Origin of the sequence: Pandoraea sp. PE-S2T-3, from assembly GCF_002179965.1 — a bacterium.
In the GTDB taxonomy this organism is placed as follows: Bacteria; Pseudomonadota; Gammaproteobacteria; order Burkholderiales; family Burkholderiaceae; genus Pandoraea.
Map to the genome: position 1 here is coordinate 1 of NZ_NGUQ01000037.1, position 57,671 is coordinate 57,671.

The 57,671-nt window shown below is 64.2% G+C and carries 40 protein-coding genes (1 of these 40 running past the window's edge); 33 read left to right on the plus strand and 7 right to left on the minus strand.

What is annotated here, in order from left to right; all coding sequences use genetic code 11:
• A partial coding sequence (locus tag CDV46_RS22485) for a hypothetical protein (RefSeq protein WP_176399161.1) occupies nt 1-216 on the minus strand: 216 nt, incomplete at its 3' end.
• Between the two features lie 27 nt (nt 217-243).
• Entirely contained in the window at nt 244-555 is a 312-nt protein-coding gene (locus CDV46_RS22490; RefSeq protein WP_087725098.1) for a hypothetical protein, read from the minus strand.
• 1,144 nt (nt 556-1,699) lie between these two features.
• Between CDV46_RS22490 and CDV46_RS22495 the strand changes: the two genes are divergently transcribed.
• From CDV46_RS22495 to CDV46_RS22565, 16 genes are all read left to right on the plus strand, one after another.
• Complete coding sequence (locus CDV46_RS22495; protein WP_058378234.1) at nt 1,700-1,885, plus strand: Flp family type IVb pilin; 186 nt, start codon at nt 1,700-1,702, stop codon at nt 1,883-1,885.
• A gap of 24 nt (nt 1,886-1,909) precedes the next feature.
• Nucleotides 1,910-2,107 carry a Flp family type IVb pilin gene (locus tag CDV46_RS22500; protein ID WP_087687093.1) on the plus strand — a complete coding sequence of 66 codons (198 nt, stop codon included), beginning with the start codon at nt 1,910-1,912 and terminating at the stop codon, nt 2,105-2,107.
• A gap of 13 nt (nt 2,108-2,120) precedes the next feature.
• Nucleotides 2,121-2,600: an A24 family peptidase gene (locus CDV46_RS22505; protein ID WP_087687094.1), complete on the plus strand. Its 480-nt coding sequence runs from the start codon at nt 2,121-2,123 to the stop codon at nt 2,598-2,600.
• A gap of 162 nt (nt 2,601-2,762) precedes the next feature.
• On the plus strand, nt 2,763-3,242 hold the full coding sequence (locus CDV46_RS22510; protein ID WP_140413460.1) for a TadE/TadG family type IV pilus assembly protein: 480 nt from the start codon (nt 2,763-2,765) through the stop codon (nt 3,240-3,242).
• A 102-nt stretch (nt 3,243-3,344) separates the two neighbouring features.
• Complete coding sequence (gene cpaB, locus CDV46_RS22515) at nt 3,345-4,364, plus strand: Flp pilus assembly protein CpaB (protein WP_087725100.1); 1,020 nt, start codon at nt 3,345-3,347, stop codon at nt 4,362-4,364.
• A 101-nt stretch (nt 4,365-4,465) separates the two neighbouring features.
• Nucleotides 4,466-5,863 (plus strand): type II and III secretion system protein family protein, encoded by a 1,398-nt coding sequence (locus CDV46_RS22520; RefSeq protein ID WP_087725102.1) that lies wholly within the window; start codon nt 4,466-4,468, stop codon nt 5,861-5,863.
• A gap of 28 nt (nt 5,864-5,891) precedes the next feature.
• Complete coding sequence (locus CDV46_RS22525) at nt 5,892-7,223, plus strand: hypothetical protein (protein WP_087687098.1); 1,332 nt, start codon at nt 5,892-5,894, stop codon at nt 7,221-7,223.
• Nucleotide 7,224: 1 nt separating this feature from the next.
• Nucleotides 7,225-8,604, plus strand: a complete 1,380-nt coding sequence (locus CDV46_RS22530) for a CpaF family protein (protein WP_058378240.1) — start codon at nt 7,225-7,227, stop codon at nt 8,602-8,604.
• Nucleotides 8,601-9,524 carry a type II secretion system F family protein gene (locus CDV46_RS22535; protein ID WP_087687099.1) on the plus strand — a complete coding sequence of 308 codons (924 nt, stop codon included), beginning with the start codon at nt 8,601-8,603 and terminating at the stop codon, nt 9,522-9,524. The genes CDV46_RS22530 and CDV46_RS22535 overlap by 4 nt, the downstream gene beginning before the upstream one ends.
• A 16-nt stretch (nt 9,525-9,540) precedes the next feature.
• The gene (locus CDV46_RS22540; RefSeq protein WP_087725104.1) at nt 9,541-10,575 is read left to right on the plus strand and encodes a type II secretion system F family protein; all 1,035 of its coding nucleotides are present in this window, start codon (nt 9,541-9,543) and stop codon (nt 10,573-10,575) included.
• A 2-nt stretch (nt 10,576-10,577) separates the two neighbouring features.
• A complete protein-coding gene (locus CDV46_RS26960) occupies nt 10,578-11,675 on the plus strand; it encodes a tetratricopeptide repeat protein (protein ID WP_140413461.1) in 1,098 nt (365 codons plus the stop codon).
• Nucleotides 11,676-11,751: 76 nt separating this feature from the next.
• Nucleotides 11,752-12,366: a DUF3613 domain-containing protein gene (locus tag CDV46_RS22545; protein ID WP_176399162.1), complete on the plus strand. Its 615-nt coding sequence runs from the start codon at nt 11,752-11,754 to the stop codon at nt 12,364-12,366.
• Nucleotides 12,367-12,372: 6 nt separating this feature from the next.
• A complete protein-coding gene (locus tag CDV46_RS22550; RefSeq protein WP_087725108.1) occupies nt 12,373-14,526 on the plus strand; it encodes a pilus assembly protein TadG-related protein in 2,154 nt (717 codons plus the stop codon).
• Between the two features lie 95 nt (nt 14,527-14,621).
• On the plus strand, nt 14,622-16,019 hold the full coding sequence (locus CDV46_RS22555; RefSeq protein ID WP_058378246.1) for a sigma 54-interacting transcriptional regulator: 1,398 nt from the start codon (nt 14,622-14,624) through the stop codon (nt 16,017-16,019).
• A 525-nt stretch (nt 16,020-16,544) separates the two neighbouring features.
• Nucleotides 16,545-17,276: a DUF2968 domain-containing protein gene (locus CDV46_RS22560; protein ID WP_087687103.1), complete on the plus strand. Its 732-nt coding sequence runs from the start codon at nt 16,545-16,547 to the stop codon at nt 17,274-17,276.
• Between the two features lie 369 nt (nt 17,277-17,645).
• Nucleotides 17,646-19,538 (plus strand): potassium transporter Kup, encoded by a 1,893-nt coding sequence (locus CDV46_RS22565; protein ID WP_170935863.1) that lies wholly within the window; start codon nt 17,646-17,648, stop codon nt 19,536-19,538.
• 78 nt (nt 19,539-19,616) lie between these two features.
• On the opposite strand, the gene CDV46_RS22570 is transcribed toward CDV46_RS22565, so the two are convergent.
• Nucleotides 19,617-21,968 carry a Tex family protein gene (locus CDV46_RS22570; protein WP_087687104.1) on the minus strand — a complete coding sequence of 784 codons (2,352 nt, stop codon included), beginning with the start codon at nt 21,966-21,968 and terminating at the stop codon, nt 19,617-19,619.
• Between the two features lie 171 nt (nt 21,969-22,139).
• Here CDV46_RS22570 and CDV46_RS22575 point away from each other — a divergent pair, with 171 nt between their 5' ends.
• From CDV46_RS22575 to CDV46_RS22585, 3 genes are all read left to right on the plus strand, one after another.
• Nucleotides 22,140-22,973, plus strand: a complete 834-nt coding sequence (locus CDV46_RS22575; protein ID WP_140413462.1) for a hypothetical protein — start codon at nt 22,140-22,142, stop codon at nt 22,971-22,973.
• 74 nt (nt 22,974-23,047) lie between these two features.
• Complete coding sequence (locus CDV46_RS22580) at nt 23,048-23,251, plus strand: YdcH family protein (protein WP_058378251.1); 204 nt, start codon at nt 23,048-23,050, stop codon at nt 23,249-23,251.
• A 134-nt stretch (nt 23,252-23,385) separates the two neighbouring features.
• Nucleotides 23,386-25,617 carry an ATP-dependent DNA helicase gene (locus CDV46_RS22585; RefSeq protein WP_087726046.1) on the plus strand — a complete coding sequence of 744 codons (2,232 nt, stop codon included), beginning with the start codon at nt 23,386-23,388 and terminating at the stop codon, nt 25,615-25,617.
• A 66-nt stretch (nt 25,618-25,683) separates the two neighbouring features.
• On the opposite strand, the gene CDV46_RS22590 is transcribed toward CDV46_RS22585, so the two are convergent.
• Nucleotides 25,684-26,412 carry a glutamine amidotransferase gene (locus CDV46_RS22590; protein WP_254916165.1) on the minus strand — a complete coding sequence of 243 codons (729 nt, stop codon included), beginning with the start codon at nt 26,410-26,412 and terminating at the stop codon, nt 25,684-25,686.
• 157 nt (nt 26,413-26,569) lie between these two features.
• Entirely contained in the window at nt 26,570-27,394 is an 825-nt protein-coding gene (locus CDV46_RS22595; protein WP_087687106.1) for an outer membrane protein assembly factor BamD, read from the minus strand.
• Between the two features lie 21 nt (nt 27,395-27,415).
• Between CDV46_RS22595 and CDV46_RS22600 the strand changes: the two genes are divergently transcribed.
• From CDV46_RS22600 to CDV46_RS22650, 10 genes are all read left to right on the plus strand, one after another.
• On the plus strand, nt 27,416-28,576 hold the full coding sequence (locus tag CDV46_RS22600; protein WP_087725110.1) for an RluA family pseudouridine synthase: 1,161 nt from the start codon (nt 27,416-27,418) through the stop codon (nt 28,574-28,576).
• Nucleotides 28,557-29,402 (plus strand): peptidoglycan editing factor PgeF, encoded by an 846-nt coding sequence (gene pgeF, locus CDV46_RS22605; protein ID WP_087725112.1) that lies wholly within the window; start codon nt 28,557-28,559, stop codon nt 29,400-29,402. The genes CDV46_RS22600 and pgeF overlap by 20 nt, the downstream gene beginning before the upstream one ends.
• 588 nt (nt 29,403-29,990) lie before the next feature.
• Nucleotides 29,991-31,751: a class I poly(R)-hydroxyalkanoic acid synthase gene (gene phaC / locus CDV46_RS22615; RefSeq protein ID WP_087726048.1), complete on the plus strand. Its 1,761-nt coding sequence runs from the start codon at nt 29,991-29,993 to the stop codon at nt 31,749-31,751.
• A 62-nt stretch (nt 31,752-31,813) separates the two neighbouring features.
• The gene (locus tag CDV46_RS22620; protein ID WP_087687110.1) at nt 31,814-32,995 is read left to right on the plus strand and encodes an acetyl-CoA C-acetyltransferase; all 1,182 of its coding nucleotides are present in this window, start codon (nt 31,814-31,816) and stop codon (nt 32,993-32,995) included.
• 189 nt (nt 32,996-33,184) lie between these two features.
• Complete coding sequence (locus CDV46_RS22625; protein ID WP_058378256.1) at nt 33,185-33,925, plus strand: 3-ketoacyl-ACP reductase; 741 nt, start codon at nt 33,185-33,187, stop codon at nt 33,923-33,925.
• A 163-nt stretch (nt 33,926-34,088) separates the two neighbouring features.
• Nucleotides 34,089-34,703: a polyhydroxyalkanoate synthesis repressor PhaR gene (gene phaR, locus CDV46_RS22630; RefSeq protein WP_087687111.1), complete on the plus strand. Its 615-nt coding sequence runs from the start codon at nt 34,089-34,091 to the stop codon at nt 34,701-34,703.
• A 255-nt stretch (nt 34,704-34,958) separates the two neighbouring features.
• Nucleotides 34,959-36,326 (plus strand): 30S ribosomal protein S12 methylthiotransferase RimO, encoded by a 1,368-nt coding sequence (rimO, locus tag CDV46_RS22635; RefSeq protein ID WP_087687112.1) that lies wholly within the window; start codon nt 34,959-34,961, stop codon nt 36,324-36,326.
• A 109-nt stretch (nt 36,327-36,435) separates the two neighbouring features.
• Nucleotides 36,436-37,380: a sugar kinase gene (locus CDV46_RS22640; RefSeq protein ID WP_087725116.1), complete on the plus strand. Its 945-nt coding sequence runs from the start codon at nt 36,436-36,438 to the stop codon at nt 37,378-37,380.
• A gap of 97 nt (nt 37,381-37,477) precedes the next feature.
• Nucleotides 37,478-38,659: a beta-ketothiolase BktB gene (bktB, locus tag CDV46_RS22645; protein ID WP_087725118.1), complete on the plus strand. Its 1,182-nt coding sequence runs from the start codon at nt 37,478-37,480 to the stop codon at nt 38,657-38,659.
• 53 nt (nt 38,660-38,712) lie between these two features.
• Nucleotides 38,713-39,939, plus strand: coding sequence for a cystathionine beta-lyase (locus CDV46_RS22650; RefSeq protein WP_254916169.1), 1,227 nt, complete (start codon nt 38,713-38,715; stop codon nt 39,937-39,939).
• Between the two features lie 124 nt (nt 39,940-40,063).
• Here CDV46_RS22650 and CDV46_RS22655 read toward each other — a convergent pair whose 3' ends face one another.
• Nucleotides 40,064-43,033, minus strand: coding sequence for a hypothetical protein (locus CDV46_RS22655; protein ID WP_140413463.1), 2,970 nt, complete (start codon nt 43,031-43,033; stop codon nt 40,064-40,066).
• A 403-nt stretch (nt 43,034-43,436) separates the two neighbouring features.
• Nucleotides 43,437-44,333: a phosphoserine phosphatase SerB gene (serB, locus tag CDV46_RS22660; RefSeq protein WP_087726050.1), complete on the minus strand. Its 897-nt coding sequence runs from the start codon at nt 44,331-44,333 to the stop codon at nt 43,437-43,439.
• 334 nt (nt 44,334-44,667) lie between these two features.
• Between serB and CDV46_RS22665 the strand changes: the two genes are divergently transcribed.
• The 4 genes in view from CDV46_RS22665 to CDV46_RS22680 are tightly spaced (at most 2 nt apart) and all read left to right on the plus strand, a layout consistent with a single transcriptional unit that may run on beyond the window.
• Nucleotides 44,668-50,508: a hypothetical protein gene (locus tag CDV46_RS22665; protein ID WP_087725122.1), complete on the plus strand. Its 5,841-nt coding sequence runs from the start codon at nt 44,668-44,670 to the stop codon at nt 50,506-50,508.
• Nucleotides 50,505-52,697 (plus strand): hypothetical protein, encoded by a 2,193-nt coding sequence (locus CDV46_RS22670; RefSeq protein WP_087725123.1) that lies wholly within the window; start codon nt 50,505-50,507, stop codon nt 52,695-52,697. Before CDV46_RS22665 ends, CDV46_RS22670 begins: the two co-directional genes overlap by 4 nt.
• Nucleotides 52,655-56,380 (plus strand): hypothetical protein, encoded by a 3,726-nt coding sequence (locus tag CDV46_RS22675; protein ID WP_087725126.1) that lies wholly within the window; start codon nt 52,655-52,657, stop codon nt 56,378-56,380. The genes CDV46_RS22670 and CDV46_RS22675 overlap by 43 nt, the downstream gene beginning before the upstream one ends.
• 2 nt (nt 56,381-56,382) lie before the next feature.
• Nucleotides 56,383-57,671, plus strand: the 5' portion of a protein-coding gene (locus CDV46_RS22680) for a hypothetical protein (protein ID WP_087725128.1). 4,717 nt of this gene lie beyond the right edge of the window; the window shows 1,289 of its 6,006 coding nt (coding positions 1-1,289); it begins with the start codon at nt 56,383-56,385; the stop codon falls past the right edge of the window.

A 57,671-nucleotide genomic window follows, 5' to 3' on the forward strand; every position in this document is an offset into this window, starting at 1 on the left:
GCCACCGCTGCTGCTGCCGCCACTGCTGCTGCCGCCATCGGTGCCCGTGCCGGTACCCGATCCGCCGCCGCTGCCGTCGCCGCCGCTGGAACCGGCGCTGGTGCCGCCGCCGAGAGAGCCGCTGGTGCCGCCCGAGCCGGAGCTGGCGCAGCCGGTCATGGTGACGATGGCGAGAAGGCAGGCCGAAGCGATAAGGTTGCGTTGGATGCTGTTCATGATGGTGTCCTCTGGTCGTTTATGTGATCAGGCGAGCGCTTCTTGCGCAGCCAGTCGGGTGTTCATGCGTTGTGCGATGAGTGCGAACAGGAGCACCTCGACGGCTGCGCTTGTGGGGCCCGTCATCGCCAGGGCCTGATTCGTACGTTGAGTGCCTGCCGTGCCGAACGGTGTGGCGGTGGCGTGTACGCCACCGCCGTCCTCACCGCTCCTCCCTGGGCTTGCGCCTCTACGATCGTCTTGGGCGGCAGCGCTGCGCTGCATGGCCCCGACGCGCTGCTGCGAGGCGGTAAGGCCTGCGGTGCCGAGCGTCGTTTGTTTGGTAATGCCAATGATCATGGTGTCCCCCGGTGATCTTTAGCGTTGCGATGCAGGGATATCCGCAAGAGGTGTGCCAATCTCTAAATCCGGGTTTGAGTAATCGCTCTAGTTTTTTTGTCGATCGCCGGGAAAGCCTGTATTTATTTGCGTTTCGCAAAACAAGAATCTTTCGGATCGAGAGATCGAGCACTGGCACGCCTGATCAAAAGTCAGGGTTAACGAGATCGGGAAAAGGTGAAAACGGAGGTAATTCCGGCGAATTGCCGTTCCCGTTACGGGGGGCGTTACGGGGAACGTTACGTAACGCGCTTCCCATGAGTTCGGGTAAATACGCTCGTCAAAACCCGAATGCCGGTACGTGCAGCGGCTATTGCAGGAAATTCGCGTAAAGAGGGATCGGAACAGTTGTCAGTGCGACGTAATTTTTCGAAATCACGTTACGACTGCGGTTCGAGAAGCCGTGTCGATTGCGCTGTGGCAAAGATGATTGGCCCTGCGGAAAAGGGCCTGTGCAGGACGTAAATGAGACGGAATACGATTGGCACTCGCCGGGCTAATACAGACGATGCGGAAATACCACGGATGGCGAAAGATTTCGAAAGATTCGGTGGTTGCGCGCAAGGGCGCCGGCATGTGAGATTCCTCTCGGTGCCGTGATTGGCAAGGGTTGCGAAGCAATTGCCGGAATCAAGGGCGGACGTGACGGGCATAGCGGCCGCGAAACATGGCTAGCGGACGATGAATGAATAGTTATTTAAATGTCCGCTGCATTAGAGGCGTTGTTTCGCTCACACGTGCAGAATCATGGTTTTCCCTCGCGCGTGTTGCATTGCTTAGTTTTGGAGTATTGTTTGATCAACCCGCGTAACGTTTTCTTACATTCTCCAGGGTGATTGGTAGGAAGGCTCTAGTTTTTGCGTTTTAGTTTAAATTAGCATCGAAAAAAAATAGTACGCGATCCCGATGGTTGTTACAGCATGGCGGGAAATAATGGCGTACAAAGTAAAAGAGGTTCGTAAGCCTTGCAGCGCAACGAACCCGAGGCCGAAGTCCAGAACTGATAAGCGATATGGCGAGTTCTCGTCGTTCAGGAAAAAACCTGAGAGTGACTCGCCATGTATGCCAACGGGCGCAAAGCGCCTTAATAGTGAGGGAGGGTGAGATGAAACTCGGCAATCGTATTCGACTGTTTGCGCGCGATGAGCGTGGTGTGACCGCGCTGGAGTACGGCATTCTGGCAGCTGTTGTCGCCGTGATTATTGGCGTCACTGTCTCCCCGGCATTGCAGGGTGTCTTCACATCGGTTTTCTCGAAGGTTCAGTCGGTCGTGACATCTGCGGGTGCCTGACGGCGCTTGCGCGGGGTGCGGACTATGCGAATCGCGCAGCGTAAGCGCTACGGGCGGCGGGGACTGCGGCGTCAGCAGGGAGTTACGGCGCTGGAGTACGGCATTCTCGCCGCCATCGTGGCGCTGATCATCGGGACGACCGTCTACACCCAGTTGGGCAGCGCGATTTCGTCGATCTTCAGCACGATGTCGTCAGCCGCCATCTCGGTGATTTCGCACTGACACGAGGGCCAGCGTGCTCACCTTGTTGTGGTTGCTCTGCGTGCCGATCGTGGTCACCGATCTGATCGCACGCCGAATTCCTAACGTGTGGCTGTTGTGGGTCGGCGCGCTTGCGCTGGTCTGGATCGGGTGGCAAGCATGGCACGGCGAACCCCGTGTCTTGTGGGTTCACGGGCTGGGCGCGCTGCTGGGATTGATCGTACTGCTACCGTTCTGGTGGCGGGGCGTGATGGGGGCGGGCGACGTCAAGTTGTTCGCACTGATCGGCCTGATTGCCGGCTACCCGGTGCTGCTGCCGGTGTGGTGTCTGGCAAGTGTCGCGGCGGGCCTTCATGCACTCGTCCTGCTCGCCGGGCGTCTTGCGTGGCTGACCGGCTGGCGGGAGCGCACGAGCGCCACGGCAACGTGGCAACGGATCGAGCGCTGGCGGGCCGGGCGCATCGGGTTGCCCTACGGGGCGTATCTGGCGGTGGCTGCGCTGGTGGTGCGGTAGCGTTTCACGGCAACAGAACACAGCAGTTGAAATGAGCGTGTCGAGTGCCGCAGAAAGCGGCACCGCAATAATGGGAGGCGCGGGCGACGCCGCGCGAATGAGTGGGACCAATGCGTCGCCAAACACGGCCTGCAAGCGCCGTGCGCGACGGGGAGTGTCGTCATGAAGCGGTACAGGACACAGGCAGGATCAGGGTTGCGACCGGCGCGCTCGCGTGGGGTTGCCGCTCTTGAATTCATGCTCATTCTGATGATCCTGTTGCCTGCGTTCTACGTCGCCGTCGCGTTCTCCATCACCATTCTTGCCCGACAAATGCTCACGCAGGCTGCCGCCGAGGGCGGTCGCGCCATGCTGCGCGCCGGCACGCTGGCACAGCGCCAGAGTTACGCCGCACAGGCGGTTGGCAACACCCTCGCCTGGCCTGCATCCAGTGCGGTGACAACCAGTTTTGTGCCCGATACCACGTATCCGTGCCCGGCTTCCGGGGCATCGAGCAGCGCGTCGCAGTGCATCGTTCACGTCAATCTCAGCCTGAACCAGACGATGACCGTCAACTGGCCCGGGTTGGGAAGTCTGGTGCCGTCGACCATCAACGGCACCACCGCGGTAACGCTCGACACGTCGACGCTCGGCGGCAGTTGAGTCTGAAATTGAGTTGGCAGTCGATGTCATGCCGCCGGTTACACGCTTACACGTTACCCGGCGCCCGAAATTTGTGACTGAACGGCCGCAAGGCCCCAAGCCATGAACAAAGCCACCAAGATTCTCGCAACGCTGCTGGTTGTCATCGGGGTGCTGCTGGCGCTCCTTGCGCTGCGATTGGGAACGACCAACGCACCGGCGCCGACGGCAACGCCCTCACCGGTGACGCAGACGCTTACGCAGCGCTATCCGGCCGTGGTGGCGGCCAAGGCACTGTCGCCCGGGCAGGTCATCGCTGCCGACGCGGTCAAGCTCGTGCAGTTCGACGCCCAGACGCCCGGCGCTTTTACCAACCCTGCCGATGTCGTGGGCCGCGTGCCGCTGGTGGCCCTTGCCGCCGGCGTCCCGGTCACCCAGAACACCCTCGCGCGTGGCCTGGCGATGCAACTCGCGCCGGGCGAGCGCGCCGTCGCGCTGCCGGTCACCGAAGCCGTGGGCGTTGCCAACCGCATTCGTCCGGGCGACTACGTCGACGTGTTCTTCACGATGAAGACCAATCAGGCCCCGGGCCCCGCGGTGGGGCTGGCCGACGATACGCAGGCACGCCTGCTCGCTTCGCGGGTGCGCGTGCTGAGTTATGGGAATGCGTCGCTCGATGACGTGACGCCGCCGCCCGCCACGCCCGGCGTCGCTTCGACGGTGCAAGCCGCTGCGGCAACGGCACCGCCGCCCCCGCCGCCCAATGTGAATGTGCAGCCGCCGATGCCGGCGACTGCCGCCGTGGTGGCCGTGCCGGTGGCTGACGTCAACCGTGTGGTGCTCGGCACGCAGCAGGGGCGGATCACGCTCGCGCTGCGCAACCCGGCCGATGACGCCAAACCGGATACCTCGCTGTTCCCGTCGCCGCCGCCGGTGCTCGCGGGCAAGGCCGGTCTGAAGGGTGACGACAAGGCTTCGCTCGATACCCCCGAGAACCAGGCCTACGCGGGCATCGCGACCACCGGGCTGGCTGGCGCGCCGGTCAAGGCGGCCGCCGCACCGCGCCCGGCGGGCGGTGGGCAGGGCGGTGGCGGCACGATCGAAGTCGTGCGCGGCGCCGAGCGCTCGACGGCGTCATTCTGAAACGCAGAACTTTTGAAGACCACGTAGAGAGAACCACGTACAGAAACGCTTGACCCAAGGCTTTCAAGTTCAATCGAAACAGTGACCGATACAGCCACGCCATGATCAGAAGCCAGGTTCGCACTGCCAGACGAGACGTCAGACGTGTCACGGGGACGCTGTTGTGCTTTGCCGCGCTGGTCGCGTGCGCAGCCACAGTGTCGGTGCGTCTGGCGAAAGCGGCTGACGCCTCTCAGAGCGCCAGCATGCGCTCGCTGACGCTGGGTGTGCACGAGCAGCGTGAGCTGCCGCTGCCCGGCACGCTCGAACGGGTAGCCGTGGCCGACCCGGCCGTTGCCGACGTCGTGGTGCTGCGTGGCACCGGCGGGCGTCGCGGTTCGGTGCTGGTGGTCGGCAAGAAGGCGGGCACGACACAGGTGTCGGCATGGCCGCGCGGTGGTGACGCCGTGCGCTGGGAAGTGCATGTGACGGGCGACCTGCAAAGCGCATTGGGCGATACCGGCACGGCGAGCGTGGATGCACGTGGCAACGCGGCGCTGATTCAGGGCCACGCGAACACGCTGGTGGAGCACAGCGGTCTGCAATCGGCGGCGGTCGATGCGACGGGCAAGGGCGGTGTGGTGGTCGATCGTTCGACGGTGGGTGAAACCGGTGTAGTGCAGGTCGACGTGAAGATCGTCGAAATCAACCGCAACATCCTGAATCAGATCGGCGCGAGCTTCGGCGTCATGAAGAAGGGCGGGTCGGGGAGCTTTGGCGTGGTCTCGCAACTGGCCTCGGCCTTCGGCGGATCGAGTTCGGGATCGGGCAGCAGTCAGGTCTCCAGTTTCGGCACGTTCTTCGGCTCGATCACGCGAGGGGCCTTCACGCTCTCGGCGGCCATCGATCTCGTGCAGACCAACGGACTGGGCCGCATTCTGGCGGCGCCGACGCTGGTCGCACTGTCGGGCCAGAGCGCGAGCTTCCTCGCGGGCGGTGAGATCCCGGTGCCGCAGTCGGGCGGTCTTGGCACGACGACGGTGACGTACAAGCCGTTCGGGGTGGGATTGACGGTGACGCCAACAATTCTCTCGCCCAACCGCATTGCATTGAAGGTGGCGCCGGAAGCCTCGGACATCGATTACACCAACGCCATCGTGTCTGACTCTGTGCAGATTCCGGCGATTACCACGCGTCGTGCAGACACCACGGTGGAGTTGGGCGATGGCGAGAGCTTCGTCATCGGCGGGTTGATTTCACGCACGACGACCGCTTCGGTCGACAAGATTCCGTTGCTCGGCGATTTGCCGCTCATCGGCGCATTTTTCCGTGATTTGAAGTACTCGAGTGCTGAAAAAGAGTTGGTCATCATCGTAACGCCGCATCTGGTCAAGCCGGTCGCAGCCGGTGTGACCATGCCGTTGCCGGGCGACACGCGCGAGCAGCGTCCCGGTCAGGTGTGGGGCGCTTACCTGATGGGCGTGGCAAGTGACAGCGAACTGCCGGGGTTCTCGAAATAACACTGGCGGAGCAGTAAGGAGTGCAAACATGAACGCACCGACGCGAATACTGGACACCATGACTGAGTTGCATCGCTTCCTCTTTTGCAGCGCGCATGCCGGCCACGGTCAGTGGCTCTCGGCGGCCCTGCGCGAAGAGGGCGTCTTGCTACAGGAAGCGGGACGCCCTGCGCAGTTGCAACAGCGCATCGGCGATCTCGATCCGCAGGTGGTGTTGCTCGATTTTTCGGGCGAACCGACCGGCCACGCCGACGAGCCGGCCGATGGCGGCATTGCTCAGGCCGCCGAACTCGCTCAAATGCTCAAGCGCGTGGCACCCAAGCTGCCGCTCGTGGCGGTGGGCTCGATGGTGCGTGCCGACGGCATGAAGGCCGCCATTCGCGCCGGCGTGCATGACTTCATCGACATGCACTCCACGCACGAAGAGGCGCTCGACGTCATTCGCCGCGTCATCGATCAAACGCCGCCGCCCAGTGCTTCGGGGCCGGCCAGACACGGCCGCTTCGTGGTGTTGCTCGGCGCGCGCATCGGTGTGGGCTGTAGCACGCTGGCCGCGCATCTGTCGCAACTGTCGCAGGAGCTCGCGGTCGGCACGCCCTCGAACAAACCGGTCAAGGCGCCGGCGGGCAAGGATGACAAGTTCGATGTCTCTCTGCTCGGCCACGTCGCGCTGCTCGATCTCGGGCTGCCGTCGGGCGATGGCCTGCTGTATCTGAATACGCAAAGTCAGTTCAGCTTCGCCGAGGCCGTGCAGAACCTGCGCCGCTTTGACGAGACGCTGGTGCACACGGCCGTCTCGCACGCCTCGAGTGGGCTCGCTGTGCTGCCGTTGCCGCTCGATCTCGGCGATATGCGCAGTGTGGCGGCCGCCGATGCGCTTGCCCTCACCGATCGCCTGCGCTCGTTCTTCGATCTGATCGTGGCCGATCTGGGCGGGTTTTCGAATCCGTCGTTCGTGTCGAGTCTGGTGCGCGCGGCCGACGAGGTGTGGCTCGTGGTCGATCAGAGCGTGGGGGCGATCGTCTCGCTCGCCTCGCTGCTGCGCGATCTCGAAGAGAAGAGCGTGGAGCGCAGTCATCTGCATCTGGTGCTCAATCGCTATGACCCGCGTTACGGCATGGCGGCCGACCAGATTGCCAAACGCTTTGACGTGCCGCTGCTTGCGACGCTGCCTGACCGGCCGCTGGCGATGCTCTCGGCAACCAATCAAGGCAAGCTGATTCTTGATACGGCACGCAGCGATCCGTACGTGCGGGCGTTGCAACCGCTCGCCGAACGACTGCTCGCCGCGCAGCACGCTGGCGCTGCGGCACATCGTCAGGCCTCGGGCTGGCTTGGCCGCTTCATTGGAAAGCACTGATATGACCGACTCGATCGAATTTGCGGACGACAGGCGCGCATTTGCCAACTCGCAGCAATTTCAGGACATCAAGACCGCAGCGCACGAGCATCTGCTCGCGCGGATCGAGGAACTCGGCGCCGAATTCGGCCGCTGGAGCCGGGGCGCGATTCAACAGTTTGTCGATCTGGAGATGGACGGCTTCGTCCGCCTTCGCCGCATTCCGATCAACGAAGCCGAGTTGCGTCAGATCTCCGACGCGCTCACGAAAGAGCTGGCCGGTTTTGGTCCGATCGAAGACCTGCTGGGCGACCCTGAGGTCGAAGATATTCTGATCAACGGCTACAACGACGTGTACGTGTCGCGCAAAGGGGTGCTGGCGCGCGAGGCGTTGCGATTCTCCGATAACGCGCATTTGCTGCGGATCGTGCGACGCATTCTGGCGCCGATCGGCCGCCGGCTCGACGAATCGAACCCGATGGTCGATGCGCGCTTGCCTGACGGCGGCCGCCTGAACGTGGTGATCGAGCCACTGGCGGTGGACGGGCCGGTGGTGTCGATCCGGAAATTCCGCAAAGACCCGCTCAAGCCGTCCGACCTGCTCGCGCTCGGCAGCTTCAACGAAGAAATCTACGGACTGCTCGAAGCGGCGGTGCGCTCACGCTGCAACATTCTCGTGTCGGGCGGGACGAGCTCGGGCAAGACCTCGCTGCTCAACGCGCTGGCCAGCTTCATTCCCGCTACCGAGCGCGTGGTGACGGTGGAAGACACCGCCGAACTCTCGCTCAATCACCCGCACGTGGTGCGTCTGGAATCGCGCCAAGGCGGCTTCGACGGCTCGGGGGAAGTGACCATCCGGGACTTGATCCGCAACAGCTTGCGGATGCGTCCGGACCGCATCATCGTGGGCGAAGTGCGCGGCTCCGAAGTGCTCGAAATGATGCAGGCGATGAATACGGGCCACGAAGGCTCGATGGCGACGATTCACGCCAACTCGCCGCGTGAATGTCTTTACCGTCTCGAAATGCTGGCGGGCTTCGCGGGTTTTCAGGGCAGTGAAAGCAGCCTGCGCCGGCAGATAACGAGCGCGCTCGACTTCATCGTGCAGATTGGCCGGCTCTCCAGCGGACGCCGCCGCATTCTGTCGATCACCGAAGTCACCGGCGTCTCGGATACGGTGATTTCCACGCAGGAGCTCTATCGACACGAGACCTTCGCCGGTGCCGACGGGGAAGAAAAAGACCGTTGGGTGTCGCTGGGCATTCAACCGCACTCGCCCAAATTGCAGCGCTACAAGGACCAGACGCGTAACGCGACGGCTGCCGCTGCGCACGCCGCGCAGCAGCAGGGCAATACGCCCCCCGATTCCGGTGGCGGCGGCTTCTTCGGGCGGCGTCGATGAACCCCCTCGTGTTGTGGGTCGCCTGCGTCGCGCTGCTGTTGGTGGCTGGCGGACTGGAGCTTTGGCGGCGCACTTATCAGCGCGCCCGCGAGCAAGCGACGAGCGCGTTTCTCGAGCGCCAACTTGCCCACAACGCGCCGCAGTTCGCTGCGGCTGAAGGGGCCATTGGGCGTGTCGCTCGCCGCAAGGCGCTGCCGTGGGAGTTCTTCTTCGAGCGTGCAGGCGTAATTCCGACACCGGGGTTCTACGCAACGCTCGTGGGCGGCGGCTTGGCGCTCGCGTTGATTTTCTGGGTTTGGCACGGGCCGTTCTCGGCGTTGATCGTGCTGATTCTCTATGTGCTCGGCGTGGTCCTGCGTTACTGGCTGAAGGGGGTGCGGCGGCATGCCGAGATCGTGCGTCAGTTGCCGATCTTTCTCGATGGCATGGTGCGCATGCTGACGGTCGGCAACAGCTTGCCGGCGGCATTCCAGACGGCGTCCGGCAATGCCGACATGCCGTTGCGAGAGTTGCTCGACAGCGCCGTGCGGCAGGTGCAGGCGGGCGTCGATCTCGACGTCGCGCTCAAGCAGATTGCCCGCGTGTACCGCGTGGAAGAAATCTATCTGTTCGCGTCGGTGGTCGATCTGTCGACGCGGTTCGGCGGTCGTGCCGATCAGATTCTGTCGCGCATGTCCGGCTTCATGCGCGATCGTGAGCAGGCGCAGGCCGAGTTGCATGCGTTGTCGTCCGAGACGCGGATGTCGGCGTGGGTGCTGGCCGCATTGCCAATCGTCGTGAGCGCATTCCTGATGCTGTTCAATCCGGCGTTCTTCGAACCCATGTTCCAGCAAACGTCGGGCCAGAAAATTCTCGCGGTCGGTCTCGGACTGGAAATCGCGGGCGGCTTCATTCTGTACCGGCTGGCCAAGTCCATCTGAGCGAGAGGCGCCCCTCATGAACCTTTCGTCCTTCACGTCGTTCGCTTCGGAGTCGCACACGTGGCTGATGTTCGGCCTGCTGCTGGTCGCCGCCGGTCTGTTGCTCGCGGCCTCGGCGATCCTGCTGCGCGGCATGCGCCAAGACCGCAGCGGGCGCGTGATCGACCAGATGCTGGCGAATCGCCAGCAGCAGACGTTGGCAGCGCTTCGCGCGGCGACGGCACCGCTCGGCAGCTCGTTGTCGCCGGGTGACGAGGAGGAAGGCACCAACACCGGCGCGAAGGGCTGGCGCGCACTGTTCGACCGCGCGGCGGCGCTCGGCAAGCGGTGGTCGGAAACGCGTGTCGGGCAGTACCTGATCGCCGCCGAAGATCGTCTGCTGCTCGCGCAATGCGGCTGGGACAGTGTGCGGGCGAAATCGCTGTTCCTGTTCTCGCGCGTGGCGCTGGCGGCCGTGCTGCTGCTCTTCGTGTGGATCTGGCTCCCGGGCAGTGGCGGGTTGAGCACGATCTTGCGGTTGCTCGGCGCCGTGGGCGCGGGCTTGCTGCTGCCGAAGTTCTACGTGCAGCGCCGTGCCGCACAGCGCCGTCGCGAGATCGTGGAAGAACTGCCGTTGCTCATCGACTTGCTGCGGCTGCTGCAAGGCGTGGGGCTGTCGATGGATCAGAGTTTGTACGTGGTGGTGTCGGACTTCCGTGAGGTGCTGCCCATTCTTTCGAAGGAGTTCGAGAACGCCAACCGCCAGTACGCCTCCGGGCGCGGGCGCGAAGCGTCGATGGTGCGGTTGCGGGAGGTGTACGACAACGACGATCTGCGCGCGCTGGTGCGCCTGATTGCGCAGGTGGAACAACATGGCGGCGCCGTGCAGGAGCCGTTGCAGCAGTTCAGCGACCGGTTGCGCGAGCAACGGCGGCAGACGATGAAAGAGCGTATCGGCAAGCTCACGGTCAAGATGACCCTCGCGATGATGCTCACGTTGCTGCCCGCTTTGATGCTCGTGGTGGCCGGGCCGGCGATTCTGTCGCTGGCGAAGACTCTGGAGGGCTTGTAGTCATGACACGAACCGAAATGACGCGGATGGGCCTGGCGGCGCTGTGCGTGGTGATGGTCGCCGGGTGCGCATCGAAGGGCGGCGGTTACGGTGCGCCGTCAGCGGCAGCGCTCATGCGTGCGCAACAGGACGACGAAGTGCGGGCCAAGACGGCCGCGCCCGACACGAAGGAGTTGTACCTGTCGATGATTCGCGAGATGCAGGAGCGGGGTGCCTATTTCGCTTCGTTGGCGCACATCGAGCAGTTCCGGATTCAGTATGGCAATTCGCCCGACGTCGACATTCTGCGGGCCGACGCGTTGCGTGAGACCGGCCAGCCGGATGCTGCCGAAGCGACCTATCGGACGCTGCTCGCCAGCCCGGTGGCCGCCGCCGCGTGGCATGGACTTGGACTGGTCGCCGCGCAGCGCAAGGACTATGCAGGCGCGACGCAGGCCCTGCGTGAAGCCGTGAGCCGTGCGCCGACCGAACCGTTCTACCTGAGCGATCTTGGTTTTGCGCAGTTGTGCAACGGCGACGCGGCCGGTGCACGGGTGCCGCTCGCGCAGGCCGCCGAACTGAAGCCCGACAGCCGCAAGGTGCTCAGCAATCTGGCCGTGTATCTGCTGGTGACGGGCGAGCGTACACGCGCCGACCAGATGATGACGCAGGCCAAGATGCCGCCCGCCACGCGCGAAGCTATCGACAAGCTGGCGACCGATATCCGCACGCAGACGCAGGCGGCACGCGCTGCTGCCGATGCAGCGGCGGCCCGGGCAGCGGCGCAGGCAGCGGCTGCGATCGTACCACCCGCGGCGACGGTAGCGCCCGCCTCGGTCGCACCAGTCGCACGCGCCGCAACCGTGGCCGCAACGGCAACGCCCGCGCAGGCGGCGCCGGTTGCAACGCCGTCGGCCTCGGCCAGCACCGTGGTCGTGCGTCTGCCGGAGCCCGGTGCACGTGGCGTGGCAGCGACGGCCGATGCGGCACCGAATCGTGCGACTGCAAACGCAGGGGCGAACAGCGCCGACGCCAAGCTTGCACGGGCCAGCGATGTCGCACGCAGCGACATGCCCACGTCGATGCTCGACCGGTTTGCCAATTCGTCCAATTCGCAATAGGCGCGGGCGTCGCGTTTGCGACGGCGCCCACAGAACGCGTCACGTAAAAGTAGTCACGCAACTTCAGGGAGACGTGATGATGGCAGGCCAAATGCAACGATGGGAGAGGTTCTCCCCGCAGACCCGGGCGACAGATCGGGACGTGCCGGGCCAGAGCGGTTTCGCTGCGCAGTGCCTTGCGGGCATCGCACTGGCGCTGTGCGCGAGCTGGGCCGGCGCACAGTCGGCTCCCCTGACCGGTCAGATGGGCGGTGCCGACGCGCGTACGGTGGCGCAGGCCACTGCGGCGCCGGCGGCGGCCAGCGCGGTACCGCAGGCCGCCGCAACCGATGCAACGGTTGCGCAGGCAGCACCGGCAACGCAACCCGCACAGGCGCCGCAGGCCAGCCGCGTGCCGCCGAATAGCGTGCGTCGTACGACGCCGTTACGCGTGGGCGAGCATGCCGCAGACGGCATGCTGGGCGACGAGACCGAGGCGTTGCTCGCATTGCAGGCGAGCAATCAGGCGGCAGGGCGCGGCTTGCCGATGCTCGGCGCGACGGCGTCGCGGGCTTACAAGCGCTATCTCGATAGCTTCACCTACGCCATTCCCGCGTTCTATCCGACGATGGTGCAAAGCGATGGGGCGGGCGGCGGCGGTGGTGGCGGTAGCGGGGCGGCATCCGGTGGAGGGACTGGCGCGAGCCAGTAATTCGTCATGACACCCCGTGCGCACGCGCGCAAAACGGCTCGCTCCGCAGCATCTGCCGCGCCTCGTGACGACCATGCGACATGGTTGGGCAACTTGCGCTGGGCGGGTGGGCGGCAGCGTGGCTCGGTGCCGATCGTGGCGTTTTCCTTCGTCATCGTGGTGCTGATTCTCGCGTTGGCCATCGACGCGGGCTATGCCTTCATGAAGCGGCGCGACCTGCAACGCACCGCCGACATGGCGGCGCTCGCAGGGGCGCAGACCCTGCCGGGTTGCGCCAATGCGACTTCTTACGACACGGTGGCCCGCGCGAACGTGACGGCCAATCTGGGGGCTGACGCGGCCAACACGACGGTGGCAACCGCGTGCGGTATCTGGACGAATCCGACCGCGAGCGCCACGACACCCGGCACGTTCGCACCGGTCGGTTCGGGCGGCCCGGCAAGCGGCAATGCCGTCCAGGTGACGCTGACGCTGCCGGTGGTCTCGTTCTTCCAACTGACGGGAACGCGAAACATCACGGCGACGGCGATCGCCCGCAAGGCGCCCGCCGTGGTGACGTTCACCGTTGACTCCGGGTTGCTCGCGCTCAACACCAATAACTCCGTACTCGCGCCGTTGCTTCAATCGATCGGCATCTCGCCGGCGCTCTACGTCGGGGCGGCGCAGCAACTCGTGGGCGTCAACATTACGCCGCAAGGGTTGTTGCAGGCGCTCGGCGTGCCGGTGACAGGCGATGTGTCGGTGGCGTCGCTCTCGGGCGTGGCAGCGGTCAAGAACCTGACGCTGGGTGCGCTGCTCAGTGCGACGAACACGGCACTCGCGACGCAGAACGGTGCGTTGTCGGCATCGGTGACCGCATTGGGTAACCTGATCAACGTGTTCGGCAACAGCCCGGTACTGAGTCTGCCGATTCAACTGCTGGGTACCGCAACGAGCCCCGGCATCATCGCCAATATCGATGCGGCGGGTGTGTCGGCAGCCAATGCGCTTACGGCCAACATCGGTGTGGCGGATCTGATTACGGCGGCCATTGTCGGCGCGAACGGCAACAACGCCATTGCGATCAACGGGCTTAGCATTCTGGGCAACGCCGTGAACGTCAGCGCGAACGTGATCTCGCCGCCGCAGGTGGGCGTCGGCGGCGTCGGGGCCACGGCCACGACGGCGCAGGTGCGGTTGTTCCTCACGATCAATACGGCGGCGGCCTCGGGCTCGCTGGGTTCGGTTGCGGGCTCGCTGCTCAATTCACTGGGCACGTCACTGAATCTGCCATTGGTGCTGGAAGTCGCGCAGTCGACCGGGACTGTCACGGCCGTACAGTGCGGCGCGACACCGTCAACCACGATTCAGGTGAACTCGGGACTCGTCAACGTCTGCGTTGGTGCGGCGGCCAGCGGTGTGAACGTGAAGACCAACCCGGCCAGTTGCACCACGCTGATGACGAACCGCGTGAACATCGCCACTTTGCTGGGGCTGATCAACGTCTCCGGCAACGTGAATCTGTCGCTCGTGACGAATTCACCTGCACCGATAACGTTCAGCGGCCCCTTCCCGCAGAAGGTCGGACCGATCGGGTCGAGCGTGAATCTCAGCCAGATCGTGACGGCGTTGCTGACGGGGTTGTCGCTGGATGTGAGCGCGTCGGGGTCGTCGTCGTCGAGCACGGTCGCCGGTGGGCTGGTGGGCAACGTGCCGAGCGCAGCGGTCGGGTCGACGATCACGACCGTCAACGGGTTCCTGAGCAATGCCGCAAACGGCCTTCAGTCCACGGTGAATGCACTTGGCACGACGCTGGGCGGGGTGCTGACGCTGAATCTGCCGCAAGTGCTGGGCGGCGTAGGGGGGCTCGTCACCGGGCTGGTGAACACCCTCGGCGGCATTGTGAACGGGCTGCTGGGCGGTCTCTCCGATCTGGTGTGCAACTTGTCGGGCAGCGGGGCGAACCAGTGCCGGATCGACAACGTGAAGAGCGGACTCAGCACCAGCAACATCTCGCCGGTGCTCGGCAGCATTCTCTACACACTGCTCAACCCGCTCCTCACGCCGATCAGCACGTTGCTCAACACGCTGCTCAACGCACTGGGTATCACGCTCGGCATGACGACGGTGACGGTGGACAGCATTAACTGCCAGAACGGGCTGGTGCAACTGGTGTATTAGCGGAGTTCACGAGACATCACCCGATAACGCGATAACCCGACGACAAAACTTCACCATGACGGACGCCCGGGGCGTTCGGCGACCAGCGGAAAAGCATGAAAAGCAAGCCAGTACGTGAAGACCTCGACGTGTATGTGTGGGAAGGCAAGTCCGATATTGCCGACCGGGTGGCGCATTGCCTCGCCAGCTTCGACATGGAAGTGATTCGCGCCGACGGTGCCGACCTGTCGCGCGAGCGCACCAAGACGCGGGCGTCCATCGCGGTGGTGAGCGTCTCGGTGATCGAAGGGGCGGCCACCAACGCGCACGAGTGGCAACTCGGCCACGGCATGCCGGTGATCTGGGTCGCGACCGCGCCGCGCGAGAACGATCCGCGCACGTATCCGCCCGAATACAGCAACATCCTCACGCTCGACTTTTCCGGCGCGGAGCTGCGCACCCTTATCTTCAAGCTGTCGGGTGCGATTGCGGAGGCCGACCGTGCGCCGGCGCCGGCCGATCCGCTCGTGGCGCAATCGAGTGCCATGCTCAACCTGCTGGCCGAAGTCGATGCGTTCGCCGATTGCGATTCCAACGTGATGATTCACGGCGAAACAGGTGTCGGCAAGGAGCGTATCGCCCGGTTGCTGCACGACAAACAGACGCATTACGGGCAAGGGCCGTTTGTCGCGGTGAACTGCGGGGCGATTCCTGACGGCCTGTTCGAGTCGCATTTCTTTGGACACGCCAAGGGCGCGTTCACGGGGGCGCTGTATTCGCACAAGGGCTATTTCGAGCAAGCCAACGACGGCACGTTGTTCCTCGACGAAATCGGCGACCTGCCGCTATATCAGCAGGTAAAACTGCTGCGCGTGCTGGAAGACAGTGCGGTCACGCGTCTGGGCTCGGTCCAGCCCGTGAAGCTGGATTTCCGGCTGGTGGCGGCCACCAACAAGAATCTGAAGTCGATGGTGCGCGACGAGTTGTTCCGCGCCGACCTGTTCTACCGGCTGGCGGTGATCGAGCTGCACATCCCGAGCCTTGAAGAGCGCGGGCCGATCGACAAGCTGGCGGTGTTCAGCACGTATCTCGGCAAGGTCGCGTCCGATCCGGACATCGCCGGCAAGGTGCCGCCGTGGTTGCGCGAGCTGGTCGAAGGCGGGGTGTTTCCCGGCAATGTGCGCGAAATGCGCAACATCGCCGAGCGGGTGGGCATCATCTACCGGCAGTTGGGGACGTGGGACGAACGCCGCATCCGGGCGATCTTCGAGGCGCTGGCGACCGGCGTGATCGTACGCCCCGACGACCCGGCCCGCGCTGTAGCGCTCACCGACCGGGCGCGCTGGGACGCCACCGAGCGTACCCGCATCGTCGCGGCGCTCGATGCCAACGGCTGGCGCCGGCAAGACACGGCCAACGCGCTGGGCATCAGTCGCAAGGTCCTGTGGGAAAAGATGCGCAAGTATCAGATTCTGGGTAACGACTCGGAACTGGCCAGCGAATACGAAAGCTGACGCGATGAGGGCGGGGCGATGCCGCCGAAGCGTGTCGCGAGCGGGACACAAACGGGGCGCAAGTCATGATCACAAAAGCGCCTTGACCAGCCTTCCGCGCAATGCGTAGGCGATAGCCGTTTAAAACCCGCCAATGCAGGGATTTGTCTGACACACAACTTCGACTTAAGGGAAAACCTTCGGCGGCGGGGTTGCGTGGTGTCAACAGTTGAAATCCTACCGGGCCAATATTGCATTCCGCGCTTGGAAGAGCGGCGCGCAATGGATAGAATTGGCGGCTATTGTGAGCGTGCGGTTATTATCTGCCGGCAGCGCGGGCACCTGCCGGGACCACAGAGGTATCCGGATGGGGCAAGTCAGCGTATCGGCGAGCGAGGCAGGACGGCGACGGGACATGATGTCCGTTACACTGTCGTGGCAAAAATACGCAGGTCTCAGATCCTCGGGGCGGAGTCCGGGGGGGCGAATGAAGGCGACGCATAAGGGTCGTTAAACGATCCGGTCGATAACAGGAAAACAGATCAGATGAAAATCAGTGATTGCCGGGGGCGGTTTTGGTTGGGCGTGGGGGTGGCATGCCTGGCAGCCTGGGGGACGTCAGCGGGGGCCGCGGATGCGGTCAAGGATGTGACCGGCTCGACGACGCCAGGTCAATTCGCCGCACCGGCAGTGCCCGCGCAAGGTCTCTCGGCCCCGGCTTCGGCCTCGGGCACGATTCAGGAACTGCGCGATCGCATCCAGAACAAGGAAGTTACCGAACTTCGCACGACGTACAACGGCCGCTACGGCGCCAGCCTGTTGTTCTATCCGCAGACCATGGGGTATTACGTCGCACTGTTCCATGAAGGGCAGTTCTGGCGTGTGGTCAAGCTGAACAACGAGAAGAAGGCTGAAGCCCTGTACGGTGACTTCGTGCGTCAGACGCAGGTGTTGGCCGATGTGGAGATTCGCCGCATCAAGCTCGAAGCGCAGAAGTCGCTGATGGAGCGTCAGTTGGCCGAGAGCGAAGCCCGCCTGAACGCGGTGCAGAGCGATCTGGCGATCCAGCGTCAGCAGGAACAAGCGCTGGCACAGAACCAGCAGGCCGTGCGTGAGCAGGCTTCGGCGCTTGAAACCGAACGCACCGCAGCGCGTATTCGCCTGACGGACCTTCAGGGTCAGATCCGTTCGCTCGAAGCCGAGCAGAACAGCGCCGACTCCGATCTGGTCCGCTCGGTCAAGAGCACCGGCAACCGCAAGACGACCAAGCGTCACTAAGTCGATTGCTTGCCGTCAGCGTGTGAGAAAGCCGCCTTCGGGCGGCTTTTTTCATGGGGAATCGAGAAGGATGCCCCTTTCGCTACACGCAATTGCCGGGACTGTCGACCAGCGAATCGCGCATGTCTCGCATTTGCAACTCGAATTGCCGGGAAAAGCGCGTTGCCCCGGTGCGCCCGGGGTGCCTTGCGGCCCCGGGAAAACCACGTGGCGGCGCGCTGGTCACGGGGCGCGGCTGCAATTATCCTAGGCGAACGTGTCGTGTGTGGCGTCCGGCACTCGGGGGCCGTCCCGACTAGCTAGGGACTCGGCAGCCAGTTAGAATAGCGCCCATTTTGTGCAGCGCAATAAAGCGATTACCCAAACCTTATGACGCAAACCATACGACAGGGGCATCGCCCTCAGCCCATGCCTGCGCTGATGGTCGCAGCCATTGGCGTCGTCTTCGGCGATATCGGCACCAGCCCGCTCTATGCGCTCAAGGAATGTTTCGATCCGCAACACGGCATTCCGTTTAACCAGCAAGCCGTGTTCGGCATCATCTCGCTGCTGTTCTGGGCGCTGGTCATTGTCGTTTCCCTGAAGTACGTGCTGTTCGTGATGCGCGCCGACAACCGGGGCGAGGGCGGCGTGCTCGCGCTCATGGCGCTGAGCCTTCGCAGCGTGCGCGCGGGCAGCAAGTGGGCGTCCGTGCTCATGATGCTGGGGATGTTCGGGGCCTGCATGTTCTACGGCGATGCGGTGATCACACCGGCCATTTCCGTGATGTCTGCGGTCGAGGGGCTGGAAATCGCGGCGCCATCGCTCACACGGTTCGTGCTGCCGATCACCATCGTCATCCTGATCATTCTGTTTTCGATGCAGAAGTCGGGCACGGCCAAAGTGGGCCGCCTGTTCGGTCCGGTGATGGTCGTGTGGTTCGTGATTCTCGGCGTGCTGGGCGTGTACAACATGTTCGCGGCGCCCGAGATCATCAAGGCCATCAACCCGTACTACGGCATCCATTTCATTCATACGCACGCCTTGCAGGCCTACATCGTGCTGGGCTCGGTGTTCCTGGTGCTGACCGGTGCCGAGGCGCTGTATGCCGACATGGGGCACTTCGGTATCCGTCCGATTCGCTTCGCATGGACGGCGCTGGTGTTCCCGGCGCTGGTGCTGAACTACTTCGGTCAGGGCGCGCTGCTGCTGAGCAACCCGAAGGCGATCGAGAACCCGTTCTTCCTGATGGCACCGGACTGGGCACTGCTGCCGCTGGTGGTGGTGGCTACGGCGGCGACGGTGATTGCATCGCAGGCCGTGATCTCGGGCGCGTTCTCGCTGACCAGTCAGGCGATTCAGCTCGGCTACGTGCCGCGCATGAAGATCCTGCATACGTCTGATCGCGAAATCGGCCAGATCTATATGCCGGTGATCAACTGGTCGCTGCTGCTGGTGATCATCTGGATCGTGCTGGCGTTCAAGTCGTCGAGCAACCTCGCGGCGGCGTACGGTATTGCCGTCACGACGACGATGGTGATTACGACGATTCTGGCGTGCGTGGTCATGGTCAAGGTCTGGAACTGGAACAAGTTCCTGGTGGCGCTGATCATTACCGGCTTCCTCGTGGTCGACTTCGCGTTCTTTGGCGCGAACCTGATCAAGGTCGAAGAGGGCGGCTGGCTGCCGCTGGCGCTCGGCGCGTTCCTGTTCTTCATGCTGATGACGTGGCACAAGGGGCGCCAGTTGCTGCGTGAGCGCACGGCTGCCGACGGTATTCCGCTGGGACCGTTCCTGCAAGGGTTGCTGGCCCATCCGCCGCATCGCGTGGCGGGCACGGCGATCTATCTGACCGGGGGCAACACGCTGGTGCCGGTGAGCTTGCTGCATAACCTCAAGCACAACCGTATCCTGCACGAGCGCACCATCTTCCTGACGTTCCGCACGGTCGACGTGCCGTACGTCGAAGACGACAAGCGCATGGAAGTGAAGGACCACACGGGCGGCTTGTATAGCGTGGTGTCAACCTTCGGTTTCAACGAAACGCCGGACGTGAAGGAGGTGCTGCATCTGCTCGAAGAGAAGACCGACATGCATTTCGAGTTGATGGATACGTCGTTCTTCCTGGCCCGCGAAACCGTGGTGCCGACCAAGCTGCCGGGGATGTCGATCTGGCGCGAACGCCTGTTCGCATGGATGCATCAGAACGCGGCCAAGCCGACCGACTTCTTCAGCATCCCGGCGAACCGGGTGGTCGAGTTGGGGACGAAGATCGAGATTTAATCGACGTAAGCGATCTGAGCGTCAAGAAAAAAGCCCGCGAATCCGAAGATCGCGGGCTTTTTCTTATGCCGGACTGACTTAGCGCTTGAGCTTGGCGAACGCGGCTGCCATGGCGTTCACCGTTTCCGGTTCACGCTGACGTTGGCCGCCACCGCCGCTGCGGTTGCCACCATTACCACCGCCGCGATGGCCGCCACCGCCGCCACCCGCGCCCGGACGATCGTTCTCGCCGGCCACCGGCAGGTCGTCGTTCAGGCGCATCGTCAGCGAAATACGCTGGCGACGCGGGTCGACTTCCAACACCTTCACCTTCACGATATCGCCGGCCTTCACGACTTCGTGCGGGTCTTTGATGAACTTGGTCGACATGGCCGAGACGTGCACCAGACCGTCCTGATGCACACCGATGTCGATGAACGCGCCGAATGCCGCCACGTTCGTGACCACGCCTTCGAGTTGCATGCCCGGCTTCAGGTCGGTGATTTTTTCCACGCCTTCCTGGAACGTCGCCGTCTTGAATTCAGGACGCGGATCGCGGCCCGGTTTTTCCAGTTCGGTCAGGATGTCCTTCACCGTCGGCAAACCGAAGCGCTCGTCGACGAACTCGGTCGCGGAGACGCTGCGCACCACCGAACCGTTGCCCATCACGTCGCCGATGCTCTTCTTGATCTTCGCCAGAATGCGCTCGACCACCGGGTAGGCTTCCGGGTGGACCGACGAGCGGTCCAACGGGTTGTCACCGCCGTTCACGCGCAGGAAGCCGGCGGCCTGTTCGAACGTCTTGTCGCCCAGACGCGGCACCTTCTTGAGGGCCTCGCGGCTGGCAAACGGACCATTGCTGTCGCGGAAGTCCACGATGTTCTTCGCGAGCGTGCTGTTCAACCCCGACACGCGGGCGAGTAGCGGCGCCGAGGCCGTGTTCACGTCGACACCGACGAAGTTCACGCAATCCTCGACCACGGCGTCCAGCATGCGCGCCAGTTCGCGTTGATTCACGTCGTGCTGATACTGACCGACGCCAATCGCCTTCGGCTCGATCTTCACCAGCTCGGCCAGCGGATCTTGCAGACGGCGGGCAATCGACACCGCGCCACGCAGCGAGACGTCGAGTTCCGGGAATTCCTTGGCCGCGAATTCCGAGGCCGAATAGACCGAGGCGCCGGCTTCCGACACCACAATCTTCTGCAACTTCAGTTCCGGGTGACGCTTGATCAGTTCGAGCGCGAGCTTGTCGGTTTCACGCGAGGCCGTGCCGTTGCCGATGCTGACCAGTTCTGCGCCGGTCGCAGCAACCACCTTGGCCAGACGGGCGAGCGAGCCGTCCCAGTCGCGGCGCGGCTCGTGCGGATAAATCGTGTCCGTGCCGAGCAGCTTGCCCGTGCGGTCCACGACGGCCACCTTCACGCCGGTACGCAGGCCCGGGTCCAGACCGATCACGCTCTTCGGGCCCGCCGGTGCGGCGAGCAGCAGCGCCTTGAGGTTGCGCGCGAACACGCGAATGGCTTCGCTTTCGGCGCTCTCGCGCATTTGCGTGAGCAATTCGGATTCCAGATGCGGCTGCACCTTCACGCGCCAGCACCAGCGACACACGTCGCCCAGCCACTTGTCGGCGGCACGGCTCTGGTTACGAATGCCGAAATGGCCGGCGATGACGCCTTCGCACGGATGCGGCACCTGCACGTCGAGTTCTTCGCCAAGACCCAGCTTGACCATCAGGATGCCGAGATTACGGCCACGGAAGAGGGCGAGCGCGCGGTGCGACGGCACCGAAGCGATCGGCTCGGCGTAGTCGTAGTAGTCGCGGAATTTCTCGCCTTCCTCGTTTTCCTTGCCTTCGATCACCTTTGACGACACCACGCCCTGATTCCACAGGTAGTCGCGCAGCTTGCCGAGCAATTCGGCCGTCTCGCCGAATTGCTCGGAGAGAATGTCGCGCGCGCCGTCGAGGGCGGCCTTCACATCGGCCACGCCCTTCTCGGCGTCGACGAATTTGGCGGCTTCGGTTTGCGGGTCGAGCGTCGGGTCGGCGAGCAGTGCGTGGGCGAGCGGCTCAAGGCCGGCTTCGCGGGCGATCTGCGCGCGGGTGCGGCGCTTTTGCTTGTACGGGAGATACAGGTCTTCGAGCGTTTGTTTCGTCTCGGCGGCCACGATGGCCGTGCGCAGCTCGTCGGTGAGCTTGCCTTGTTCCTCGATGCTTGCGAGGATCGCGGCGCGACGGTCTTCGAGTTCGCGCAAGTACAGCAGGCGCTCTTCGAGCGTGCGCAGTTGCGTGTCGTCGAGGTTGTCGGTCACTTCCTTGCGGTAGCGCGCGATGAAGGGCACGGTGGCGCCTTCGTCCAGCAATTGCACGGCGGCGGCGACCTGGCGTGGCTGCACGCTGAGTTCGGCGGCGATGCGTTGAACGATCTGAAGGGCTACGTTTTGCGTCATGAGTGTTGCGAATTACCCAAGTGCCAGGAGCGGGGCATTTTGCCATAAACCGCGGGCGCGTCCGGGCAGGCAATGCTAAAATTTGGCATCACTCTGCCCAACCTCATGATTTCCTTCGCAAAATTGTTTTCGCGCCGTCGCGCTGGTACGTCATTCGCTGCATTTGGTGCGATGACGGCCGTGGCGGCCGCTGCCGTCGCAGCCATCGTTGCTTTGCCTTCCGCGTCGTTCGCGCAGGGACTTTCGGCTGTCGAAGCCGCGGGCCGCACGACCGATCAGATTCGCGTGCCCCATGTCCCCTTCGACGCCACGGCCGATCGCACGCCGTCGCCGGCCAGCAGCGCCTCGGCGGCTGCGGCCGCTGAGGACGACAAGCCGGTCGCGTACGACGACAAGCTCGATATGCATCCGGATGACGACGACTTCGCGGGGCGCCGCGCCGTGCTCGAGCGTCAGCGCGCGTGGATCGACTATCGCTTCCAGCAGGCGAAGTACGAATGCGCGTCGAAGTTCTTCGTGAACTACTGCGTCGACAAGGCGCGCGACGAACAGCGCGAAGCCCTCAAGGCCGTGCGGAGCCAGCGTCTGGTGCTGGAAGACGCCGAGCGCAAGGCGCGCGCGGCGGACCGTGATGAGCGTCTGGAAGCGAAGCGCGCACAAACGGCCGCCGAAGCACCGCAGCGCGCCGCCGAGCGGGCGCAGAACGTGTCGGACTATCAGGCCAAGCAGGCCGAATATCAGCAGCGTGTGACCGAGCGCACGGGGCAGGCGCCACAGCGCGCGGCCAATAGCGAGCAGTACAATGCCAAGCAGGCCGAGCAGCAGAAGAAGCTCGATGAAGCGAAGGCGACGGCGGATCAGAAGGCTGCCGAGCGTGCCGAAAACGTACGGAAGTACGGCGAGAAGCAGGCGGACGCCATCGAGCGCCAGAAGAAGTCCGACGAGCGTAAAAATCAGTCGCAGTCGGGGAACACGCCGGCGCAAAAGGCGCTGCCCGGACAGTAAGCGAGGCCGGGCCACCGGGCCGGCCAATGTGGCCGGTGCCGGCATCACTTGAGAGTTGCAGGAGAGTTGCCACGATGCAGCACGATCTTCACTCCATTGGACGCCGCATCATCGAGTTGCAGATCGAACACCGCGATCTCGACTTCCTGATCGACAAGTTGCTGACGGAGCCGACGTACGACGAACTGCAAGTCACGCGCCTGAAGAAGCGCCGTCTGAAAATCAAGGACACCATTACCCTGCTGCAAGTGCAGCAAACGCCGGATCTGCCGGCCTGACGCGGGCTGGACCGGCCATAGCGCCTTCTCCGCGTGACGTGAATCCAACCGTCTGCGCGACACTTTTTCATTGCCGGCGCCGCGAATCGTCAGTTCTCGATTCGCGGCGCCTTTGAGTTTTATTTGCCGTTTTGATCGATTCAACCGCCACTGCCAGCGATTCCCCCGACGACGCCACTTCCGACGACACGACGACCTTCCATGGACTCAAGCCGCTTGCTGCGCGGCGTGAGCGAGAACTGGAGGAGATTTTCGGCGACGGCGGGATGCTGGCGCGCGCCATCGACGGCTATCGCTCGCGTGAGCCGCAAACCGAGATGGCCCGCGCGGTGGCGTCCGCGATGGACACGCACGACTCGCTGATTGCCGAAGCCGGCACCGGCACCGGCAAGACGTACGCGTACCTCGTGCCTGCCATGCTATGGGGCGGCAAGACGATCATCTCGACCGGCACCAAGCACTTGCAGGACCAGATTTTCGCGCGCGATATTCCGACGGTGCGCCGCGCCCTTGCCGTGCCGGTGAGTGTGGCCATGCTCAAGGGCCGCTCGAATTATCTGTGCCACTACTACCTTGAACGGGCGCAGCAGGAAGCGCGCTTCGCGTCGCGCCATGAAGCCGCGCAGTTGCGTGAGATCGTGACGTTCGCGCAGATCACGAAAAGCGGTGACAAGGCCGAATTGGCGTCCGTGCCTGAGAACGCACCCATCTGGGCGCAGGTGACGTCGACGCGCGACAACTGTCTGGGGCAGGAATGCCCGCGTTACAAGGATTGCTTTGTAATGCTGGCCCGTAAAGAGGCACAGCAGGCCGACCTCGTCGTGGTCAATCACCATTTGTTCTTTGCCGACGTGATGTTGCGCGACACGGGCATGGCCGAGTTGCTGCCCAGCGCGAATACCGTGATCTTCGACGAGGCGCATCAGTTGCCCGAGACAGCGACGCTGTTCTTCGGGGAAACGGTGTCCACTGGACAGATTCTCGAGCTCGCGCGGGATTGCGTGGCCGAAGGCCTGATTCATGCGCGCGATGCGGCCGACTGGGTGAAGTTGGGGGCAAATCTCGAACGGGCGGCACGCGACGTGCGACTGACATTCGGGCCGGATAACACGCGCATGTCGGTGGCGCAGTTGGCCGACGATCATGAATTGTTCGGCGCGCTCGATAGCGTGGACGTCGCGTTGCAGGACCTGATAGAGACACTCCAGCATCAGGCGGAACGCGCCGAAGCGCTCGGCGCTTGCCTGCGCCGTGCGATGGAGTTGCATCAACAGCTTGAGCGCTGGCAGACGGGGGCGACGCCGCCCACGCCGGGCGAAGCCCCGTTGCCGTTGCTCGATCCCGACGCGCCGCGTGTGACCGATGGCAAACGCGAGAAGGCGGCGAAAGCGGCCATCGCGCGTGAGGCAGAAGCCGCGCGCGCGGCGGCCGATGCCGAAGCGTCAGCGGACGCGCAAAACGGCGAGGGCAGCAAGCAGAAGACCTATACGCCGCCCGAAACGGTGCGCTGGATTGAAGTGTTCTCGCAGGCGGTGCAGTTGCATCAGACGCCGCTGTCGATCGCGCCGATCTTCGCGAAGCAACGGGCAGGCGCGCCGCGCGCATGGATCTTCACGTCGGCGACGCTCTCGGTAAAGGGCAATTTCAATCACTACGCCGCGCAACTTGGGCTCGATGCGGGCAAGTCGCTGACGCTGGCGAGTCCGTTCGATTATCCGAATCAGAGTCTGCTGTATGTGCCGCGCGGCTTGCCGCAGCCGTCTGCGCCGGGCTTCACCGATGCGGTGCTGGATGCCGCGCTGCCGGTGCTGGAGGTGAGCGGTGGCCGGGCGTTCGTGCTGTGTACTACGCTGCGAGCGGTCAATCGTTCGGCGGAGCGTTTGCGTGAAGAGTTCGACCGGCGTGGCTGGCCGTATCCGCTGCTCGTGCAGGGCGAGGCGAGCCGTACCGAGTTGCTGGACCGTTTCCGGGCACTCGGAAATGCGGTGCTGATCGGCAGCCAGAGTTTCTGGGAAGGGGTGGATGTACGCGGCGAAGCGCTTTCGCTCGTCATCATCGACAAGCTGCCGTTCGCACCGCCCGACGATCCGGTGCTTGCTGCCCGGCTCGATGCACTGACCAAGAAGGGCTTGAGCCCGTTTGCCGTGCACCAGTTGCCGCAGGCGGTCATCACGCTCAAGCAGGGGGCGGGCCGCTTGATTCGCTCCGAGCGTGATCGCGGCGTGCTGATGATCTGTGATCCGCGTTTGGTCGATAAGCCTTATGGCCGGCGCATCTGGCAAAGCTTGCCGCCATTCAAGCGCACGCGCGAACTGCCGATCGTGCGTGGCTTCTTCGACGAGATGGCGGCGGACGCCGAGGCCTGATCGGCTTCGGCGGCTTCGACGGCTTGTGAGGCTTCAGCGCACCTCGCGTTGACAATGCCTCAGGCCTCAGGTTTCCAGCGAGTCGAGCCAGCGTCCCACGACGGCCGGCGCTGCCTCGGCGAGGCGCGCCTGGTTGGCGCGCGCGTCGGCACGCAGCGTCACCGGGTTCACGCCGGCACCTCCCAATTCGCACGCATGCCCCACGAGCCACGACTCGATGCTTGCAGCATCGGCTTCCAGATGGAATTGCAGACCCAGCGCGTGCTTGCCTAGCGAGAACGCCTGATTCTCGCCGATGTGGGTTCGCGCCAGATGTGTGGCGCCGGGCGGAATGTCGAACTGGTCGCCGTGCCAGTGCAGCACCGGCACGTCGTCCAAAGCGGCCAGCGGCGAGGCTTCACCGGCCGATGTCAGTTCGACGGGCGCGTAGCCGATCTCCTTCACACCCAACGGCGCCACCTGTGCACCGAGTGCGCGCGCCATCAACTGCGCGCCCAGACAAATTCCGAGCATGGGGGCTTTGGCATCGAGCCGCGCTTTCACCAGCGCCAGTTCATCGGTAACGAAGGGATAAACGGCCTCGTCGAATGCACCGATCGGACCGCCGAGCACGACCGCCAGATCGGGCGACAGCGCATCGATCGCGCGCAAATCGGCAATGGGGACATCCACATACTCGATCGCGTAACCACGTTGCTGGAAGTACGGCGCGAGCGTACCGAGATCTTCGAAATGCACGTGGCGCAGGGCGAGCAGGGTTTTGGCGGGCAGGGCGCTAGAAGGGGGGGAACTCACGCGACAAACTCCTCAGGCAATATCCGGTGAAAGCCACAATGTAAGCGGAAAACAAAAAGCCCTCGCAAGCGAGGGCTTTTCGATGATGCTGGAACATTCGACCCGATGCTGGTTCAGCGCCGAATCAATGCTGCATTAGTGCAGCATTGGTGCGACATTAACGCCAGAGTTGCCACCACGACTTCTTGCCGGTGCCATCGTCGATGCGATGACCGACCGTCAGGTAGCCGCTGTTCGGATACGTCTTTTCCATCACACGGCGGGTGTCGTCACGCAGTTCGGTCATGCCGAGTTTGTCGTACGACTTGATCATGATGCCCAGTGCATCTTCGAGCGCCGGTGCCTTGTCGAAGTCTTGCAGGGCGCTCTGTGCGCGATTCACGGCAGCCAGATATGCACCACGACGATAGTAGTACTCGGCGGCGTGCACTTCGTGCGCGGCCATCGCGTTGACGGCGTAGCGCATGCGCAGGGCGGCGTCGTTCGCGTACTTGCTGGACGGATAGTGCTCGACCAGATACTTGAAGCTGTCGTACGCCGCGCGGAGTGCCTTCGGGTCGCGCTCGCTCAGATCCTGACCCGAGAAGCGGCCGAGCAGACCCAGATCGTCATTGAAGTTGATCAGGCCCTTGAGGTAATAGGCGTAATCGATCGACGGGCTATCCGGATGCAGACGGATGAAGCGGTCGATGGCGGTAAGCGCCTGAGCCTGCTCGTTGTCTTTGTAATAAGCGTAGGCGGTGTTGATCTGCGCTTGTTGGGCATGCGGGCCGAACGGGTCGCGCCCTTCGAGCAACTCATAATACTTGGCGGCTTTGGAGTAGTCGCCACCGTCGAAGGCGTCCTTGGCTTCCGAGTATAATTTGTTCGTCGACCAGCTGGCCGTTTCGTCGACTTTCTCCGGCAGAATGCCGCAGGCGGCCACGCCGCCGACCAGAATAACGGCCAGCGTAAGATGTTTGACAAGTTTCAGGGCTTGCATGCTCGTTGGCTTCACTTCTCGATGACCCGTTCAATAGTGCCGGATTATAGCGTAACCGCCTCATTTGCCACGGAAAATGCGGAGGACTCGTCTGACGACGACCTCGATTCGCTTCCCGTGGCTTTCCCAGGTGCCCTCGGTGGCACCCCCAATTCCGACAGCGATTCTACCTCTGCCACGGTGGCAGGGGCTAACGATGCCGCACCGCTCGTCGCCACACTCCCCGATGCACTCGCTGGCGAACGCCTCGACAAGGCACTCGCACAATGTTTTCCCGAGTATTCCCGTAGCCGGTTACAGGCGTGGGTCGAAGACGGCCGCGTGATGCTCGACGGCGTGACGGCGAAAGTTCGCCAGAAAGTCGCGGGTGGTGAGGCGGTCACGATCACACCGGCAGCGTTGCCTGAGCAACAGGCGTTTACACCGGAACCGGTGCCGCTCGATGTCGTTCACGAAGACGCCGCGCTCGCCGTGTTCAACAAACCGGCGGGGCTCGTGGTGCATCCGGCGGCCGGCAACTGGTCGGGCACCTTGCTGAACGGCCTGCTTCACCGGTACGGGCAGGCGGCAGCCGATCTGCCGCGCGCGGGTATCGTGCATCGTCTGGATAAGGACACGTCCGGCCTGATGGTCGTGGCCCGCACCCTGATTGCGCAGACCGATCTGGTGCGGCAGTTGCAGGCGCGCACCGTCAAGCGTCACTACGCAGCGCTGGTGTGGGGGCGCCCCCCGTTGCGTACCGTCGTCGACGCGCCGATCGGACGCGATCCGCGTGAGCGCACCCGTATGGCCGTGGTGCACGGAAATGGCGGCAAGCCGGCCCGCACCCGGGTGGTCACCGTGGCGAGCGCGGAATGGGAGAGCTCGCCGGTCTCGCTGGTGTTGTGCTCACTCGACACCGGACGTACCCACCAGATTCGCGTGCATCTCGCGCACCTCGGACATTCGCTGCTTGGCGACCCGCTATATAAGCCACGGCATCGACGTCCGGCATTGCCGGGCGATTTCTCACGGCAGGCACTGCATGCGTGGCGTCTGGGACTGATTCATCCGGTCGACGGCAGCGCGATGCACTGGCAGGCACCGTTGCCTGACGATATGCGTGAACTCATGGCCGCGCTGGGCCTCGAATTCGACTTCTCAACCCTCCCCGATTCGCTCGATGACTTCTTCCCTGCATAACATAGACCATGCGCGAGAACGTGAGCAGAACGCCTTTCCCGATGATTGGATCGTGCCTGACTGGCCAGCGCCGTCGAACGTGCGTGCCGTGTTTACGACGCGTGCGGGCGGGGTAAGCGAAGGGCCGCAGGCCACTTTCAATCTCGGATTCAAGGCAGATGACGATCCCGCTGCGGTCACCACGAATCGCGCGTTGCTGGCATCGCGCACCGGCGTGCCGTCGGCGTGGGTGGCGCAAGTGCACGGCCCGCGTGTGGTCGATGCACAAGACGCACTCGACGCCGTTCGCGCTGGCGATCCGTTGCAGGCTGATGCAAGTGCCACGAATGCGATCGGTCTGGCGAGCACGGTGATGGTGGCCGATTGCATGCCCGTCTTGCTGTGCGATGCGCAGGGGCAGGCCGTGGCGGCGGCGCATGCCGGTTGGCGCGGGCTTTGTGCCGGTGTGATCGAGCAAGCGGTGCAGGCATTGCGTGCGCGTTTGCCGCAAACGGGCGCAAGCGCCGAAGTTCTCGCGTGGCTCGGGCCGTGCATTGGTCCGCAGACATTCGAGGTTGGCCCGGAGGTGCGTGAAGCGTTTCTTGACGCCGCAACGCCTGCCGAACGCGATGCGACGCTCGCGGCTTTTGTCGCCCATGGCGACCCTGCCGTGGGCAAGTCGCTGGCCGATCTCTATGCGCTGGCGCGCCTGCGGTTGGCGCGCGAGGGCGTGACAAGCGTGTCAGGCGGGCAGTGGTGTACGGTCAGCGATTCGGCGCGGTTCTATTCGTATCGCCGCGATCGGACGACTGGCCGGATGGCGGCGCTGGTGTGGCGGGTGGCGTAATCCGTCGTGTATTTGATGACGCGGGTGTGACGGCGCCGCTGACTGTGGGATCTGTGTCACGGTCGATGACGGGCGTCACGCCGGCATTGGCCTCGCCCGCCGCTGCGTCATCGGGTCGCAGTTCGGATTGCCGTTCAAGGTGTAGCCGTCTGGCTCGCCGCATGCGGCCACCGGCGATATAGAGCAAGAGCATTACGGGCGCGACCCCGCCGCCAATGAAGATGAACAGGCCGAGCCAGACCGACGGGGCGGTGATGGCGACCATCGCCAGAACATAGAGCCAGCCGAGAGCGACAATCAGCATCGGGACAAACGCGCATTCAAAAATTGGCGGGGCGGCAGGACAATTCCCACCGGACGTACGCCGCAAGCATTGACACGCCTGCGCTCGCACGCAAGAATGCATTTCAGGCGGGGCGCAACGCTCGCGAGGCGTAGCACGCCGCCGCGTTTCGGGCACTGGCCCGTGAACGCAACGGACGTGACGCTCAGGCTATCATGAATCGCCCCAGTGCCAACTTCGATCCGGCCTCGTTTGCCGCGTCGTTTGCTCAGCAGTTTCCCTCCGCTTCGCTCTCCGCTCAGGACATGTCGCAGTGGTTCAGTGCCGCCCAACAACTGTTCGGCGCGTTGCCGGGCGCTGCGGGCCCGACCACCGCGAGCGCCCACGGTGCAGCGAATCCCGCGAATCCCTTCAGCCATCTCTTCGAAATGTTCGGCAGCGCCGGCAAGTTGCCGCAGCCGTCCGCCCTGCACGTCGACCCTGCGCGTCTGAATGCGCTTCAGACGGAATATGGGCGTGAATTTTCCGAACTCGTCGCGAGTTTCAATCAGCCCGGGCTCGATAACGCACCGCCGCTCGGCGATCGGCGCTTTGCCGGCGACGGCTGGCGTAACCCGTTCTACGCATTGCCCGCAGCGCTCTACCTGCTCAACGGCCGTTTTCTGATGCGCATGGCCGAGCTGGTCGACGCAGACGCGAAGACGCGCGAGCGAATTCGCTTTGCCGTCGAGCAGTGGGTGGCGGCGAGCTCGCCGGCGAATTTCATCGCGACCAACCCCGACGCGCAGCAACGTCTCGTGCAGACGCACGGCGACAGCCTGCTCGCCGGGATGCAGCATCTGCTCGTCGATATGGGCAAGGGCAAGGTATCGCAGACCGACGAGGCCGCGTTCGAAGTGGGGCGCAACGTTGCCACCACGGAAGGGGCGGTCGTGTTCGAGAACGACCTCATCCAGCTTATCCAGTACAAGCCGCTCACGCCGACCGTGCATCAACGGCCGCTACTGGTGGTGCCGCCTTGCATCAACAAGTACTACATCCTCGATCTGCAACCCGAGAACTCGCTCGTGCGCTACGCCGTGGAGCAGGGTCACACGGTGTTCGTCGTGTCGTGGCGCAACCCCGACGCATCGCTCGCGCACAAGACGTGGGATGACTACGTCGGCGAAGGCCCGATCGCGGCCATCGACGTCGTGCGTGAGATCGCCGGACAGCCCCAGATCAACGCGCTGGGCTTCTGCGTCGGCGGTACGTTGCTGGCCGCCGCGCTTGCCGTGTTCGCCGCCAAGGGCCAAAACGGCCGCAAGTCGCCGGTGGCGAGTGTGACGTTGCTGACCACGCTATTGGATTTTTCCGATACTGGCGTGCTCGACGTGTTCGTCGACGAGCCGCATGTGCAGTATCGCGAGAAGACGATCGGTGGCGCGCTCGGCCAGCCGCCGGGTCTGATGCGCGGGGTGGAGCTGGCCAACACGTTCTCGTTCCTGCGCCCGAACGATCTGGTCTGGAACTACGTGGTCGACAGCTATCTGAAGGGCAACGCGCCGCAGCCGTTCGATCTGCTTTACTGGAATGGCGACGGCACGAATTTGCCGGGCCCGATGTTCTGCTGGTATCTGCGCCATCTTTATTTGCAGAACGAACTGAAGCAGCCCGGTGTGGTGCAGACCTGCGGCGTGCCAGTTGATCTGGGAACGATCGATGCCCCGGCCTATGTGTTCGGATCCCGGGAAGATCACATCGTGCCGTGGACCTCGGCGTTCCGCTCGTTGCCGTTGCTGGGTGGCGAGCGCCGCTTCGTGCTTGGCGCGTCGGGACACATCGCCGGGGTGGTCAATCCGCCGGTCAAGAAGAAGCGCAGTTATTGGCGCAATGACGACGTGGGCGTCGAGTCCGGCGACTGGCTCGCGGGTGCCACGGAGCACCCGGGAAGTTGGTGGACGGACTGGAGCGACTGGCTCGCCGGCTACGCCGGAAAACGCGTCAAAGCGCCAAAGTCGTATGGTAATGTTGCTTATGCCCCCATCGAGCCGGCACCCGGCCGCTACGTCAAGGCGAAAGCCTGAGCGGGAGCGGCATTGCGGGAAAGCCCTTTGGTTCGACTTATTTTGAAAACGAGGAAAGAGACATGACGGATATCGTGATTGTGTCGGCTGCGCGCACCGCAGTCGGTAAGTTTGGCGGTTCGCTCGCCAAGGTGGCTGCGCCGGATCTGGGCGCCATCGTGATCGACGAGGTCCTCAAGCGCGCCAAGCTCAAGGGCGAAGATGTGAGCGAAGTGATTCTGGGTCAGGTGCTCACGGCCGGTTCGGGGCAGAACGTCGCGCGTCAGGCCGCCATCAAGGCAGGTCTGCCGACGATGGTGCCGGCCATGACGATCAACAAGGTGTGCGGCTCGGGTCTGAAGGCTGTGATGCTGGCAGCCAACGCCATCGCTGCGGGCGATGCCGACATCGTGGTTGCCGGCGGTCAGGAGAACATGAGCGCAGCGCCGCACGTGCTGCCGGGTTCGCGCGACGGTTTCCGCATGGGCGATGCCAAGCTGATCGACACCATGATCGTCGACGGTCTGTGGGACGTGTACAACCAGTACCACATGGGGATCACGGCCGAGAACGTTGCGAAGGAATACGGCATCACGCGCGAAATGCAGGATGCGTTTGCCGCCGCTTCGCAGAACAAGGCGGAAGCCGCACAGAAGGCCGGCCGTTTCGACGCCGAAATCGTGCCGGTCTCGATTCCGCAACGCAAGGGCGATCCGCTCCTGTTCAACACCGATGAATTCGTGCGCCACGGCGTGACGGCCGAATCGCTGGCTGGTCTCAAGCCAGCCTTCTCGAAAGACGGCACGGTCACCGCCGCCAACGCATCGGGCCTGAACGACGGCGCCGCCGCGGTGGTGGTGATGTCGGCCAAGCGCGCCGAGCAACTCGGTCTCAAGCCGCTCGCTCGCATCGTCGCGTACGCAAACGCGGGTGTCGATCCGTCGGTGATGGGTATCGGTCCGGTGCCGGCATCGCAGCGCTGTCTGGCGCGTGCGGGCTGGGACGTGAAAGACCTTGACCTGATGGAAATCAATGAAGCGTTTGCTGCGCAGGCGCTGGCGGTGAACAAGCAGATGGGCTGGGATACGTCCAAGATCAACGTGAACGGTGGCGCGATCGCCATCGGTCACCCGATCGGCGCGTCGGGCTGCCGTATTCTCGTCACGCTGTTGCATGAAATGGCGCGTCGCGACGCACGTCGCGGTCTGGCCTCGCTGTGTATCGGCGGCGGCATGGGCGTTGCGCTGGCAGTAGAACGTGTTTGAGCGCACTCGTTGCGTGCAGTAACCCACAACGAATCAAACCGGTGACGCCCGTGCGTGCAACGCGCGCGGGCTTGTTGCCGGAGGCAGTCAGGAGACGGAAGGTTCGCGTGGGAACGCGCGGCCTGCGCGTCGGTCAATTGGCAGTCGCAACAGGCGGCAGATTTGCCGTTATTTAGGGGGAAGCGTTCCATGACTCAACGCATTGCATACGTGACAGGCGGGATGGGCGGTATCGGTACGTCCATTTGCCAGCGACTGTACAAAGACGGCTTCAAGGTCGTGGCGGGCTGCGGCCCGAATTCGCCGCGCCGCGTGAAGTGGCTGGAGGATCAAAAGGCGCTGGGTTTCGATTTCGTCGCTTCCGAAGGTAACGTCGGTGATTGGGATTCGACCAAGGCTGCTTTCGACAAGGTGAAGGCGGAAGTGGGCGAGATCGAGGTGCTGGTGAACAACGCCGGTATCACGCGCGACGTCGTGTTCCGCAAGATGACGCACGAGGACTGGGATGCGGTGATCGCGACCAACCTCACGAGCTTGTTCAACGTCACCAAGCAGGTGATCGAGGGCATGTGCGAGCGTGGCTGGGGCCGCATCATCAACATCTCGTCGGTCAACGGTCAGAAGGGGCAGTTCGGCCAGACGAACTACTCGACGGCCAAGGCCGGTATCCACGGCTTCACGATGGCGCTGGCGCAGGAAGTCGCCACCAAGGGTGTGACCGTCAACACCGTGTCGCCGGGTTATATCGGCACGGACATGGTGCGCTCGATCCGTCAGGACGTGCTCGACAAGATCGTAGCGACGATTCCGGTCAAGCGTCTGGGCGAGCCGGCCGAAATCGGTTCGATCGTGGCGTGGCTCGCATCGGAAGAATCGGGCTTTTCGACGGGAGCGGACTTCTCGCTCAACGGCGGCTTGCACATGGGCTGAGCGGTGGCAGGGCGGAAGCGCGGGTGCGGGCCAACGGTATGCACCTTTTCCGCCGCGGGTTAGGGCTTTGCCGCATAGCAGCAAACGCCCTAAAATCGATAATATGTGACTAACCCCGACCGTCGGTCGGGGAAGTCCTTCATAAAAGCAGGAAACCCACCGCATGACCGCGAGCAAGAAGACTGACGAGCGCCTGATCAAAAAGTATCCGAACCGGCGTTTGTACGATACGCAGACCAGTACGTACATCACCCTTGCCGATGTGAAGCAGTTGGTGCTCGAGACCGAGGAGTTCAAGGTTGTCGACGCCAAGACGGGCGAGGACCTGACCCGCAGCATTTTGCTGCAAATCATTCTGGAAGAAGAGACCGGCGGCGTGCCGATGTTCTCGAGCGCCATGCTGTCCCAGATCATCCGCTTCTACGGCCATGCGCTGCAAGGGATGATGGGCACGTACCTCGAGAAGAACATCCAGACTTTCATCGAGATTCAGAACAAGCTGTCCGATCAGTCGAAGGGCATCTACGAAGGCGCGGCCTTCAACCCGGACGTCTGGGCGCAGTTCATGAACATGCAGGCGCCGATGATGCAGGGCATGATGACCAACTACATCGAGCAGTCGAAGAACCTGTTCGTGCAGATGCAGGAGCAGATGCAGAGTCAGGCCAAGAACATGTTCAGCACCTTCCCGTTCCCGGGTGGACCGGGCGGACCGGGAATGCCGGGCATGCCGGGTACACCGGGTACGCCGGGCAAAGATCCCAACAAGAAACCCTGAGGCATGGCTTCGGGCGCGAGTGCTTCGCGCCGGCATGACGTTGCGGTGTGGCTCGGGGCGCACACCGCAACGATAGTTGGAACGCACAACGGGCGAACAAGGTAAAATGCGCGGTTCTTCGCTGCGGGTTGTGCCCGTGGCGCGAGTATCGGCAGGCGAGCAGGGCGTTGACGGCGGTGAAATGGCCTCGTCAGGGCACCCAGAGGCTCGCTGTCCGGTCGTTACACCGTATTTACTAGATCAGGATTTCGCCCCATGTCCCGCCCATTGCCCGCCGGCACTCCCAAAGTCGGCTTCGTTTCGCTCGGCTGCCCCAAGGCTCTGGTTGACTCCGAGCAAATCCTGACCCAACTGCGCGCTGAAGGTTATGCGATTTCCGGCACCTACGACGGTGCCGATCTTGTGGTGGTCAACACCTGCGGCTTCATCGACGCCGCCGTTCAGGAAAGCCTGGATGCCATCGGCGAAGCGCTGGCCGAGAACGGCAAAGTCATCGTGACCGGCTGTCTGGGCGCCAAGAAGGACGCCGCCGGGCAAGACATCGTCACCACCGTCCACCCGAAGGTGCTCGCCGTGACCGGCCCGCATGCGCTGGGCGAAGTCATGACGGCGGTGCACACGCACCTGCCCAAGCCGCACGATCCGTTCAGCGATCTCGTGCCGGCCGCCGGCATCAAGCTCACGCCGCGCCACTACGCGTATCTGAAGATTTCCGAAGGCTGCAATCACCGCTGCACGTTCTGCATCATCCCGTCGATGCGCGGCGATCTCGACTCGCGCCCGGTGGCCGAAGTCATGCTCGAAGCCGAGAACCTGTTCAAGGCCGGCGTGAAAGAGCTGCTCGTGATTTCGCAGGACACCAGCGCGTACGGCGTCGATGTGAAATATCGCACCGGTTTCTGGAACGGCCGCCCGCTGCGCACGCGCATGACCGAACTGGTCACGGCGCTGGGTGAATTGGCCAAGCAGTACGGCGCGTGGGTGCGTCTGCACTACGTGTATCCGTATCCGCACGTGGACGAAATCATCCCGCTGATGGCCGAAGGCCACATCCTGCCGTATCTCGACGTGCCGTTGCAGCACGCGCACCCCGACGTGCTCAAGCGTATGAAGCGTCCGGCGTCGGGTGAGAAGAATCTGGAGCGCATTCAGGCGTGGCGCAAGGCATGCCCGGACCTGACGATCCGCAGCACGTTCATCGCCGGTTTCCCGGGCGAGACCGAAGCCGAATTCGAATACCTGCTGGACTTCCTGAAAGAAGCCGAGCTCGACCGCGTGGGTTGTTTCGCGTACTCGCCGGTCGAAGGCGCCAAGGCCAACGAACTGCCGGGCGCACTGCCCGACGAAGTCCGTGAAGAGCGCCGCGCGCGCTTCATGGAAGTGGCGGAAGAAATCTCGGCCGAGCGCCAGCAGCGCAAGGTTGGCAAGACGATTCAGGTGATCGTCGACGAAATCAATCAGGACGGCGGCGTTGCCCGCTCGGCCGCTGACGCGCCGGAAATCGACGGTCTGGTGTACATCGAACCGACCGCCAAGGCGGCCAAGCGCCTGAAGGTTGGCGAGTTCGTCAACGTGACGGTGACCGGCGCCGACGGCCACGACCTGTGGGGCGAAGTGGTCTGAAGCAGAAGTGGGGCATATGCCGCCCCACTTTTCGTCTTGACCCCTTTGGTCCGGTAACACTGTCCCACATCGCCTTTCACTTTCGAACCGCTCCCCCGACGCTCGAACGATGACACAAGCCCCATCACAAATTCAGCAAACGCCGCAAGTGCTGGCCATGGGTGAAGCCATGGTCGAATTCAACCAGTCGCCCGGCGATGCCCGTCAGTACCTTCAGGGCTTCGGCGGCGATACCTCCAACTTCGCCATCGCCGCCCGCCGTCAGGGCGTGAGCACGGGCTTCGTGAGTGCGGTCGGCGACGACCTGTTCGGCCGCATGCTGCTCGACCTGTGGCGAGACGAGGGTGTCGATACGACGACCGTGCGCGTCGACACGCAGGCCCCCACGGGCGTGTACTTCGTGTCGCACGACGAGAACGGCCATCACTTCGACTATTTGCGCGCCGGCTCGGCCGCCAGCCGCTATCACCCGCAGGACTTGCCGCGCGACGCACTGGCCAGCGCCCAGTTTCTGCACCTGTCGGGCATCAGCCTGGCCATCAGCGTGAACGCGTGCGACGCAGCCTTCGACGCCATGTCGAAGATTCGTGCCGCGGGCGGTCAGGTGTCGTTCGACACCAATCTGCGCCTCAAGCTGTGGCCGCTGGCCCGTGCCCGCGCGACCATGCGTGAAGCGTTCAGCCTGACCGACGTGTGCCTGCCGAGCTGGGACGATGTCACCGCCGTCACCGGTCTGGAAGATCGCGATGCGATTCTCGATGAACTTCTCTCCCATGGTGTGAAGGTCGTAGCGCTCAAGCTGGGCCGCGAAGGTTGCTACGTCGCGACGCCGACCGAGCGCCGTATCGTCGCGCCGTACCCGGTGCAGGCGCTCGACGCGACCGGCGCGGGCGATTGCTTCGGCGGTGCGTTCGTGGCGCGTCTGGCGCTGGGCGACGATCCGTTCACGGCCGCGCGCTACGCCAACATCTGTGCGGCGCTCTCGACAACCGGTTACGGCGCCGTCGCACCGGTGCCGCGTACCGAGCAAGTGCTGGCCTTGATGGGCGCCTGACAAAACAACTGACGTTTCCCTCCACTGAGCCGCCCATCGCGGTAACCCGGGCGGCGGTATACTCGTTTGCAAACTTATATCCACACGGAGAAGAGACATGCAACGAGACGTCGTGATCGTCAGTGGTGTACGTACGGCCATCGGTGATTTTGGTGGCAGCCTGAAGGATTTCGCGCCGACCCAGCTCGGCGCGATCGTTGCCCGCGAAGCCATGGCGCGCGCGGGTGTTGGCGGTGAAGACGTCGGTCAGGTCGTCTTCGGCAACGTCATCCATTCCGAACCCAAAGACATGTATCTGGCGCGCGTGGCCTCGATCGAGGCCGGCGTGAGCCAGCACGCCCCGGCCATGACCGTGAACCGCCTGTGCGGCTCGGGTCTGCAAGCGGTGGTCTCCGCTGCGCAGTCGATCCTGCTTGGCGACACCGACATTGCAATGGCCGGCGGTGCCGAGAGCATGAGCCGCGCGCCGTACGTGATGCCGGGCGCACGCTGGGGCACGCGCATGGGCGAATCGCGGCTCGTCGACATGATGCTCGGCGCGCTGCACGATCCGTTTGCCAATATCCACATGGGGGTGACGGCCGAGAACATCGCGAAGAAGTGGGACATCACGCGCGAAGATCAGGACCGTCTCGCCGTGGAGTCGCACCAACGCGCGGCACGCGCCATGGCCGCCGGCTACTTCAACGACCAGATCGTGCCGATCACCATCAAGTCGAAGAAGGGCGACGTGGCCTTCACGACCGATGAACACGTGCGTGCGGACGTCACGCTGGAAGACATGGCCAAGCTGCGCCCCGTGTTCCAGAAAGACGGCACGGTCACCGCCGGCAACGCGTCGGGCCTGAACGACGCCGCTGCTGCCCTCATCCTGATGGAGCGTGCCGAAGCGGAACGCCGCGGCGCCAAGCCGCTCGCGCGTCTGGTCAGCTACGCGCATGCCGGCGTCGATCCGAACTACATGGGCATCGGCCCGGTGCCGGCTTCACGCAAGGCATTGGAGCGTGCAGGCCTGAAGGTGAGCGATATCGACGTGGTCGAAGCCAACGAGGCGTTTGCCGCGCAAGCCTGCGCCGTCACGCGCGATCTGGGCTTCGACCCGGCCAAGGTCAACCCGAACGGCTCGGGCATCTCGCTGGGCCACCCGATCGGCGCCACGGGCGCACTGATCACCGTGAAGGCTTTGCATGAATTGCAGCGCATCGGCGGCCGTTATGCGCTCGTGACGATGTGCATTGGCGGCGGGCAGGGCATTGCCGCCGTGTTCGAGCGCGTGTAAGTTACACCCCGGGGGCCGGCGCTGTTGCCGGCCCGTGTGATTCCGGAGCTGTGATGACGCAAGACAACCGCAAGCCCTCTGGGGCGCTCGACAAGCCGGACGCCAACGGCTGGCACTGGCAAACCAATATCCTCCACGCCGACACCCAGTTGCCTGCCGGTTTTGCCGCGATGCCTGTGCCCGTGGCGCGCGCCTCGACGGTGATCTTCCCCGATCTGGCCGCCATGCGTGCGCTGGACTGGAAGAACGACAGCCAGTGGCGCTACGGCCTGCATGCCACGCCCACGTCGATGGAACTGATGCGGCGTCTGGCGGCGCTCGAAGGCGGCAAGCACTGCCTGTTGTTCCCGTCCGGTCTGGGCGCCATCTCCAATGTCTATTTCGGCCTGATCCAGTCGGGCGACGACGTGCTGATTCCCGACAATGCCTACAGCCCGAACCGTGAGCACGGCGACTGGCTGCAAGCCTCATTCGGCATCACCGTGCGCTACTACGACCCGCTGATCGGCGACGGCATCGGCGCGCTGATTCAGTCGAACACCAAACTGATCTGGCTGGAAGCGCCGGGTTCGGTGACGATGGAAGTGCCGGACATCCCCGCGATTGCCCGCGTGGCGCGCGAGCGCGGTGTGCTGACGGCGATCGACAATACCTACTCGGCAGGCATCGCATTCCGCCCGTTCGATCACGGGGTGGACATTTCCGTGCAGGCGCTCACCAAGTACCAATCGGGCGGCAGCGACGTGCTGATGGGCTCGGTGGTGACCATCGATGACGACGTGCACCATCGCCTGAAGCAAGCCCGTATGCGCATGGGTGTGGGCGTGTCGGTGGACGATTGCAGTCTGCTGCTGCGCAGCCTGCCGAACATGCAACTGCGCTTTGAAGCCCATGACCGTGCGGCGATGACGCTGGCCACGTGGCTCAAGACGCGCCCTGAAATCGTCGCCGTGCTGCATCCGGCCTTCGAAGACTGCCCGGGCTATCAGAATTTCCGCCGCGACTTTACCGGCGCGGGCGGCTTGTTCTCGGTGGTGTTCGACGAACGCTATTCGCAGGCGCAGATCGATGCCTTCATCGAGGCGCTGCGTCTCTTCAAGATCGGCTTCAGCTGGGGCGGAGCCCACAGTCTGGTGGTGCCGTACCGCGTGCCTTCCATGCGCACGGCGATGCCTTGGCCGCACAAGGGTGCGCTCGTGCGCTTCTATATCGGTTTGGAAGATGTGCGCGATCTGCAAGCTGATATCGAAACCAGCCTGAGCGCCCATCTGGCCGGGTAAGCCACCCGGCGTCGATTCGCTGCGTGCCAGTTGACTGACGGCAGAGCGCGAATTCCGTGTATGACGTGCCAAACGGTCGCACACCTGTGCGTGTCCGATCGTTTGGCACTGACCTGACTCCGCCCTAGTGTTCCTTGTTACTCGTCCGGATCGACCCGTCGGGCGCTTGCCATTGCGCACTCGCAGGAAGACTCAACGCTTCGGCGGCTCGCGCACTCGCGGACGTCGACGGTTTGCTCAGGTTCGCGTGCCGCACGACCAGCGCTTCCGTCTTGTCGTTGCTACTGAGTGCGTCCTTCCGATCCTGAAGTTGGGGCAAAGTGGTGCCTTGCAGGTACCGAAGCCGTTCCGCGATGTTTTCCGTCGCCGCATTGCTCCGCGCGTTGGCCTCTCGTTCGGACTTGGCTTCAGCCTCTTGTCCCGCCTTTTTTGAAGCTTTTTCTCTGGACAATTCGTTGGCGGCCGCAAGTGCCGCATAGCCCCCGTTTTGGTGCAACAACTGGGTTTGCTTTTTGATGGTTTCCTTTAGCGTCTGCGCAGTGCGGTTGGCAAGTGAGGTCACTGTGGCCTTCGATGTCGTGGCAAGTTGCGTCGTCTGTGACATGGCTTCATCACGTTTTGCGGCGGCCGCACGTGTCGTCGCAATGCTCAGGACTTCGGGCGCGACCCGTTGCTCGGCTTGCTCTGCGACGTCGGCTGTGGGCAACATCTGGCCCTCATCCGGCGAGATCATCTGCCCATGCGTGGCCTTTGCCTTGGCGACGTGGTTCTGGAACACCATTTTCACCACGTCCGCGTCGGCCTCCGGGTTGGCGCGAAGGAATTCGACATAGGCCGACACTTCCTCGCGGATGATCGCGTCGCGTGCTTTCTTGCGTGATCTGGCGAGGTCGCGGCCGTAGGCTGGGCCGATGTCGTCAAGCACCTGACGAGCCACTTCCGAGGGCGGATGTTCCCCCGGCAGTGCTTTTTGCCACGCGTTCTGTACGGCATTGCCGACCATCTCCCGCATGGCCTGCTGTTCGCGGATTGTGATCGTCGGCATGATCTCGTGTAGGCGCGTTTGCAGGCGATCCGCTTCCAGCCGAAGCAGGATCTTTTCGGTAATCACGCGCCGAATGCCGTCGATGACCGTTGGCACGTCGTGATGTTCGAGCGCCATTTCAGGTACCTGCCGCCAGCGGGGACGCAGCCGGAAGACGATGATCGCAGCGCCCAGTCGCCCCTGCGAGGCGAGCAAATCTCGAAATGACGGCATCAGACTCTCCGCACGCAACCGGTTCAGCAATGCACGCCGGCAATCACCCGACTCACGGGGGGCGTTCAGAAGTTCGACAAGGAAGCAGGTCTGGCAAGGGGCTCCCCTGCCAAGCAGCAAACGCAAGACATCGTCGCGTTTGATCGATTTGTCCACCATCTCGTGCAGCAGGTCTGCCCATGCGTGGGCCAACGATTCGAGCGTTGGCGCGCGATGCCCGAGTAGTGAGGCGTAGACGAGTCCCACTTCGCTCGACAATGCGTTGAGAACGGCACGCGCGGGCAGTGTGTCGTCGTTGACCAGACCGGCGAGCAACCGCAAGTAATCGACGTTGACACGAAACGCGAGCTGGTCGGCCCTGTCGCCGTTTGCGAAACGCAGACCGATGGCCAGCTCCTGCAAGAGTTCAGGTGTCAGCAATCGTCGCGCCGTCAGGCATTTCGCCGTGGTGTCGTTCACCATGCCGTGGGCACGCAGTGCACTTGCGGTGGCGAGAAGCGTTTGCAGTGTGCGAACCGTTCTGTGAGTGCTGTTCTCCGTAGGGGCGCCGTAATCTCGGTGATAAACGAAATCGACTGAGTGGCCCGTCAGCGTCTGAAGCATCGAGAGCGCACTCGCGCACGAGTCGCAGGTGTCGAGCAGACTATTGACATGAATGCTGGTGACGATGGGGCGGCTGCGCATGTCATGCACGATAGCCGCGGCGATCGTCTGTTCGGAATCCTTCAGGCGGGAGGGGCCGCTTTCCCTGTCGTCGCCAAGCACCGGTAGATCGACCAGGCCGACCGTGTGTGTGCCGGAGACGCCTTGCAACGCTCGCGTCATGCGCCGTCTCGCGTCGACGTAGGTGACGTCATCGATCGTGACCTCGTCGGCATCGCCCATCGATTCATGGATGTGCAGTTTCAGCGTATCGAAACGCTTGCCGCCGGAGGTCGAGAAGTAAAGGACACGGCCGTCTTCGCTGCCGAGCGAGGCGAACGCAATGTTGCCCCCCTGCAAATGCGTCTTGAGATCGGTGATGCCTGCGGCGTCGGCGATATTCCACTGGTCGTCGACAGTGAACACGAGGTCCGGACCGAGAATTGTCTGATAGGTGAGCGCATCGTTGGCGTGCCGCGCGCCATCGAATCGCTCGCGGCTGTCGATGCTGCTCTTGCACATCTCGACGTATCGGTTCTGCACCGGTCCGGACGTGATGATTTTGAACGCGAGCGCCTGATCCTGGGCAATCGGCGAAGGATACTGCGAGAGGTGCTGCGACACATTGGCGAAGGTTGGTGTTGGGGTGACCAATTCCGGCAACGCGTTCAGCCGACTCTTGTACTCGTTGAAAAGATCGATGCAACGTTTGTCCATCGGCACCATCGGGTCCAGACGTCGCAAGTGTCCGGGGAGATTGCTGGTGCGCATGGTGCCTGCTGCGTAGTACTTGCCCGGATCGGCCTCGACGACGACATGGGGCGACATGCCGCCGATTCGAAAACCGTTCACGGTCTTCCGGAACGGCACGCCGTCGACAATGTCGTCTAGCTCGACCTGCGTGAGTTCAAAGTCAAGCGGCGTGAACTGGCTGTTGGAGAGATCGGCCTGCGTGGGTACGCGAGGTATCGGCAAGGGACTGGTGGGGGTTCCCTTGATGGACTGACGGTAGACCGGCTTCGGGGGAAGCGCCAGATTTCGGGTGTCCTCGTCTCCCAAATAACGCTTGTGGGCTTGCTTGCCCGTTACCCTCACGTATTTTTCGTCGTGGACAAAAAGGCCTTGCGGATGCGCCGGGAGGCCTGAAGCATCTATCGCGAATACGGTGCCGGGTGTGACGGTGACCTGCGACATAAGATCTGCCGCGCCGCTGGTCGACGTTGACGGGATCGCCGTGTCGCCTCGCACGCGTCCTGTCGTCTCTTCGGGGAGGAAGTCCCTGAGCGCCGGGCGCGAAGTGCTTGCGTGAAGTTTGGGCCACGCAGGCTGCGACGCCGGCGCTTTCGCGGGCGTGCAGAGCGTGGCGGTGGTCGTTGCATTCGGGGCGCGCAGGCGAAAACCGTCGCGAGTGCTCGTGCACGGCGACTCAGACCCGGCGGGCGGAGGTGCCGCAGGCGTCGACGTGCGGACAATGGACGAAGGATTCATGGACTTGCGCTGGCTCGCGTCGAAGGAGTGTCGAGCAAGCGTGGCAAGTTGTCCGCAGCGAAACTTTCATGATTCGCTCAGCGTTCCCGAGTGTGGGAATGTGCCCGCGTCAGTCCTTGCGAAACAGCGACAGCAGAGCGTCGAGCCCCACGTGATTGAACGCGACCGAGGCGCGCTCGCGCACGACCGGCTTGGCGCGGAACGCGACCGACAGCCCGGCGATGGCCATCATCTGCAAATCGTTCGACCCGTCGCCCATGACGATGGCTTGCGAAGGCGTTGCACCGAACTGTGCGGCGACTTCGGCGACCGTACGCGCCTTCACTTCGGCGTTGACGATCTCACCGATCACGCGGCCGGTCAGCTTGCCGTCGACGATCTCCAGCGTGTTGGCGCGGGTGACGTCGAGATTCAGCCGGGCTTTCAGCCGATCGGTGAAGAACGTGAAGCCGCCTGAGACGAGCAGCGTCTTGATGCCCAGCGCTTGCACGCCGCGCAGCATGTTTTCGGCACCCGGTGAGAGTTGCAGGCGTTCCTCGTAAACCTTTTCCAGCGCGCTCGCATCCAGCCCTTTGAGCAGGGCGACGCGGCGCGTGAGGCTTTCGTTGAAGTCCTTGATCTCGCCGCGCATGGCGGCTTCGGTGATCGCCGAGACTTCGGCCTTCAGGCCGCAGTAATCGGCGATCTCGTCGATGCACTCGATGGTGATCAACGTCGAGTCCATGTCCATCGCCACCAGCTTGAAATCCGACAGGCGGCGCGCGCTGTCGACCAGCACGGCGTCGACACCGTGGGCCTGCGCGAAAGCCGCCATGGCGGTGCGCAGCGCCGGCGTATCGGTGACATCGGCCACGCGTGCTACGCCCGGTGCGAACGTCGGGGTGGCGCCGGGGACGAGCGCCCGGATGCCGTCGGTCAGGGCCGACAGATTCACGGCGCCGGACGGGTTGCCCGCGTGGGCGGCTTGGGGCGGGGTGGCACCCAGAATGACGAGATCGTTGGCCATCTTGAAGGAAAAGTTCGGCAAAGGTGCAGCCACTGGCGTGTGTCATGTCGCGGGCCGGTTTCCGGCGCGCACACCGCGGGCGCGACCGACATTCTACCGGGTTGCCGCTACGCGGGGCGGACTCCGGCGCCAACGGTGAGTGGAAAGGACGCATGGGGCTTTGCCGCAAACCACGTGCCGGCAGACGCCGGACTGCGGCGATGAGCGAAACGTGACAGCGCCCAAGCCGGCACCCGCCAGAAGATTGGCATCGAATTATCGAATTGCGGACACCGATGGCGTGACGTGGGCACGCTTGGGAGGGGCCTGCCTGACCCGTTTGTTAGGAGCTCATATGCGGATAGATACGACGCGCGGCTGTCCTGCGTGGCAATTGCAGGGGGCAGAGGTCGCGGCCGATGCGGCAGCGCGCCTGCGCCACCTTTGGCAAGCGCAGGCACACCTGCCGTTGCCACTGTCGGTGCGCGGTATGGACTGGCGTGCGCAGACGGTGTTCTGGCTACTGGCAGCGCCGGAACGCTGGGGCGTGCTGGGCGCCATACTGGCGCCTCGGCTCCTCGCAGGCAGCGGCCGGACCGGTATCGCCGGCATCTTGGAGATGTTGGACACATCGGGCGCGAGCGTCGAACGAATCGAGCTCGCCGCGACGCCTCAGGGGGCAGTCGTTGAAGCCGGGTCAGGCTTGCAACTCTGCCGTGACGGTGATCGCTTCGGTGTCTGGCGCAATGGTGCCGTCGATTGGCCCGACGCGGGCAAGCGTTACGGCGGCCTGTGCCACGCGCTGGTGGCCACGGTGACTGGGAGCGATGTCGCCGGCGTGGCGGACGACGATGTCAGGCCGATGATCGAGTCGCTGCCCGCGATCGTTTGCGATACCCCCGACACGGCCGTCGCCTTGTGGCAGGAACTCATGGGCAGCGAGCCCACGCAGGCGCGTTGCGACAGCGTGCCGATGCCGGCCGGCGCGATGCTCCAGCGCGGCTTGTTTTGGGCGGCAGGCGGCGTGGCAGCGTACGCGCTGGAGGCTGGCGGTGCGCCGGGGCTGACGGCGATATCGGCAGTTTCCGCGATATCGGCGGGCGCGCTGGAGGCTATCGCATTGACCGAGGCCGTGGTACGTCTGTCATGCGCCGGCGCAGACCCGGCGGAGCGGGCGAAATACGAAGCGGCACTGGCGCTCGCGTTACCGCCGCTGGCGCGCGCCGACATCAAAGGGCTGATGGCGCGGCTCGAAGGCGCCGGCGCGGACGTGGATTTCTTCCATCTGACCGGTGCGCTGCGCCGCAGACTGGCGGCGCGCGCACCCGGCCAGACGGCAGGCGACGTGATCGCCCGGTTTTCTGTGCGCGATATCGAACGGGCCGCACGGGAGAACGCGTGGCGCGCGCGAGCGTGCGCGCCGGTCAGCCGCCCGGGTGGTGAGCAGCTATTGCGAATGCTGCTGGAGCTGGCACACGAGAGCGGGCTTCTGCGAGCATGGGGAAACGCGCAGGAAATTTCCACCGAGCCCTATGCCAGACGCGTCGCGCACTGGAACCACCAACTCGACATCTGGGACCGGCAAGCGTCGACGCAACGGCGCGCCGCTGTCGTGCATGTGGCGCGCAATGCGACCGCACACGCGCCGGCATTCGGTGTGACGGCGAGTGCGCACGAGGCGGTCGACCTGCCGAACGGCTGCGACACCAGTGACACCCCCAGCGACGCCACCGATCCACTGCTCAATGCGGCGATCGCCATCACGTCGTCCGGGATCGGCGCGGCGTTACGGCAGGGGGCGCAATCGCGCGCGGTGCAGTTGGCCGGCGTGGGACTCGCGGGGACGACCGCCCTTGCCGTCGGCCGATACGCGTACGAAGGCACCCGGGCGTGGCTACAGCGTGAAAGCGATGTTCCCATCGACGATCTGACGCCGGGCGAAGCCTACCGGCATGGGCGCGCCGAGGCGTCGCGCGGCTTGCAGGACAGCCTGAATCTCGACCAGTTGCTGGCGCTCAGCCGATGGCTGCTTTGGAAAGAGAGCGAGGCCGACCAAGCGGCCATGACGGCGGCCTACACCGCGGAATTGTTCAGCAACGTACTCGCCCGGCGCACCAACGGCAGCGTGCCCGCGAACCTCTCGGCGTTGCTGTCGGCGCCGGTCGTCGTGCGGTATCGCGAGACTCCGTTTCCGGTGGGCGGGGCGGGTTACGGCGTGCCCCACGGAACACTCCTGACCTACAAGACCTTTACGCTTCAGGACATCGCGCTCGGTCAGCACTTCCGCGAAGAGTTTCTGAAGATCGCCGGTGGCCGCCGCGTCAATTCGGTGAACGCGATCGGTAATGCCACCGACGTCGCCAGCGTGTTAAGTGAAGTCGACACGGATGCCTTCCGGCAGGCGCTATACGATCAGGACACCGCGCACATCAACGATCTGAGCCGGTCCCCGGCCGCCATCGGTGCCTTCTCGCAGTACATCAACGCACGGGCCTTCCACACGGTCATGCAGGCGATGTCGACGGCATCTCACAACCAAAGCGAACCGATCGCCACGCAATCGGCGGCCGAGTACGAGACGATGCAGACACTGCAACTGGTGACGTTCCAGAAGTGTGTCGTGGCGGGCCTGCTGGCGGCAGTGCACAGCAACGGCGCCTCCGCGTTGTTGATTTCGCTCAAGCACGGCACCTCGCTCTGGTGGGATGCCACCGTCGAGACAACCGACGCGTTTCGCGATTTCATGCGCAGCCACCTGTCGGTCATCGAGCGGGAGCGACTCGAAAACCCGCTGCGTATCGACGATCTGTATTTCCGGATCGGCCCGCCCCCTGAGGTCCCGGAATTGTGCCGTGTCAGCGTGGCCGAGCCGCAGCCCCAACTCGACGAGGCGCAGGCGCTTGCGCTCAGCCCCGGCGTGCGCACGTTCCTGCTGTCGTTGACCTACTTCGATCCCGATTTCAAATTCCTCCCCAGCGATGCCATTCACGAACAACTGTGGCAGGCGGAAATTCGGGCCTTCCGGGATAACCTCGACGTCAAGATCGTGACCCGGCAGGCCCGCGACGAGCGCGATTGGGAGCAAGTGAAGCAGGCCATGTTTCAGGCATCGAGTGCGTTTTTCCCGTTGCTGTTCGGTGCTTTCCCGGGCTCGCCGCTGGTCGCACCGATTGTCTTCGGTACCTCGGTCGGTGCGGGCGTAGCGTCGATGTTATCGATCGCACAAAGCACGGAGAAGGCGGACATTCGGGACTTGCGCAAGGCACACAGCGAGTTGCAGTTCGGCGGCCTGATGATGATCACGAATTTCATGCCGGTCGATACGCAGGTATCGCGCGCCGTGAAGGCGGCGTTTTCCTACACGGGCACCGCAGCACGCGAAATCATCACGCGCGGCGAGGCCATCGTGAACGCGCCGCCTGCGGGCGGACGGCGCCGGCGCCGGCTGCTGGTCGAACGTGCCGAACGGCTGGTGCGCGAAGCTTCGATGCCGGGCGCACTGACGCCGCAAGCGCTGGAGTCGCCGTGGGACACCATTACCCGGCTGCGCTCCGAGCGCGGTGTGATCGACTATCAGTCGAGCCAGCGCGCCGTGGCCGTGATGGATGGATTGCCTTGGGGGTTTCTTGGCAGCCGTCTGGTGCCGGTGAAGACATTCAGCGAACTGTTGCAATTGCCGCCGGGATACCCGATCGCCTTCGCAGACAGTGAGGGCAAGATGTTTCTCGCCGGCGTGACGCTGGGAGCGGGCAGGGTCATGGGCAAAAGCGCCGACGACAACAACGCGTTGCTGCCTACCGAGTTCGCACTGCTCGACTTTGCCGACAAGGCAATGCATGCCGACGTGCTGAGCTTCGGCAGCGATGGGCGTGTCAACTCCGACGGCGAGACGATCCGGATTTTCGTCGATGAATCGATTCGGGAACTGGTACCTCCGCTGTCGATGCCGGACGTGACGATTCCGCAACTCGCACCACGGCCCACGCGGCCGTCGCGGCCTTCAGGCCGGCCCCGGCCCTCAGGCATCCGGCCGACGCTCGTGCCGGATGACGCCGGCAATCGAACGGGGGCATCGGGGAATGCCACGCGCCCATCCGGACCTTCCGGACATTCGGGAGAAGCCTCGGATGGCCCCGTTCCCGACCCGGTACGCCTGTGGACAGACGTCGTTGCCCGCTGGCGTGCCGGCACGCCGGTTGCCGATGGGCCCCCAGTGCCGGCCATCACCTACAACTCGCCCGCGACCATTGCGCGTAAAGCCGTGTCGGCACTGAGCGAGGCCTTTCTCAAACAGTGGCAGACACCGGACTTTGCCGACGCCATGGCGCGGGTACTGGCCAGCATCGAAACGGGGGTGCTGCTCTGGCGGATGAGTCAATTGCCCGTGGCGCATCAGCGCATGGTGCGGCGGCACTTGCAGGGCAACGACAGCCTCATGACGGCGCAGCTCGACGACGCGCCGTTGCATGGCGTTGTCGCGCTCAGCAACGACAGCGACCACCTGCTGCTATCGCTCACCACGGGCGAGGTGCTGTTATGGCATGGCGATCGCGCGGTCGTTGGCAAGCCCGAATTGCAGGATTTCATCGCGCGGCACCTCAGCGAGTTCAACCTTTTTGGCTATTCGCATGCGCTGGACATTCGGGAGGGGCGCACCGTCGGGGAGGATTCGCCGCACCTCACGTTCGTCACGCGGCTCGACAAGCACGCCGCCGTCGCGCGCGATATTGGCGACAGGCTGACGTCGAATTTGCGTTGCCGGGCCGGTGTCCGCGGGGGATGCGCACGATACGGCAGCATGGACGACGACACGCGGTATCTGGTGGCATATGCCGCCCAAGTACTACCGGCAGGCGACCGAGACACATTACTGGGCGCGGTGCAGGCAGTGCATGGGACGGCCGGTCGTCGACGCCGGCATCCGCCGCACATCTATACCTTCGACCAATTTGCGCCAAGCCGCGATAACGGCTTAGATCTGCCTTTTGCACACTTTCTCGGGCAGACGATCGAGGGCTTTGCTGCCGATGCGTTCAGGCGCCTGCCCGGTAGCAAAACGCTGGCACAGACCGTCGCGTTCGCACGCATTTTTACGGAAGAACAACTGGCGCGCTACGCGTGGCATGTGGGCTACGGCGATGTCGGGGCGCTCGTCGAATCGGGGGTTGGCGACGATGCATTCGGCTACGCACTCTCGGAAGCCAGCCGTCCGGCGAGAAATGGACGATACGCGGCGGCCATATCGGCCACGTTGGGGCAAATTCTGAAGGGCATGCCAGAGAGCCGTTCGCACGGTCCCGGCGGGGCGTTCCTGAAGATCGCCGACAGCGGCACGCTCCGCGCGATTCCTCCCGGCTATCGGTTGTTCCTCGGCGAAGCGGCATTGCTGGCCGAACCGCCGGGGAGGTTGTACGAAATGATCAGCCTGGGCAACGGGACGGCGGCTGCATGGGATCGTAGTCCTACGACCGGGGGACCACCTCGCCGGTTGCAACGCATCGATCTTGCGGGAGAGAACGATCTGATCAGGTTCACTCGCGAGGGACTGACATGGATCAGCGGCGAGGCGGTCGGGCTGTGGGCAGAGGGAGGTACCCCGGGGGTCTTTGTCGAGCCCCGTTGCTCGCCGGTGAGCCACGGGGCGGTCGACGGGCAGTCACTGCTGAAGGAACTGGTGAGCTTTCCGATCGTCAACCGGGCGCTTCAACAACCCATGGATGCCGACGATCCGGCGATGCTCGAACTCATCAGACTGCAAATGGGCGTCTACGACGTGCGCAACGTTCAGTTCCGCCTGCTCGTGTCGTGGTCGGCGCCATGGCAATGCCGGCCCGACAAGTCGTTCGTGGTGATTGCCGAGGCGAAGGCGCACGGCAAGCTACAGCCGAGTTGCTCGCCTTGCCTCGTCGTGGTCGACCTGTTTGCGACACGCGTGCTGGGTCGCAGACAGGGGGTGTCGCGCGTCGGCTATGTGAGCAGCGAGGCGGATTGGCAGGCGGTGTACGCCCAGCACGCGGGAGATCGCTGCATCAAATACATCGACTTCAACAATGCCACCGAGGCGCTTGAAGCGGCCAGCGAATACGACACCTTGCCGGGCGTGGGGCCTTACGACCACCGGCACGGCGGCGTGCTCCTGAGCGTGCCCGACTGGCGTCGCTACCCGCCACCGGGCTGGCACCCGGACCGGCGATGAATCCTGTCATCGTCGAGGCAGGACGCAGCACCCACTGGCAACTGCATGGCGCAGACACCCCCGCCGATGCCGCGGCACGGCAGCGTCAGTGCTGGGCCGGGCGCGTGCAAATGCCGGCACCGCCCATCGTGCACAACATGGCGTGGCGCGCGCAGGTCGTCTACTGGTTACTCGCGCAACCGGCGCGCTGGGGTGTGCTCGCTGCCGAACTCGCGCCGAGGCTGCTGGCAGGGAGCGGCCGGTTGCGCGTTGCCGGGGTGCTCGAAATCGTCGACAAGTCGGGGGCCATGATTGAGCGTCTGGACATCGCCACGCCACGTGCCGCCGCCGTGGCCGTCAGTGGCCTGCACCTGCTGATTTGCCGCGACGGGGCACGCTTTGGCGTATGGCATGCGGGCGGTGTCGACTGGGGCGACGACGGATTGCCCGGCGGCGCACTGTGTCATGCGTTGATGGCATCGGCGTGCGGTGGCCGGGTGGCCGACGTCAGGCACGACGACGTCCGGCCGATGATCGAGTTGCTGCCGATGATCGTTTGCGACGCACCGGACATGGCTGTCCTCATGTGGCACGACATGATGGGCACGGACACCGTAGATGACGACCGTCGCTGCGACCCGATCGGCATGGGCGGGATGGTGCGGCGCGGGGTGCTATGGGCGGCGGGAGGCGTGGCCGCGTACACCCTTGGCGCGGTGGGTGCGCCGCTACTGGCTGCCACTTGCGCCGGCGCGCTGGAAGTCGCCGTATCGGGCGAGGCCGTTGCACGACTGTCGCGCCGTCAGGCCGACCCGGCCGAGCGGGCCAGATTCGAGGCGGCGCTCGCACTCACGTTGCCGGCGTTGGGGGGCACCGACATCCGGGCGCTGATGCTGCGGCTCGAGGGCGCCGACGCACGGCTCGACTTCTTCCACCTGACCAGTACGATCCGTCGCAGGCTGGCCGCGCGCAGCGATGGCGAGACGGTCGCCGGTGTGATCGCCCGGCTGCCCATGCGCGATCTCGAGCGAGCGGCACGGGAGAATGACCGGCGGCAGAATGCGCCCGAGCGTATCGGTAGTGAGCCGGTATTGAGAACCGTGCTGGCGTTGGCGCACGAAATCGGCTTGTTGTGTCCGTGGGGCGGCGCGCAGGAAGTATCGACCGAGCCTTATGACAAGCGAGTCGCCCACTGGCGCGCGCAACTCGATGCGTGGGACCGGCAGGCGTCGGGCCGGTTGCGTGTGGGCATCGATCATGTCGCCGGTAACGCGACGCGCCGCGCACCGGCATTCGGCGTCACGGCGCAAACGCACACCGATGCCGAATCGCCCGCCAGCGTCAGCGATCCGCTCCTCGATACCACGATCGCCACCACCTCAGCGGTCATGGGGGCCGTGTTCCGCCGCGGCCCGAGCTTTCGCGCGGTACAGGCGGGCGTTGTCGGGTTGAGCGTCGCGACGGTGCTGGCCGGCACCCGATACGCGTACGAACGGACCCGGTCGTGGCTGGAAAGTGATGTCCCGATCGACAACAGGTTGTCGGTCGACGCCTATCGTCGCGGGCGCGCCGAACCTTCGGACGGCCTGCAAGACAGGCTGACGCTGGACCAGATACTCACCCTCCACGAGTGGCTGGCATGGGCCGACGAAGATGCCGGCTACGACGCCAGAGCCCGAACGTATGCCGCCTTGCTGTTGGGCAATGCGCTCGCCCGGCTGGGCAATGGGAGCGCACCGGCAAACCTCCCGGCGTTGCTGGACGCGCCGCTCACCGTGAGCCTTGTCGAGAACTCCTTTCCCGTCGGCGGGGTGGGCTATGGAGTGGGGTACGGGGCCATGCACACCTACAAGACGTTTTCGCTGCGCGACGTTGCGCTCGGTCAGCATTTTCGGGAGGAGTTTCTGAAAATCGGCGGCAGCCGCCGCGTCACCTCGGTGAGTGTGTCCGGCGATGACGCTGACGTTGCGGAGGTGCTGCGTACCGTCGACAGCGATGCCTTCCGGCAGGCGCTGTATGACGAAGACAACGAGCATCTCAGTCGTCTGAGCGGTTCCCCGGCCGCCATTGCCGCGTTCTCGCAGTACGTCAATGCGCGCGCGTTTCATGTGGTCATGCAGGCGAAAGCGGCCATCACCGACGACCAGAGCGGGCCCGTCGCAAGGCAATGGGGGGCGGGGTCGATGCGACGCAAACCCTGCAACTGGTGACATTTCAACGGTGTGTGGTGGCAGGTCTGATGGCTGCGGTGCACGACAACGGCGCGTCTGCGCTATTGATTTCGGTGAAGCACGGGACGTGGTTCTGGTGGGATACCAGCATCGAGACGACCGCGCCGTTTCGGGACTTCATGCGCAGTCATTTGTCGATCATCGAGCGCGAGCGGCTCGAAAACCCCATGCGCATCGACGATCTGTATTTTCGCATCGGCCCGCCGCCCATGCAGGCAGAACAATGCCGGACGAGCCCCGGGGGCCCGGCGTCCGCCGACGACGAGGCGAAAACGCTCGCGCTTGCGCTGAACCCCGGGCTGCGCTCGTTCATGTTGTCGCTGAACTATTTCGACGCCGATTTCAAGTTTCTCCCGAGCGAAGCGATACAGGAGCAACTGTGGGCCGCAGAAATGCGGTGCTTCCGAGACAACCTCGACGTCAAGATCGTCACGAAGACGGCGCGCGAACAGCGAGACTGGGAGCAGGTGAAGCAGGCCATGTTGCAGGCCTCGGGGGCATTTTTCCCGCTGCTGTTCGGTGCGTTCCCCGGTGCACCGCTGATCGCGCCGATTGTGCTCGGTGGCTCGCTCGGCTCGGGGGTGGCGTCGCTCATGTCGATTGCGCAAAGCACGGAACACGCCGATCTGCGTGAGTTACGCAAGGCCCACAGCGATCTGAAATTCGGCGGGATGATGCTGGTCATGAATTTCATCCCGAGCGATACGCGTGTGTCGCGCGTCGTCGGCGCGGCATTCTCCTACTCGGGCACAGCGGCACGCGACATCATCAAGCGCGGCGAAGCCATCGTAAATTCGCCGCCCAATGACGGCAAGCGGCCGCTTTCGCTACAGGACGAACGTGTCCAGCGGTTCGTGCGCGAAGCGTCGGTGCCCGGGGGCAGGACATCCCGAGTGTCGGAGTTGCCGTGGGACACGATTGCCCGGCTGCGCTCCGAGAGCGGCAGCATCGATTACCTGACGAGTCAGCGGGCGGTCGCGGTCATGGACGGCTTGCCATGGGGCTTTTTGGGCAGCGGGTTGATTCAGGTGACGACGTATAGCGAGCTGTTGCGATTGCCGTCGGGTTTTCCGATCGCGTTCGTGGGCAGTGACGAGACGATGTTTCTGGCGGGCATGACCTTGGGCGCGGGCAGGATCGTGGGGAAGAGCATCAACGACAACAACGCATTGTTGCCCACAGAATTTGCACTGCTCGATTTTGCCGACGAGACGATGCATGCCGGCATTCTGACGTTCGGTCTCGACGGTCAGGTGGAATCGGACGGCGAGACGCTGAAAATCTTCGTCGACGAGTCGATTCGGGCACTGGTGCCGGCGCTTCCCATGCCCGACACGACCATTCCCCGGCGGGTGCCGGCATCGACCAGCGACGCGCCACGGCAGGCCGGCTCGCCCGGCAGCCGGCCACCGTCCGACGCGACAACCGAGGCGGCACCGGGCGATGGCTCGAACCCGACGGCGATCGGCATCGGCGAGACCGCTACGCCGGAAAGACGGCCATGGGAGCGCATGTTTGCCGACCCGGTGCGCCAGTGGTCGGAGATCGTCACGCGGTGGCGGAGTGATCGCGGGGGCACTGTCACGACCACTGCCACCGATACCGCCGGCGCCACGACTACCCCCAGCGCCCCTAACGCCACTGATGCCGCCAACGCTACGAGTACCGCGACTGCGCCGCAGCGGGCGCCGGCCATCATCTTCAATGCCCCGGCTTCGATCACGCTTGAGCAATTGTGGGAGCAATGCGATGTCGTGACCAAGGCGTGGCTTACGCCGGCGTTTGCCATCGCCATGGCGGCGGTGCTGGCGCGCATCGAAACCGGCTTGCTGCTCTGGCATATGCCGCAGTTGTCGAGGAGGCAGCAGGACATGGCCCGTCGGCACGTGCAGGGCAACGACAGCGCGCGAACTGCCTGCCTCGGAGAGGTGCCGCTGTACGGCGTGGTGGCGCTGACCAGTGAGAGCGAGCACCTGCTGCTCTCGCTCACGACGGGTGAGGTGCTGACGTGGCGGGGCGACCGGCGGCCGGTTGGGAAACCCGAGTTGCAGGACTTCGTGTCGCATCATTTGAGCGAATACGACCGCTTCGGTTTTTCGCATTTGCTGCACGACGGCGAGGGGCGTGACGTTGCGGATGACGACGTGCAGATCAACTTCCCGGTCGGCGCCGACCGGCACAGCGGACTCTCGCAGGACTTGCGCGACCGGCTGGTATCCGATTTGCGCTGCCGGGCCGGTGTTCGCCGCGGATGTGCACGCGACGACAGTGCGGACGACATGCTGTATCTCGTGGCTTGCGCGGCCATCGTGCTGGCGCCGGCCGACAGGGACGCGTTGCTCGATGTGGTGCAAATGCTGCGGGGGCCAGGGCCGCGACGAGGGGGGCGCCCGCCCTACATCTACGCGTTCGATCGCGAGGCGCCCGGGGGCCACAACGGCCCCGATCTGCCGTTTGCCCACTTCCTCGGGCAGAGAATCGAAGGCTTCGCGGCCGACGCCTTCCGCCGCCTTCCCGGCAGCAAGACACTGGCACAGACGGCGGCGTTTGCGCGGCGGTTTGCCGAAGAACAACTGCCGCACTACGCCTGGCATCTGGCTCACGGCGACATCGGGGCACTGGTCGAATCCGGTATCGACGACGACGCCTTCGGGTATGCGATGTCGGTTGCCGGCCGCGCGGCAAGAAACGGCCGATTCGCGGCCGCGATCTCCGCGACGCTGGGACAGATTCGCCGGGGCATGCCCGAGCGGAGAATGTCCGGTTCGGTGCGGGCATTCGTCAAGATCACCGACAAAGAGACGCTTTGCGCCATTGCACCGGGCTATCGCCTGTTCGTCGGCGAATCGAGCGCGTACCACGCGAGGCCTGAACTCCTGTACGAGATGATCACGCTGGGCAACGGGACGGTGGCCGCGTGGGATCGTACCGCCAATGAGTCCGCTCCCGCGCTCCGGTTGCAGCGTCTCGATCTCGCGGGGGAGAACGATTTGATCCGGTTCACGCGCGACGGCATCGCGTGGGTGGGCGGCGGGCCGGCCGGATTGTGGGCAGAGGGCGACGTGCCGGGGGTCTTTTCCGAGCCGCGTTGTGCGTGGGTGAGCGAAGGGGGGCTCGATGGCGGGCAACTGCTTCAGGAACTGGCTCGCTTCCCGATCGTCAATCGCGCATTTCAGCGGCACGCCGATGGTGGCGATCCCGACCTGCTCGAGCAGATCCGGCTGCAACTTGGCGCCTATGACGTGCGCAATGCGCAGGTGCGCATCCTGCTGTCATGGTCTGCGCCGTGGCAATGCAAGCCCGACAAGTCCTTCATCGTCATTGCTGAGGCGAAGGCCAACGGCAAGTTGCGGCCGGGTTGCGCACCCTGCCGGGTGGTGGTGGATCTGTTCGCGGCGAGAACGTTGGGACAGGGCGAATCCTCGGTCGGGTACGTGGTGAGCGAATCAACGTGGCGGGACGTGTATCGCGCCCGTGCCGGGGAGCGCTGCCTCAAATACATCGACTTCAACAATGCGGCCGAGGCGCTCGACGCCGCGCATGAATACGACACCTTGCCGGGCGTGGGGCCATACGATTACCGGCATGGTGCCATTCTCCTGCACATGCCCGATTGGCGGCGCTATCCGCCCCCGGGCTGGCATCCGAGCCGGGGGCAATAGCGATGCGAATCGAATCGGGCGGGCGGAACCCGTGGCAACTGTGCGGCGCGCAGGTGCCTTGCGACGCCGCGACGCGTCTGCGCCTCGGCTGGCAGGCGCAAACACACGCCGCCACCCCGACGCAGGTCACCAACATGGATTGGCGCGCGCAGACTGTGTACTGGCTGCTCGCGCAACCCGAGCGATGGGGGGAGGTGGGGGCAGTGCTGGCGCCACGATTGATTGCCCGGTGCGGCCGTCTCGGCTCGGGCGGCGTGTTCGACATCGTCGATGCCTGTGGGGCACCTGTTGAACGTCTGGACGTGCGCGCCCCGCATGAGCGGGAGACGACCGGCGCCGATCGGCACTGGCAGATTTGCCGCGACGGCGCCCGGTTCGGCCTCTGGCGGGAGGGGGGTGTCGAGTGGTCCGATGAACGCCAGCCGTACGGTGGCCTGTGTCATGTGTTGATCGCCTCGGCGTCACGGTGCGCGCTCGCCGAGCTTGCCGATGTTGTCGATGACGACGTTGAAGCGATGGTCGCGTCATTGCCGGACATCGTGTGCGAAGCCCCCGACGTGGCGCAGGCCTTGTGGCACGACCTGATGGGCGGCCCCGCCGACGGCGGGCACGTGAGTGAACCGGTCGCGGCGAGCGCGCTGTTTGCACGTGGCGCGCTGTGGGCTGCGGCAGGCACGGCCGCGTGCGCACTCGGAACGAGTTTGCCGCTGGCCGGTGCGATCACCGCCGGGGCCCTGCAAATCGGCGTATTGGGGAGTGCGTTGCGAAGGGCGGTTTCGACGCTATCGAGCCATGCCGATCCGGCGGAACGTGCGAAATACGAAGCTGCGCTGGCGCTCAGCTTGCCGGAACTCGGACGCGCCGATCTCAAGGCACTGATGGCACGGCTCGAAGGGGCCGACGTGCGGCTCGACTTTTTCCATTTGATGGCGGCCATCCGTCGCAGACTCGAGGCGCGCACGGCAGGTCAAACACCCGGCGACGTGGTGCGTCGATTGCCGGTACGCGACTTCGAGCGGGCCGAGCGCGAGAACACGCGGCGCACGCCAAACCTCACGTGCGGCAAGCAGGCGCTGGAGACGTTGCTGGATCTGGCGAGCCAGCACGGGCTGTTGAGTCCGTGGGGCGATGAGGTGGCGTCGGCACGTCAGTCCCGGCGCGCCGAGGCATGGCAAGACGAGCTGTACGCGTGGGATCGTGCGGCGTGGCAACGGGCCGCTGCGATCCGGTACTTGCCGGGACCTGACAGTCAAACCGCGCAGGCCGGGCGAGCGGAAAGTGCCGAACCCTC

What these genes read in the sequence shown, in the direction of transcription:
- CDV46_RS22625 (WP_058378256.1), top strand. Translation starts at nt 33,185, where the DNA reads ATGACTCAACGCATTGCATACGTGACAGGCGGGATGGGCGGTATCGGT.
- CDV46_RS22565 (WP_170935863.1), top strand. Translation starts at nt 17,646, where the DNA reads ATGACGCAAACCATACGACAGGGGCATCGCCCTCAGCCCATGCCTGCG.
- CDV46_RS22670 (WP_087725123.1), top strand. Translation starts at nt 50,505, where the DNA reads ATGAATCCTGTCATCGTCGAGGCAGGACGCAGCACCCACTGGCAACTG.
- CDV46_RS22530 (WP_058378240.1), top strand. Translation starts at nt 7,225, where the DNA reads ATGACCGACTCGATCGAATTTGCGGACGACAGGCGCGCATTTGCCAAC.
- CDV46_RS22665 (WP_087725122.1), top strand. Translation starts at nt 44,668, where the DNA reads ATGCGGATAGATACGACGCGCGGCTGTCCTGCGTGGCAATTGCAGGGG.
- CDV46_RS22550 (WP_087725108.1), top strand. Translation starts at nt 12,373, where the DNA reads ATGACACCCCGTGCGCACGCGCGCAAAACGGCTCGCTCCGCAGCATCT.
- CDV46_RS22640 (WP_087725116.1), top strand. Translation starts at nt 36,436, where the DNA reads ATGACACAAGCCCCATCACAAATTCAGCAAACGCCGCAAGTGCTGGCC.
- CDV46_RS22620 (WP_087687110.1), top strand. Translation starts at nt 31,814, where the DNA reads ATGACGGATATCGTGATTGTGTCGGCTGCGCGCACCGCAGTCGGTAAG.
- phaR (WP_087687111.1), top strand. Translation starts at nt 34,089, where the DNA reads ATGACCGCGAGCAAGAAGACTGACGAGCGCCTGATCAAAAAGTATCCG.
- cpaB (WP_087725100.1), top strand. Translation starts at nt 3,345, where the DNA reads ATGAACAAAGCCACCAAGATTCTCGCAACGCTGCTGGTTGTCATCGGG.
- CDV46_RS22570 (WP_087687104.1), bottom strand. Translation starts at nt 21,968, where the DNA reads ATGACGCAAAACGTAGCCCTTCAGATCGTTCAACGCATCGCCGCCGAA.
- pgeF (WP_087725112.1), top strand. Translation starts at nt 28,557, where the DNA reads ATGACTTCTTCCCTGCATAACATAGACCATGCGCGAGAACGTGAGCAG.
- bktB (WP_087725118.1), top strand. Translation starts at nt 37,478, where the DNA reads ATGCAACGAGACGTCGTGATCGTCAGTGGTGTACGTACGGCCATCGGT.
- CDV46_RS22525 (WP_087687098.1), top strand. Translation starts at nt 5,892, where the DNA reads ATGAACGCACCGACGCGAATACTGGACACCATGACTGAGTTGCATCGC.
- CDV46_RS22495 (WP_058378234.1), top strand. Translation starts at nt 1,700, where the DNA reads ATGAAACTCGGCAATCGTATTCGACTGTTTGCGCGCGATGAGCGTGGT.
- CDV46_RS22490 (WP_087725098.1), bottom strand. Translation starts at nt 555, where the DNA reads ATGATCATTGGCATTACCAAACAAACGACGCTCGGCACCGCAGGCCTT.
- CDV46_RS22675 (WP_087725126.1), top strand. Translation starts at nt 52,655, where the DNA reads ATGGGGGGCGGGGTCGATGCGACGCAAACCCTGCAACTGGTGACATTT.
- CDV46_RS22540 (WP_087725104.1), top strand. Translation starts at nt 9,541, where the DNA reads ATGAACCTTTCGTCCTTCACGTCGTTCGCTTCGGAGTCGCACACGTGG.
- rimO (WP_087687112.1), top strand. Translation starts at nt 34,959, where the DNA reads ATGTCCCGCCCATTGCCCGCCGGCACTCCCAAAGTCGGCTTCGTTTCG.
- serB (WP_087726050.1), bottom strand. Translation starts at nt 44,333, where the DNA reads ATGGCCAACGATCTCGTCATTCTGGGTGCCACCCCGCCCCAAGCCGCC.
- CDV46_RS26960 (WP_140413461.1), top strand. Translation starts at nt 10,578, where the DNA reads ATGACACGAACCGAAATGACGCGGATGGGCCTGGCGGCGCTGTGCGTG.
- CDV46_RS22655 (WP_140413463.1), bottom strand. Translation starts at nt 43,033, where the DNA reads ATGTCGCAGGTCACCGTCACACCCGGCACCGTATTCGCGATAGATGCT.
- CDV46_RS22555 (WP_058378246.1), top strand. Translation starts at nt 14,622, where the DNA reads ATGAAAAGCAAGCCAGTACGTGAAGACCTCGACGTGTATGTGTGGGAA.
- CDV46_RS22595 (WP_087687106.1), bottom strand. Translation starts at nt 27,394, where the DNA reads ATGCAAGCCCTGAAACTTGTCAAACATCTTACGCTGGCCGTTATTCTG.
- CDV46_RS22650 (WP_254916169.1), top strand. Translation starts at nt 38,713, where the DNA reads ATGACGCAAGACAACCGCAAGCCCTCTGGGGCGCTCGACAAGCCGGAC.
- CDV46_RS22510 (WP_140413460.1), top strand. Translation starts at nt 2,763, where the DNA reads ATGAAGCGGTACAGGACACAGGCAGGATCAGGGTTGCGACCGGCGCGC.
- CDV46_RS22500 (WP_087687093.1), top strand. Translation starts at nt 1,910, where the DNA reads ATGCGAATCGCGCAGCGTAAGCGCTACGGGCGGCGGGGACTGCGGCGT.
- CDV46_RS22535 (WP_087687099.1), top strand. Translation starts at nt 8,601, where the DNA reads ATGAACCCCCTCGTGTTGTGGGTCGCCTGCGTCGCGCTGCTGTTGGTG.
- phaC (WP_087726048.1), top strand. Translation starts at nt 29,991, where the DNA reads ATGTCGCAGTGGTTCAGTGCCGCCCAACAACTGTTCGGCGCGTTGCCG.
- CDV46_RS22520 (WP_087725102.1), top strand. Translation starts at nt 4,466, where the DNA reads ATGATCAGAAGCCAGGTTCGCACTGCCAGACGAGACGTCAGACGTGTC.
- CDV46_RS22580 (WP_058378251.1), top strand. Translation starts at nt 23,048, where the DNA reads ATGCAGCACGATCTTCACTCCATTGGACGCCGCATCATCGAGTTGCAG.
- CDV46_RS22545 (WP_176399162.1), top strand. Translation starts at nt 11,752, where the DNA reads ATGATGGCAGGCCAAATGCAACGATGGGAGAGGTTCTCCCCGCAGACC.
- CDV46_RS22600 (WP_087725110.1), top strand. Translation starts at nt 27,416, where the DNA reads ATGACCCGTTCAATAGTGCCGGATTATAGCGTAACCGCCTCATTTGCC.
- CDV46_RS22560 (WP_087687103.1), top strand. Translation starts at nt 16,545, where the DNA reads ATGAAAATCAGTGATTGCCGGGGGCGGTTTTGGTTGGGCGTGGGGGTG.
- CDV46_RS22575 (WP_140413462.1), top strand. Translation starts at nt 22,140, where the DNA reads ATGACGGCCGTGGCGGCCGCTGCCGTCGCAGCCATCGTTGCTTTGCCT.